At 77.1% G+C, this 53,380-nt stretch carries 61 protein-coding genes and 1 riboswitch (2 of these 62 running past the window's edge); of the genes, 28 read left to right on the forward strand and 33 right to left on the reverse strand.

The genetic code is table 11. The annotated features are described in order from the left end of the window. The 10 genes in view from cobT to ACI8AF_RS01655 are tightly spaced (at most 1 nt apart) and all read right to left on the reverse strand, a layout consistent with a single transcriptional unit that may run on beyond the window. Positions 1–172: the 5' end (the start) of a nicotinate-nucleotide--dimethylbenzimidazole phosphoribosyltransferase gene (cobT, locus tag ACI8AF_RS01610; protein WP_456538038.1), read on the reverse strand. Its footprint begins 896 nt before the window's first position; only the first 172 of its 1,068 coding nucleotides appear in the window; its start codon is at positions 170–172; its stop codon lies beyond the left edge, outside the window. Beyond that, positions 169–1,203: an Rv2231c family pyridoxal phosphate-dependent protein CobC gene (cobC, locus tag ACI8AF_RS01615; protein WP_456537902.1), complete on the reverse strand. Its 1,035-nt coding sequence runs from the start codon at positions 1,201–1,203 to the stop codon at positions 169–171. The genes cobT and cobC overlap by 4 nt, the downstream gene beginning before the upstream one ends. Continuing rightward, positions 1,200–1,538 (reverse strand): cobalamin biosynthesis protein, encoded by a 339-nt coding sequence (locus ACI8AF_RS01620; RefSeq protein ID WP_456537903.1) that lies wholly within the window; start codon positions 1,536–1,538, stop codon positions 1,200–1,202. The genes cobC and ACI8AF_RS01620 overlap by 4 nt, the downstream gene beginning before the upstream one ends. Beyond that, entirely contained in the window at positions 1,535–2,380 is an 846-nt protein-coding gene (locus tag ACI8AF_RS01625) for an energy-coupling factor ABC transporter ATP-binding protein (RefSeq protein ID WP_456537904.1), read from the reverse strand. The genes ACI8AF_RS01620 and ACI8AF_RS01625 overlap by 4 nt, the downstream gene beginning before the upstream one ends. Next, a complete protein-coding gene (gene cbiQ, locus ACI8AF_RS01630) occupies positions 2,377–3,114 on the reverse strand; it encodes a cobalt ECF transporter T component CbiQ (RefSeq protein ID WP_456537905.1) in 738 nt (245 codons plus the stop codon). Before cbiQ ends, ACI8AF_RS01625 begins: the two co-directional genes overlap by 4 nt. After that, complete coding sequence (locus tag ACI8AF_RS01635; RefSeq protein WP_456537906.1) at positions 3,111–3,428, reverse strand: energy-coupling factor ABC transporter substrate-binding protein; 318 nt, start codon at positions 3,426–3,428, stop codon at positions 3,111–3,113. Before ACI8AF_RS01635 ends, cbiQ begins: the two co-directional genes overlap by 4 nt. Then, positions 3,425–4,105 carry an energy-coupling factor ABC transporter permease gene (locus ACI8AF_RS01640; RefSeq protein WP_456537907.1) on the reverse strand — a complete coding sequence of 227 codons (681 nt, stop codon included), beginning with the start codon at positions 4,103–4,105 and terminating at the stop codon, positions 3,425–3,427. Before ACI8AF_RS01640 ends, ACI8AF_RS01635 begins: the two co-directional genes overlap by 4 nt. Next, positions 4,092–5,480: a cobyrinate a,c-diamide synthase gene (locus ACI8AF_RS01645; protein ID WP_456537908.1), complete on the reverse strand. Its 1,389-nt coding sequence runs from the start codon at positions 5,478–5,480 to the stop codon at positions 4,092–4,094. The genes ACI8AF_RS01640 and ACI8AF_RS01645 overlap by 14 nt, the downstream gene beginning before the upstream one ends. Next, positions 5,477–6,091, reverse strand: a complete 615-nt coding sequence (gene cobO, locus ACI8AF_RS01650) for a cob(I)yrinic acid a,c-diamide adenosyltransferase (protein ID WP_456537909.1) — start codon at positions 6,089–6,091, stop codon at positions 5,477–5,479. Before cobO ends, ACI8AF_RS01645 begins: the two co-directional genes overlap by 4 nt. A gap of 1 nt (position 6,092) precedes the next feature. After that, entirely contained in the window at positions 6,093–8,066 is a 1,974-nt protein-coding gene (locus tag ACI8AF_RS01655) for a putative cobaltochelatase (RefSeq protein ID WP_456537910.1), read from the reverse strand. 36 nt (positions 8,067–8,102) lie between these two features. After that, positions 8,103–8,219, reverse strand: a riboswitch (cobalamin riboswitch). Between the two features lie 244 nt (positions 8,220–8,463). On the opposite strand from ACI8AF_RS01655, the gene ACI8AF_RS01660 reads away from it, so the two are divergent. Then, entirely contained in the window at positions 8,464–9,849 is a 1,386-nt protein-coding gene (locus tag ACI8AF_RS01660; RefSeq protein WP_456537911.1) for an AbrB family transcriptional regulator, read from the forward strand. Position 9,850: 1 nt separating this feature from the next. Here ACI8AF_RS01660 and ACI8AF_RS01665 read toward each other — a convergent pair whose 3' ends face one another. Continuing rightward, entirely contained in the window at positions 9,851–10,585 is a 735-nt protein-coding gene (locus ACI8AF_RS01665; RefSeq protein ID WP_456537912.1) for a class I SAM-dependent methyltransferase, read from the reverse strand. A 94-nt stretch (positions 10,586–10,679) separates the two neighbouring features. Here ACI8AF_RS01665 and ACI8AF_RS01670 point away from each other — a divergent pair, with 94 nt between their 5' ends. Both ACI8AF_RS01670 and ACI8AF_RS01675 read left to right on the forward strand, forming a co-directional pair. Then, a complete protein-coding gene (locus ACI8AF_RS01670) occupies positions 10,680–11,324 on the forward strand; it encodes a TetR/AcrR family transcriptional regulator (protein WP_456537913.1) in 645 nt (214 codons plus the stop codon). A 21-nt stretch (positions 11,325–11,345) separates the two neighbouring features. After that, positions 11,346–12,101, forward strand: a complete 756-nt coding sequence (locus tag ACI8AF_RS01675; protein WP_456537914.1) for a maleylpyruvate isomerase family mycothiol-dependent enzyme — start codon at positions 11,346–11,348, stop codon at positions 12,099–12,101. A 7-nt stretch (positions 12,102–12,108) separates the two neighbouring features. Here the strand turns inward: ACI8AF_RS01675 and ACI8AF_RS01680 are convergent, their stop codons facing one another. Further along, positions 12,109–12,624 (reverse strand): type II toxin-antitoxin system PemK/MazF family toxin, encoded by a 516-nt coding sequence (locus tag ACI8AF_RS01680; RefSeq protein ID WP_456537915.1) that lies wholly within the window; start codon positions 12,622–12,624, stop codon positions 12,109–12,111. Positions 12,625–12,882: 258 nt separating this feature from the next. Between ACI8AF_RS01680 and ACI8AF_RS01685 the strand changes: the two genes are divergently transcribed. Continuing rightward, on the forward strand, positions 12,883–13,080 hold the full coding sequence (locus ACI8AF_RS01685) for a hypothetical protein (protein WP_456537916.1): 198 nt from the start codon (positions 12,883–12,885) through the stop codon (positions 13,078–13,080). Here the strand turns inward: ACI8AF_RS01685 and ACI8AF_RS01690 are convergent, their stop codons facing one another. Both ACI8AF_RS01690 and ACI8AF_RS01695 read right to left on the reverse strand, forming a co-directional pair. Then, positions 13,081–13,506: a VOC family protein gene (locus tag ACI8AF_RS01690; RefSeq protein ID WP_456537917.1), complete on the reverse strand. Its 426-nt coding sequence runs from the start codon at positions 13,504–13,506 to the stop codon at positions 13,081–13,083. 34 nt (positions 13,507–13,540) lie between these two features. Continuing rightward, a complete protein-coding gene (locus ACI8AF_RS01695) occupies positions 13,541–14,143 on the reverse strand; it encodes an MSMEG_1061 family FMN-dependent PPOX-type flavoprotein (RefSeq protein WP_456537918.1) in 603 nt (200 codons plus the stop codon). A gap of 23 nt (positions 14,144–14,166) precedes the next feature. Here ACI8AF_RS01695 and ACI8AF_RS01700 point away from each other — a divergent pair, with 23 nt between their 5' ends. Further along, positions 14,167–14,565, forward strand: coding sequence for an acyl-CoA thioesterase (locus tag ACI8AF_RS01700; RefSeq protein ID WP_456537919.1), 399 nt, complete (start codon positions 14,167–14,169; stop codon positions 14,563–14,565). On the opposite strand, the gene ACI8AF_RS01705 is transcribed toward ACI8AF_RS01700, so the two are convergent. From ACI8AF_RS01705 to ACI8AF_RS01720, 4 genes are all read right to left on the reverse strand, one after another. Beyond that, positions 14,562–16,103, reverse strand: coding sequence for a cobyric acid synthase (locus tag ACI8AF_RS01705; RefSeq protein WP_456537920.1), 1,542 nt, complete (start codon positions 16,101–16,103; stop codon positions 14,562–14,564). The genes ACI8AF_RS01700 and ACI8AF_RS01705 overlap by 4 nt on opposite strands. Beyond that, complete coding sequence (locus tag ACI8AF_RS01710) at positions 16,073–16,741, reverse strand: lysophospholipid acyltransferase family protein (protein WP_456537921.1); 669 nt, start codon at positions 16,739–16,741, stop codon at positions 16,073–16,075. Before ACI8AF_RS01710 ends, ACI8AF_RS01705 begins: the two co-directional genes overlap by 31 nt. A 78-nt stretch (positions 16,742–16,819) precedes the next feature. Next, complete coding sequence (locus ACI8AF_RS01715) at positions 16,820–17,221, reverse strand: ANTAR domain-containing protein (protein ID WP_456537922.1); 402 nt, start codon at positions 17,219–17,221, stop codon at positions 16,820–16,822. Between the two features lie 115 nt (positions 17,222–17,336). Continuing rightward, positions 17,337–18,311: a cobalamin biosynthesis protein gene (locus tag ACI8AF_RS01720; RefSeq protein WP_456537923.1), complete on the reverse strand. Its 975-nt coding sequence runs from the start codon at positions 18,309–18,311 to the stop codon at positions 17,337–17,339. 53 nt (positions 18,312–18,364) lie between these two features. Between ACI8AF_RS01720 and def the strand changes: the two genes are divergently transcribed. From def to cobM, 3 genes are read left to right on the forward strand one after another with little or no spacing between them, the layout of a single operon-like run. Continuing rightward, entirely contained in the window at positions 18,365–18,922 is a 558-nt protein-coding gene (gene def / locus ACI8AF_RS01725; protein WP_456537924.1) for a peptide deformylase, read from the forward strand. Next, positions 18,919–20,142 (forward strand): precorrin-6y C5,15-methyltransferase (decarboxylating) subunit CbiE, encoded by a 1,224-nt coding sequence (gene cbiE, locus ACI8AF_RS01730; RefSeq protein WP_456537925.1) that lies wholly within the window; start codon positions 18,919–18,921, stop codon positions 20,140–20,142. The genes def and cbiE overlap by 4 nt, the downstream gene beginning before the upstream one ends. Beyond that, positions 20,139–20,879: a precorrin-4 C(11)-methyltransferase gene (gene cobM, locus ACI8AF_RS01735; RefSeq protein WP_456537926.1), complete on the forward strand. Its 741-nt coding sequence runs from the start codon at positions 20,139–20,141 to the stop codon at positions 20,877–20,879. The genes cbiE and cobM overlap by 4 nt, the downstream gene beginning before the upstream one ends. Positions 20,880–20,947: 68 nt before the next feature. Here cobM and ACI8AF_RS01740 read toward each other — a convergent pair whose 3' ends face one another. After that, positions 20,948–22,030, reverse strand: coding sequence for a cobalt-precorrin-5B (C(1))-methyltransferase (locus ACI8AF_RS01740; protein WP_456537927.1), 1,083 nt, complete (start codon positions 22,028–22,030; stop codon positions 20,948–20,950). A gap of 134 nt (positions 22,031–22,164) precedes the next feature. Between ACI8AF_RS01740 and ACI8AF_RS01745 the strand changes: the two genes are divergently transcribed. The 4 genes from ACI8AF_RS01745 to ACI8AF_RS01760 are packed head-to-tail and all read left to right on the forward strand — an operon-like array spanning position 22,165 to position 26,842. Continuing rightward, positions 22,165–22,896 carry a cobalt-precorrin-6A reductase gene (locus ACI8AF_RS01745; RefSeq protein ID WP_456537928.1) on the forward strand — a complete coding sequence of 244 codons (732 nt, stop codon included), beginning with the start codon at positions 22,165–22,167 and terminating at the stop codon, positions 22,894–22,896. Beyond that, a complete protein-coding gene (locus ACI8AF_RS01750; protein WP_456537929.1) occupies positions 22,893–23,534 on the forward strand; it encodes an HAD hydrolase-like protein in 642 nt (213 codons plus the stop codon). The genes ACI8AF_RS01745 and ACI8AF_RS01750 overlap by 4 nt, the downstream gene beginning before the upstream one ends. A gap of 30 nt (positions 23,535–23,564) precedes the next feature. Further along, complete coding sequence (locus tag ACI8AF_RS01755; protein ID WP_456537930.1) at positions 23,565–25,268, forward strand: ABC transporter; 1,704 nt, start codon at positions 23,565–23,567, stop codon at positions 25,266–25,268. Then, positions 25,265–26,842 carry a GTPase gene (locus tag ACI8AF_RS01760; RefSeq protein ID WP_456537931.1) on the forward strand — a complete coding sequence of 526 codons (1,578 nt, stop codon included), beginning with the start codon at positions 25,265–25,267 and terminating at the stop codon, positions 26,840–26,842. Before ACI8AF_RS01755 ends, ACI8AF_RS01760 begins: the two co-directional genes overlap by 4 nt. Positions 26,843–26,845: 3 nt before the next feature. On the opposite strand, the gene ACI8AF_RS01765 is transcribed toward ACI8AF_RS01760, so the two are convergent. Then, on the reverse strand, positions 26,846–28,132 hold the full coding sequence (locus ACI8AF_RS01765; RefSeq protein ID WP_456537932.1) for a nucleotide disphospho-sugar-binding domain-containing protein: 1,287 nt from the start codon (positions 28,130–28,132) through the stop codon (positions 26,846–26,848). Positions 28,133–28,237: 105 nt separating this feature from the next. Between ACI8AF_RS01765 and ACI8AF_RS01770 the strand changes: the two genes are divergently transcribed. Next, the gene (locus ACI8AF_RS01770; protein WP_456537933.1) at positions 28,238–28,849 is read left to right on the forward strand and encodes a flavodoxin family protein; all 612 of its coding nucleotides are present in this window, start codon (positions 28,238–28,240) and stop codon (positions 28,847–28,849) included. Here ACI8AF_RS01770 and ACI8AF_RS01775 read toward each other — a convergent pair. From ACI8AF_RS01775 to ACI8AF_RS01785, 3 genes are all read right to left on the reverse strand, one after another. Further along, positions 28,840–30,069 (reverse strand): MFS transporter, encoded by a 1,230-nt coding sequence (locus ACI8AF_RS01775; RefSeq protein WP_456537934.1) that lies wholly within the window; start codon positions 30,067–30,069, stop codon positions 28,840–28,842. The genes ACI8AF_RS01770 and ACI8AF_RS01775 overlap by 10 nt on opposite strands. A 112-nt stretch (positions 30,070–30,181) precedes the next feature. Beyond that, positions 30,182–31,693, reverse strand: a complete 1,512-nt coding sequence (locus ACI8AF_RS01780; RefSeq protein ID WP_456537935.1) for a precorrin-2 C(20)-methyltransferase — start codon at positions 31,691–31,693, stop codon at positions 30,182–30,184. After that, entirely contained in the window at positions 31,690–32,310 is a 621-nt protein-coding gene (locus ACI8AF_RS01785) for a precorrin-8X methylmutase (protein ID WP_456537936.1), read from the reverse strand. Before ACI8AF_RS01785 ends, ACI8AF_RS01780 begins: the two co-directional genes overlap by 4 nt. Before the next feature lie 44 nt (positions 32,311–32,354). Here ACI8AF_RS01785 and ACI8AF_RS01790 point away from each other — a divergent pair, with 44 nt between their 5' ends. Then, complete coding sequence (locus ACI8AF_RS01790; RefSeq protein WP_456537937.1) at positions 32,355–33,533, forward strand: glucose-1-phosphate adenylyltransferase family protein; 1,179 nt, start codon at positions 32,355–32,357, stop codon at positions 33,531–33,533. On the opposite strand, the gene cobG is transcribed toward ACI8AF_RS01790, so the two are convergent. Together cobG and ACI8AF_RS01800 are read right to left on the reverse strand one after the other, a co-directional pair. Further along, the gene (gene cobG, locus ACI8AF_RS01795; RefSeq protein WP_456537938.1) at positions 33,530–34,678 is read right to left on the reverse strand and encodes a precorrin-3B synthase; all 1,149 of its coding nucleotides are present in this window, start codon (positions 34,676–34,678) and stop codon (positions 33,530–33,532) included. The two genes, ACI8AF_RS01790 and cobG, sit on opposite strands and share 4 nt — an antisense overlap. A 30-nt stretch (positions 34,679–34,708) precedes the next feature. Further along, positions 34,709–35,374 (reverse strand): DUF4383 domain-containing protein, encoded by a 666-nt coding sequence (locus tag ACI8AF_RS01800; protein ID WP_456537939.1) that lies wholly within the window; start codon positions 35,372–35,374, stop codon positions 34,709–34,711. A gap of 105 nt (positions 35,375–35,479) precedes the next feature. Between ACI8AF_RS01800 and ACI8AF_RS01805 the strand changes: the two genes are divergently transcribed. Further along, positions 35,480–35,809, forward strand: coding sequence for a tetratricopeptide repeat protein (locus ACI8AF_RS01805; RefSeq protein ID WP_456537940.1), 330 nt, complete (start codon positions 35,480–35,482; stop codon positions 35,807–35,809). Between the two features lie 57 nt (positions 35,810–35,866). Here ACI8AF_RS01805 and ACI8AF_RS01810 read toward each other — a convergent pair whose 3' ends face one another. Together ACI8AF_RS01810 and ACI8AF_RS01815 are read right to left on the reverse strand one after the other, a co-directional pair. Then, a complete protein-coding gene (locus ACI8AF_RS01810; RefSeq protein WP_456537941.1) occupies positions 35,867–36,337 on the reverse strand; it encodes a nitroreductase family deazaflavin-dependent oxidoreductase in 471 nt (156 codons plus the stop codon). Continuing rightward, positions 36,334–37,041, reverse strand: a complete 708-nt coding sequence (locus ACI8AF_RS01815) for a hemerythrin domain-containing protein (protein WP_456537942.1) — start codon at positions 37,039–37,041, stop codon at positions 36,334–36,336. The genes ACI8AF_RS01810 and ACI8AF_RS01815 overlap by 4 nt, the downstream gene beginning before the upstream one ends. 61 nt (positions 37,042–37,102) lie before the next feature. Between ACI8AF_RS01815 and ACI8AF_RS01820 the strand changes: the two genes are divergently transcribed. Both ACI8AF_RS01820 and ACI8AF_RS01825 read left to right on the forward strand, forming a co-directional pair. Further along, positions 37,103–37,732 (forward strand): TetR/AcrR family transcriptional regulator, encoded by a 630-nt coding sequence (locus ACI8AF_RS01820; protein WP_456537943.1) that lies wholly within the window; start codon positions 37,103–37,105, stop codon positions 37,730–37,732. Positions 37,733–37,736: 4 nt separating this feature from the next. Continuing rightward, positions 37,737–38,087, forward strand: coding sequence for a hypothetical protein (locus ACI8AF_RS01825; RefSeq protein ID WP_456537944.1), 351 nt, complete (start codon positions 37,737–37,739; stop codon positions 38,085–38,087). A gap of 5 nt (positions 38,088–38,092) precedes the next feature. On the opposite strand, the gene ACI8AF_RS01830 is transcribed toward ACI8AF_RS01825, so the two are convergent. Both ACI8AF_RS01830 and ACI8AF_RS01835 read right to left on the reverse strand, forming a co-directional pair. Further along, positions 38,093–39,199, reverse strand: a complete 1,107-nt coding sequence (locus tag ACI8AF_RS01830; RefSeq protein ID WP_456537945.1) for a hypothetical protein — start codon at positions 39,197–39,199, stop codon at positions 38,093–38,095. Then, complete coding sequence (locus tag ACI8AF_RS01835) at positions 39,196–39,723, reverse strand: RNA polymerase sigma factor (protein ID WP_456537946.1); 528 nt, start codon at positions 39,721–39,723, stop codon at positions 39,196–39,198. Before ACI8AF_RS01835 ends, ACI8AF_RS01830 begins: the two co-directional genes overlap by 4 nt. A 114-nt stretch (positions 39,724–39,837) precedes the next feature. Between ACI8AF_RS01835 and cobN the strand changes: the two genes are divergently transcribed. Continuing rightward, positions 39,838–43,458 (forward strand): cobaltochelatase subunit CobN, encoded by a 3,621-nt coding sequence (gene cobN, locus ACI8AF_RS01840; RefSeq protein ID WP_456537947.1) that lies wholly within the window; start codon positions 39,838–39,840, stop codon positions 43,456–43,458. A 370-nt stretch (positions 43,459–43,828) separates the two neighbouring features. Further along, positions 43,829–44,068, forward strand: a complete 240-nt coding sequence (locus ACI8AF_RS01845; RefSeq protein ID WP_456537948.1) for a hypothetical protein — start codon at positions 43,829–43,831, stop codon at positions 44,066–44,068. On the opposite strand, the gene ACI8AF_RS01850 is transcribed toward ACI8AF_RS01845, so the two are convergent. The 3 genes from ACI8AF_RS01850 to ACI8AF_RS01860 are packed head-to-tail and all read right to left on the reverse strand — an operon-like array spanning position 44,065 to position 45,901. Then, the gene (locus ACI8AF_RS01850; RefSeq protein WP_456537949.1) at positions 44,065–44,826 is read right to left on the reverse strand and encodes an adenosylcobinamide-GDP ribazoletransferase; all 762 of its coding nucleotides are present in this window, start codon (positions 44,824–44,826) and stop codon (positions 44,065–44,067) included. The genes ACI8AF_RS01845 and ACI8AF_RS01850 overlap by 4 nt on opposite strands. Then, on the reverse strand, positions 44,823–45,344 hold the full coding sequence (gene cobU, locus ACI8AF_RS01855) for a bifunctional adenosylcobinamide kinase/adenosylcobinamide-phosphate guanylyltransferase (protein WP_456537950.1): 522 nt from the start codon (positions 45,342–45,344) through the stop codon (positions 44,823–44,825). Before cobU ends, ACI8AF_RS01850 begins: the two co-directional genes overlap by 4 nt. Beyond that, positions 45,341–45,901: a histidine phosphatase family protein gene (locus ACI8AF_RS01860; protein ID WP_456537951.1), complete on the reverse strand. Its 561-nt coding sequence runs from the start codon at positions 45,899–45,901 to the stop codon at positions 45,341–45,343. The genes cobU and ACI8AF_RS01860 overlap by 4 nt, the downstream gene beginning before the upstream one ends. Positions 45,902–45,965: 64 nt before the next feature. On the opposite strand from ACI8AF_RS01860, the gene ACI8AF_RS01865 reads away from it, so the two are divergent. Together ACI8AF_RS01865 and ACI8AF_RS01870 are read left to right on the forward strand one after the other, a co-directional pair. Further along, positions 45,966–46,754 carry an oxidoreductase gene (locus ACI8AF_RS01865; protein WP_456537952.1) on the forward strand — a complete coding sequence of 263 codons (789 nt, stop codon included), beginning with the start codon at positions 45,966–45,968 and terminating at the stop codon, positions 46,752–46,754. Between the two features lie 12 nt (positions 46,755–46,766). Continuing rightward, a complete protein-coding gene (locus ACI8AF_RS01870) occupies positions 46,767–47,756 on the forward strand; it encodes an aldo/keto reductase (protein WP_456537953.1) in 990 nt (329 codons plus the stop codon). Positions 47,757–47,779: 23 nt separating this feature from the next. On the opposite strand, the gene ACI8AF_RS01875 is transcribed toward ACI8AF_RS01870, so the two are convergent. Then, a complete protein-coding gene (locus ACI8AF_RS01875) occupies positions 47,780–48,625 on the reverse strand; it encodes an HAD family hydrolase (protein ID WP_456537954.1) in 846 nt (281 codons plus the stop codon). Positions 48,626–48,752: 127 nt separating this feature from the next. On the opposite strand from ACI8AF_RS01875, the gene ssd reads away from it, so the two are divergent. From ssd to ACI8AF_RS01910, 7 genes are all read left to right on the forward strand, one after another. Then, on the forward strand, positions 48,753–49,832 hold the full coding sequence (gene ssd, locus ACI8AF_RS01880; protein ID WP_456537955.1) for a septum site-determining protein Ssd: 1,080 nt from the start codon (positions 48,753–48,755) through the stop codon (positions 49,830–49,832). Beyond that, entirely contained in the window at positions 49,829–50,974 is a 1,146-nt protein-coding gene (locus ACI8AF_RS01885) for a TadA family conjugal transfer-associated ATPase (RefSeq protein ID WP_456537956.1), read from the forward strand. The genes ssd and ACI8AF_RS01885 overlap by 4 nt, the downstream gene beginning before the upstream one ends. Further along, positions 50,971–51,771: a type II secretion system F family protein gene (locus ACI8AF_RS01890; protein ID WP_456537957.1), complete on the forward strand. Its 801-nt coding sequence runs from the start codon at positions 50,971–50,973 to the stop codon at positions 51,769–51,771. The genes ACI8AF_RS01885 and ACI8AF_RS01890 overlap by 4 nt, the downstream gene beginning before the upstream one ends. After that, positions 51,768–52,487 carry a type II secretion system F family protein gene (locus ACI8AF_RS01895; RefSeq protein WP_456537958.1) on the forward strand — a complete coding sequence of 240 codons (720 nt, stop codon included), beginning with the start codon at positions 51,768–51,770 and terminating at the stop codon, positions 52,485–52,487. Before ACI8AF_RS01890 ends, ACI8AF_RS01895 begins: the two co-directional genes overlap by 4 nt. A gap of 122 nt (positions 52,488–52,609) precedes the next feature. Beyond that, on the forward strand, positions 52,610–52,843 hold the full coding sequence (locus tag ACI8AF_RS01900; protein WP_456537959.1) for a DUF4244 domain-containing protein: 234 nt from the start codon (positions 52,610–52,612) through the stop codon (positions 52,841–52,843). After that, positions 52,840–53,211, forward strand: coding sequence for a TadE family type IV pilus minor pilin (locus tag ACI8AF_RS01905; protein WP_456537960.1), 372 nt, complete (start codon positions 52,840–52,842; stop codon positions 53,209–53,211). Before ACI8AF_RS01900 ends, ACI8AF_RS01905 begins: the two co-directional genes overlap by 4 nt. After that, positions 53,208–53,380 carry the 5' portion of an Rv3654c family TadE-like protein gene (locus ACI8AF_RS01910; protein WP_456537961.1) on the forward strand. The gene runs 196 nt beyond the window's last position, so 173 of the gene's 369 nt are visible here — the first part of the coding sequence; it begins with the start codon at positions 53,208–53,210; the stop codon falls past the right edge of the window. Before ACI8AF_RS01905 ends, ACI8AF_RS01910 begins: the two co-directional genes overlap by 4 nt.

Here is a 53,380-nt window from a genome sequence, read left to right on the forward strand (position 1 = left end):
CCGGGGCCGGGCAGGTGCCGGCGATGCCGGCCAGCTGCGCGGCGACGTCCTCCAGCACGCCGAGCGAGCCCGGCGGCTTGGTCATCCGGTCCAGCCGCTCGCGGGCAGCCCGCTCGGCCGCGGCGTCGCGGGGGCGGACGGCGGCGATCGTGGTGTCCAGCAGGGTGCTCAGCGGTGCTCCTCGGGAGTGCGGGTCCGGTCAAGGATCCCAGCGAGCGCCTCGGCGAACGCACGGGAGGTCTCCGGATCGCGGACCGCGACCCGCAGGTGGTCGGCCGACAGGCCCGGGAAGGTGTCGCCGCGGCGCACCGCGAAGCCGGCCGACCGCAGCTCCGCCCGCACCCGCCCGCCGCCGGGCACGCGCAGCAGCACGAACGACGAGCGCGGCTCGCCGACCACCTCGACGCCGTCGGGGAGGACGGCGAGCAGCGCCTTGCGCGCGCGGTCGAGCTCGTCCGCGGCCGCCTCGGCCTCGGCGCGCGCGGCCGGGGTGCTGCAGGCGACCAGCGCGGCCAACGCCGGCGTCGACACCGGCCAGTGCGGCTGCTGCTCGGCGAGCGCCGCGACCAGGTCGGCCGGGCCGAGCGCGTAGCCCACCCGCAGCCCGGCCAGCCCCCACGTCTTGGTCAGGCTGCGCACCACCAGCAGCCCGGGCAGGTCGCGCCGCCCGGCCAGCGACTCCGGCTCCCCGGGCAGGGTGTCGGCGAAGGCCTCGTCGACCAGCAGCACCCGCCCCGGCCGGGCCAGCGCCGCGACGTCGGACGCCGGGTGCAGCACCGACGTCGGGTTGGTCGGGTTGCCGACGACGACCAGGTCGGCGTCCTCGGGGACGGCGCGCAACCGGTACCCGGGCGGCTCCAGCAGCAGCCGCTCGACCGCGTGCCCGGCGGCCCGCAGCGCCGCCTCGGGCTCGGTGAACGACGGGTGGACGACCACCGCGCGCCGCGGCGCGACCGCCCGGGCCAGCAGCACGAACGCCTCGGCGGCGCCGGCGGTGAGCAGCACCTCGTCCACCGGCCGCCCGTGCGCCGCCGCCACGGCCTCGCGCGCCGGCCGGGCGTCGGGGTAGGCGGCGACGTCGTCCAGGGCGTCGCGCAGCGCGGCGCGCAGCCACGCGGGCGGTGCCCCGCTGCGGACGTTCACCGCCAGGTCGACCAGGCCCGGCGCCAGCTCGTCGTCGCCATGGAAGTCGAGGGGGTTCACGACGCGACCGCCACGGTCACCCGGCCCACCACCGTCTTGCCGACGACGAGCCGCCCGCCGCCGAGCAGCGCGGCCGCCTCGGCCACCGACGGGGTGCCCACCGCCGTCGCCACGACCGGGGACGGCGCCGGCACGGGCACCGCGGCCAGCTCGGCGGCCGGGTACGCCACGACCGGCCAGCCCCGCAGCGCCGCGGCCGCCGCGACGACCGCCGTCCGCGCGTCGAGCGTCGCCAGCCGGACGCCCCGGGCCCCGGCGGGCAGCACCGCCTCGACCGCGGCGAGCACCTCGCCGGCGGTCGCGCCCGACGAGGCGCCCACCCCGACGGTCGTCACGTCGGCACCCCGGGCCGCTCGGGCAGCGCGGCCAGCAGCGCGGCGGCGTCCCGGGGGAGGGCGCCGTCGGGCAGCAGGCCGAGCTCGCGCAGCCGCGCGCCGACCGACAGCGCCCACGGGCGGTCCAGCCGGGCGCGGACGAGCAGGCCGTCGTCCCCGAGCAGCTCCGCCGGGTCGCCCTGCACGACCCGGCGGTCGACGACGACGGCGACCTCGTCGGCCCAGCGCAGCGCCAGGTCGACGTCGTGCGTGCTCATCACCACCGTCGACCCGGCGGCCTGCAGCCGGGTGAGCGCGGCCAGCGCCTCGGCGACCGCGGAGGGGTCCAGCCCCGCGGTGGGCTCGTCGAGCAGCAGCACGCACGGGCGCATGGCGACGGCGCCGGCGATCGCCACCCGCTTGCGCTCGCCGTAGGAGAGCTGGTGGGTGGGCCGGCCGGCCAGCGCGTCGACGGCGAGCAGCGCGAGCGCCTCGGCCACCCGCTCGCGGACCTCGTCCTCGGGCAGCCCCAGGTTCACCGGCCCGAACGAGACGTCCTGCGCCACCGACGCGGAGAACAGCTGGTCGTCGGGGTCCTGCAGGACCAGTTGCACCTCCTGCCGGTGCGCCCGCAGCCCGCGGCGCGTGTGCTCGAGCGGGACGTCGTCGACCGTCACCGCGCCCGACACCGGCTTCAACGCCCCCGAGAGGCAGCGCAGCAGCGTCGTCTTGCCCGAGCCGTTGGCGCCGAGGACGGCCAGCCGGCGCCCGGCGGGGACGGTCAGCGAGGCGCCGTCGAGGACCCGGCGGCCGCGCTCGTACCCGGCGACCAGGTCGTGCGCGACGAGCGTCCGGTGGCTCACGCGACCACCGCCGACACCGACACCAGGGCCGCCAGGCCGACCGCGGTCGCGGCCAGGAACCGCCGGGACGAGGGCAGGGCCTCGGGCAGCACCCGCAGGCCGGTCTCCAGTCCGCGCCCGGCCAGCCCCTCCTGCAGCCGGCGGGCCGAGTCCCACGAGCGGGTGAGCACCGCGGCGGCGAGCGCCCCCGACGACCGGTACGAGCGGCGCAGCGAGGAGTAGCCCATGCGCGCGGTCTGCGCCTCGCGGATCGCGCGCAGGCTGGTCAGCAGCACGAACAGCAGCCGGTAGGTGACCCCGGCGACCTCCACGACCGCCGCCGGCACCCGCAGCCGGCGCAGCGCGGGCAGCAGGTCGGACATCGGCGTGGTGGTGGCCAGCAGCAGGACGGCGGCACCACCGGCCAGGGAGTGCCCGACCAGCGAGCCGGCCCGGGCCGCGGCGTCGGGCGCCCAGCCGACGCCGTCGCCGTCCACCTGCACCACCGCGGTCAGCGCGCCGATCGCGACGAACGCCAGCGGCCAGCGCACCGCGCGGCAGAAGGTGCGCGCCGGGACGCGCGCCGGGCCGAGGGCCAGGACGACGGCGGCGAACCCCACGAGCACGCTGCCCGGCCAGACCGGGAGCACGAGCGCGCAGACGACCAGCCCGACGCAGAGCAGCAGCTTGTCGGTGGGGGAGCGGCGGCGCCAGGCGCTCGCCCAGGCCGCGTCGTCGACGGCGAGACCGGTCACGGTCCCGCCCGCTCCCCGGTGTCGGCGGCGGGCTTCGCGGCCGGCCTGCGGCCGCGCAGCCGGCCCAGCACGTAGCCGAGCACGAGGCCGCCGACCGCCGCCTGGGCGGCGAACAGCCCCGACTCCACCGACGGCGACGACGGCGTGAACAACGACTCGAACCACGGCTCGTAGCCGGTCTCCGCGACGGCCTCGGTGGCCTGGCTGTCGCTGCCGGCGTACTCGGACCGGCCCCGGTCGAGCGCCGGCGGGACGGCGAACAGCGCCACCACGCCGAGGACGAGCAGCACCGTGACCAGGCGGCGGCGGTTCACCGGACCTCCTCCTGCTCGGGGCGGACGACCCCGAGCCGCTCCAGGTCGGGCCGGGCGTTGGCGAGCAGCACCCGGAACAGCAGGACGCCCAGCAGGCCCTCGCCGACCGCCAGCGGCAGCTGGGTGAAGGCGAAGACGCCGAGGAACTTGACCACCGCGCCGGCGAATCCGCTCTCGGCGTCGGGGAAGGCCAGCGCCAGCTGCAGCGACGTCGTCACGTACGTGGCGAGGTCGGCGAGCGCGAGGGCGACGAAGACGCCCGGCAGCAGGCCGCCGCCGAGCACCCGGACCAGCCGGTAGGCGCCGTAGCCCACCCACGGCCCGACCACCGCCATCGAGAAGGCGTTGGCCCCCAGCGTGGTCAGCCCGCCGTGGGCGAGCAGCAGCGCCTGGAACAGCAGGACCACGGTGCCGAGCAGCGCCATCACCGGTGGCCGGAACAGCACCGCGCCCGCGCCGGTCCCCGTCGGGTGGCTGGAGCTGCCGGTCACCGAGGGCAGCTTGATCGCGCTCAGCACGAAGGTGAACGCCCCGGCCGCGCCGAGCAGCAGGGTCGACGCGGGGTGCTCGCGCACCTCCTTGACCACGGCGCGGGCGCCGTGCACGACGAACGGCGCGGCCGCGATCGTCCAGCCCAGCGCGTGCCCCTCGGGGAGGAACCCCTCAGCGATGTGCACCGGCGTGCTCCTCTCGGGTCCGGTCGGCGGCCGCGCACGCGGCGACGAAGCGCTCGGCGAGCTGCGGGCTGCCCGCCCAGTGCAGGTGCAGGTAGGAGGCGTGCACGCTCGTCGTCACGAAGCCCTCGCGGGTGGTCGCCGACCACTGCCACGCGGGGTGCGTCCCGGCCTGCGGCGAGCACGCGGTGCGGTGGAACTCGTGCCCGCGCACGCGGGTGCCGGCCGCCGCCAGGACGGAGCCCACCGGGGCCACGGCCGCGCGGTAGCCCAGCGTGAGCTTCGGCGTCATGACCGCGTCGGTGGTGAGCACCCCGCACATCGGGACGCCGTCCAGGCTGCGGGCGAGGTAGAGCAGGCCGGCGCACTCCGCGGCGATCGGCCCGCCGCGCGCGGCCAGCTCGGCGATCTCGGCGCGCAGCCCGGTGTTGGCCGACAGCTGCGCGGCGTAGACCTCGGGGAAGCCGCCGCCGACCACCAGGCCGGCGGTGCCCTCGGGCAGCGCCTCGTCGGCCAGGGGGTCGACGGTGACCACCTCGGCGCCGGCCGCGGCGAGGAGCTCGGCGTGCTCGGCGTAGCCGAAGGTGAAGGCGGCGCCGCCGGCGACGGCGATCCGCGGCCGCCCCTCGACCGGCGTCACCTCGGCGGCCGGGTCCCACGGGGCGGCGTCGAGCGCCGGGGCCGACCGGGCGAGCCGCAGGACGGCGTCGAGGTCCACCGATCCCGCGACCACCTGGCCGAGCGACCGGACCGTGGCCACCGCCTCGGCGCTGCGCTCGGCCGCCGGTACGAGGCCCAGGTGGCGCGACGGCGTGGCGAGCTCCGGCAGCCGGCGGACCGCGCCGAGCACCGGCACGCCCGCGGCGCCGAGCGCGTCGCGCAGGATCGCCTCGTGCCGGTCGCTGCCGACCCGGTTGAGGACGACGCCGCCGATCCGCACGCCCGGGTCGAAGGTCGCGAAGCCGTGCACCAGCGCCGCGACGCTGCGGGCCTGGGACGAGGCGTCGACCACCAGCACGACCGGCGCCCGCAGCAGCGCGGCCAGGTGCGCCGTCGAGGCGAACCCCGGCTCGACCGACGGGTGGGAGGCGCCGTCGAAGAGGCCCATCACGCCCTCGACGACGGCGACGTCGGCCCCGCGGGCGCCGTGCAGGAACAGCGGCGCGATCCGCTCCTCGCCGACCAGCCACGGGTCGAGGTTGCGGCCCGGGCGGCCGGCGGCGAGGCCCGCGTAGCCGGGGTCGATGTAGTCGGGGCCCACCTTGTGCGAGCTCACCGCGAGCCCCCGCGCGGCGAGGGCGGCGACCAGCCCGGTCGCGATCGACGTTTTCCCCGCGCCGGACGACGGCGCGGCCAGCACGACGCGCGGGAGGGTCACCACTCGATCCCCCGCTGGCCCTTCTGGCCGGCGTCCATGGGGTGCTTGACCTTGGTCATCTCGACCACCAGGTCGGCGGCCTCGACCAGCTTCGGGTGCGCGTCGCGGCCGGTGACGACGACGTGCTGGTTGCCGGGGCGCCCGAGCAGCGTCGTCACCACGTCGTCGACGTCGACCCAGCCCCACTTCAGCGGGTAGGTGAACTCGTCGAGGACGTAGAAGCGGTGCGCCTCGGCGGCGAGGTCGCGCTTGATCTGCGCCCAGCCCTCCGCGGCGTCGGCGGCGTGGTCGACCTCGGAGCCCTGGCGGCGCGACCACGACCAGCCCGAGCCCATCTTGTGCCAGACCACCGGGCCGCCCTCGCCGGTCTGCTCGTGCAGCCGGCCCAGCGCGGTGAGCGCGTTCTCCTCGCCGACCTTCCACTTCGCGCTCTTGACGAACTGGTAGACCGCGATCGGCCAGCCCTGGTTCCACGCCCGCATGGCCATGCCGAACGCGGCGGTGGACTTGCCCTTCATCTCGCCGGTGTGCACGGCGAGGACCGGCCGGTTGCGCCGCTGCCGCGTGGTCAGCCCGTCCTCCGGGACGGCGGTGGGGACCCCCTGCGGCACGTCAGGCCGCCTTCCGCGCGCTGCGCACCGTGGCCGCCAGCGCGTCGGCGGCCAGCTCCTCGAGGCGCAGCGTCTGCGCGCCGAGGGCGGTGCCGAGCGTGCCGGCCAGCCCGAGCCGGACCGGCCCGGACTCGCAGTCGACGACGACGGCGGCGGTCCCCTCGGCGGCCAGCAGCCCGGCCGCGGCGTGCGCCCGGCCGAGGTGGTCGCCGCCGCGCGCACCGGTGGCCCGCCCGTCGGTGACGACGACGAGCAGCGGCCGCCGCTGCGGGTCGCGGACGCGCTCGACGCGCAGGGTGTCGTGCGCGCGCAGCAGCCCGGCGGCCAGCGGCGTCCGGCCGCCGGTCGGCAGCTCGGTCAGCCGCGCGGCCGCCGCCTCCACCGACCAGGTGGGCGGCAGCGCCAGCTCGGCGGTCGTCCCGCGGAAGGTGACCAGCCCGACCTTGTCGCGGCGCTGGTAGGCGTCGAGCAGCAGCGACAGGACGGCGCCCTTCACCGCGCTCATCCGCGCGCGCGAGCCCATCGAGCCGCTGGCGTCGACGACGAAGAGCACGAGGTTGCCCTCGCGGCCCTCCAGCGACGCCTGCCGCAGGTCCTCGCGGGCGATCCGCAGGCCCGGGCCGGTGCGGCCGCGGGCCACCTGGTGCGGCGCCGCCGCGCGCACGGTGTCGGCCAGGTGCAGCCTCGTCACGGTGCCGGCCGGGCGGATCGAGCCGACGACCCGCCCGCGCTCGGACCGGGCGCGGGACCGCCGCCCGGCCGCGCCCGCGCCGATGCCGGGCACCTCGAGCCGGCGGGCGCGGAACGGCTCGCCCGGGTCGACCGCGGCCCGCTGCGGCGCCGGCCCGGACGATCCCTCGTCCGCTTCCGGCGCCGAAGGCGGGTCCGCTTCCGGCGCCGAAAGCGGGTCCTCCGGTGGGGGCCCGCCGCCGTCGGGGTCGTCGTCGTCCGGCGGCCCGGGGTCGTCGGGGCGGGAGTCCTCCAGCGCCCGGTCGAGGGTGTCCTCGTCGAGGCCGGGGGCGTCGAAGGGGTTGCGCCGGCGGCGGTGCGGCAGCGCCAGGCGCGCGGCGACCCGCACGTCCTCCTCGGTCACCGCGTCGCGCCCGCACCAGGCGGCGTGCGCGATCGCGGCGCGGGCGGTCACCAGGTCGGCCCGCAGCCCGTCGACGTCGAAGGCCGCGCAGACCGCGGTGACCTGGCGCAGCGCCTCATCGGGGAGGACGACGTGCGGCAGGCGGGCGCGGGCGTCGGCGATCCGGGCGGCCAGCGCGGTCTCCTCGGCGGCCCACGCGGCGGCGAACCCGGCCGGGTCGGCGTCGTACGTGAACCGGCGGCGGACCACCTCCGCGCGCTCGGCGGGGTCCCGCGGCGCGGCCACCTCCACGGTGAGCCCGAAGCGGTCGAGCAGCTGCGGCCGGAGCTCGCCCTCCTCCGGGTTCATCGTCCCGACCAGCAGGAACCGGGCCGCGTGCCGCACCGAGACGCCCTCGCGCTCGACGTAGGCGGTGCCCATCGCGGCGGCGTCGAGCAGCAGGTCGACCAGGTGGTCGTGCAGCAGGTTGACCTCGTCGACGTAGAGCACGCCGCGGTGCGCCGACGCCAGCAGGCCCGGCTCGAACGCCTTCACGCCCTCGGTCAGCGCCCGCTCGAGGTCCAGCGAGCCGACGACGCGGTCCTCCGAGGCGCCGACCGGCAGCTCGACCAGCCGTGCCGGCCGGGTCAGCCCGGGGACGCCGGTGTCGTGCGGGCCGTCGGGGCAGGCCGGGTCGGGCGCGGCGGGGTCGCAGGCGAAGCGGCACCCGGCGACCACGTCGACCGGCGGCAGGACGGCGGCCAGCGCGCGCACCGTCGTCGACTTCGCCGTCCCCTTCTCGCCGCGCACGAGCACCCCGCCGACGGCGGGGGAGACGGCGTTGAGCAGCAGGGCCAGCCGCATGTCGTCCATGCCGACGACGGCGCCGAAGGGGTAGGTCAAGAGACCACGCGTCCTCTCCCGGGTGTCCACGCCCGGAGGTGGCAGGAAGCGACGGCGGGAGTTCCTGACTGACCGGCGGGGACCGGCTCACAGTGGCGGGACCGCGCCGGAGTCGCACCGGCTTCCTCCACTGCCGTCGCAGTTCGGGGATCATCAGACCACGGCGGTCCCGCGCGCCGACAGCCCACCCGTGGCTCGACGATCCGGAAAGCGCGTCTCGACGAGTTGGAAAGGGATGCTGCGCGCTTTCCGATATGGAAGACGGCGCCCTCGACCGCGACACCGCGGCGGCCCGGCTGGCCGTCGCCGTGCTGGGCCGACGCCGGGGCCGGCCTACGTCGCCGAGCTGCGCCGGATCGTCGGCGGGTGACGGGGGTCGCGGGAGCACGGTGAGGGCGTGGGACGACGGGGCCGGCGGCTGCTGGACCGGGCCGCCGTCGTCGTCGTGGGGGCCCTCGCCGGCCTGCTGCTCGACCTGGCGGGCGTCCCCTCCGCGCCGATCTTCGGCGGGCTCGTCGCCGGCCTCGCCCGCACGCTGCTCGGTCGCGGTGCCGACCGGGTCCCGCAGCCGGTCGGCACCGCGTCGCAGGCGCTGATCGGGGTCTCGGTCGGTTTCCTCGTCGAGTCGGAGACGCTGGGCGCGCTGGCCGAGCACTGGCTGCCGATCGTGCTGGTCACCCTCGGCACGCTGGCGGTCAGCCTGGTCGCCGGTCAGCTGATGCGCCTGCAGCGCGGCATCAGCCCGGTCACCGGCGCCTTCTCGATGATCGCCGGCGGCGCCTCGGGCATCACCGCGGTGGCCCGCGACCTCGGCGCCGACGAGCAGGTGGTCGCCGTCCTGCAGTACGTCCGCGTCCTGATCGTCCTGATCGCGATGCCGATCGTGGCGACGACGGTCTACGGCGCCTCCGGCGGCGGCGCCGCGCCGGCGGAGGACGGGGCGGGCTGGCCCGGCGGTCTGCTGTTCACGGCCCTCAGCATCGCCGCCGGCCTGCTGCTGGGCCGCCTGGCGCACCTCCCGGTGGGCTCGCTGCTCGGGCCGATGGCGGTCGCCGCGACCCTCGACCTGACCGGCGTCTCGCAGGGGGCGACCGTGCCCCTGCCGCTGGAGTGGGCCGCCTTCCTGGCGATCGGGCTGCAGGTGGGCCTGGGCTTCACCCGCGCCGACCTGCGGCTGGTGGGGCGCGCCCTGCCGCTCGCGGTGGCGCTCGTCGTCGGCAGCGTGGTCGCCTGCGCCGGGCTCGGCCTGCTGCTGTCGCGCGCGACCGGCGTCGGCCTGCTCGACGGCTACCTGGCCACCACGCCCGGCGGCCTCTACGCCGTCCTGGCGACGGCGACCGGGAGCGGGGCCGACGCCACCTTCGTGCTCGCCGTCCAGGTGCTGCGGCTGTTCGTGATGCTGTTCTCCGCGCCGCTGCTCGCCCGCAGCTGCGCCCGCGCGGGGAGCGGTGACGGCGCGGGGTGGCGGAGCGGACAGCCGCGCCGGCGTGACCTGGGAGGGTCGCGCGCCTACTGTCGAGGTCCGGATCGCAGCAGGGGAGGGGTCGAGCTGTCCGAGCGCGCGTGGGTGTCCGACGAGGTCGGCGACGAGGACGCCGTCCTGCTCTTCGTCGGCGGCCCCCTCGACGGGCGGGTGCAGATCCGCGAGGCCCGCCACGGTCAGCCGCTGCCCACCATCACGCACGTGCACCTGCACGGCGGTCCCAAGGTGGTCCACCGCTACGACCTCGAGTCACTCACCGCGCAGACCGGTGTCTACCACCTGCGCCAGCGCGCGAACTGAGTCACCGCCGCCGCAGCACGTACCCCGTGCAGCCGTAGTCGCCGGGGTGCTCGCGGCGCAGGTCGATCTCCGCCCGGGCGGCCGCCAGCGCCGCCGCCGTCCCCTCGTCGGGGTCCGGCTCGGACGAGGCGAGGGCGGCGATCCGCTCGGCCAGCGGCCCGTAGTACTCGTCCCACCAGTCGGACTCGGGCAGCAGCCGGGTGGCGAGGACGTCGTAGCCGGCCGCCTCGGCCGCCGCGACGGTGGCCGCCTCGTCGCGCATCGCGGGGTACGCCGACCAGAACCCCCGCGCGGCCTCCGACGGCGACGCTGTGGTCCACCCGACCTCCGTGAAGACCAGCGCGCCTCCGGGGACGACCGGCCGGCGCCAGGTGCGCAGCGCCTCGTCCACGCCCATGAGGTAGGCCGCGCCCTCGCACCACAGCAGGTCGAAGGCGCCGTCGGCGTACGGCAGGGCCGTCATCGAGGCGTGCTCCGCGGTGACGGCGAGCCCGCGGTCGGCGGCCGCGCTCCGGAGCCGGTCGAGGAACGGCTCGTGGGTGTCGACGGCGGTGACCTGCAGCCCCTCCCGGGCCAGGACGAGGGCGGAGCGCCCCGGTCCGCACCCGATGTCCAGCGCCCGGTCGCCGGGCAGCGGCCGGGCCAGGGCGAGCAGCTCCCGCGTCGTCGCGTCGGAGCCGACGCCCTCGCGCGGCAGGTCGGAGTGCAGGGCCCAGAACACCGCGACGTCGTCCACGGCGGGCCACTGTGCCGCACCCCGGCCGCGACGGGGAAGCGCATTCCTATCGACCGGTTGACTTCCTAACGCCATTAGGAGAATGCTCGCCGCCGTGAGCACGACCGCCCCTCTCGACCGCCGCCACCGCCGGCGCCAGGAGACGATCGAGCAGGTGCTCGACGTCGCGGTCGAGGTCATGGGCGAGCAGGGCGTCGCCGGGCTCACGCTCGGTGAGGTGGCCCGCCGCATGGGCATCCGCCCGCCGTCGCTGTACGTGTACTTCGACGGCAAGCACGCGCTGTACGACGCGCTGTTCGAGCGCGGCTGGCGGCTGCTGCTGGCCGAGATGCGCGGCCTGCTCGCCGGGTTCGGTGACGGTGACCCCGTGCGGTACGTGCACGTGTACGCCGAGGTGTTCGTGCGCTGGGCGGTCGAGCACCCCGCCTACGCGCCGCTGATGTTCTGGCGGCCGGTGCCCGGTTTCGTGCCCAGCGAGCAGGCGTACGCGCCGGCGGTCGAGCTGGCGGCGCTGGGCCGGCAGCGGATCGCCGGCCTCCGCGACGCAGGCGTCCTCGACCCCGGCGCCGACGTCGACCTGCTGTTCCGCACCTGGACGTCGGTCACCGCCGGCGTGATCAGCCAGCAGCTCGCCAACGGGCCCGGTGAGCCGTTCGAGACCGGCGCGTTCACCAGCGCCCTCCCCGACGTGGTCGCCATGTGGCTGGCCCACCACGGCGGCCCCCGCCTCCGCTCCTGATCCCTCCCCGGGAGGACCTCGATGTCCGCGAGCACCACCGTCCGACCCGCTCCCCGCCCGCCGCTGCTCGGCCGCGACGAGGCACTGCGCCTGGCCGCCTCCGAGTACGGCCGGTTCGCCGCCGTGCTGCGCCGGCTGGACCCCGGCGACTGGGAGCGGCCCACCGAGTGCACCGCGTGGGACGTCCGGCAGATGGCCGCGCACGTCCTCGGGATGGCCGAGATGGTGGCCTTCCCGCGGCAGACCGTGCGGCAGAACGTCCTCAGCACCCGCGCCGGCGGGGGTATCGACGCCCTCACCGGGCTGCAGGTGCGCGAGCGCGACCACCTCTCGCCGGAGGAGACCCGGGCGCGCTTCGAGGCGGCGCTCCCGCGGGCCGTCCGCGGGCGGCGCCGGCTGTCCCGGGTGATCGGGCGGCTGACGCTGCCCGAGGAGCAGGTCGTCGGCGAGCACACCGAGCGCTGGCGCTTCGGCTTCCTGTTCGACGTCGTGCTGACCCGCGACACCTGGATGCACCGCGTCGACATCGCCCGGGCCACCGGGCGCGAGCCCGAGCTCACCCCGGCCCACGACGGCGTCCTCGTCGCCGACGTGGTCCGCGAGTGGGCCGAGCGGCACGGCCGGCCCTACCGGCTGCGGCTGACCGGCCCGGCCGGCGGCACGTGGTCCGCCGGTCCCGACGGCGAGGACGTCGAGATGGACGCCGTCGAGTTCTGCCGCGTGCTCTCCGGGCGCGGCAGCGGTGCCGGCCTGCTCACCCAGCAGGTCCCCTTCTAGGGAGGGATCACCAGCCCTGGGTGCGGCGGGCCTCCTCGACCACCCGCTCGAACCGCGCGCGGTCGAGCGCCGCGCCCTCCCGGCGGACGCCGGGGACCGCGAGCACCAGCAGGCGGTCCAGCCGCACCTCGCTCGGGCGGCCCCGGGGATCCCAGGGGCCGGCGCCCAGGTCGGTCCAGTAGCGGCCGTACCGAGCCTCGTCGGCGGCGTCGCGGTCGTGGTCGACGCTGCTCAGCTGCAGCGCCAGCAGGTCGTCGCCGCGCCGGCCGATGACCAGCACCGGCCGGTCCTTGCCCCGCCCGTCGCCCTCGTCGAAGGGCACCCACGCCCAGACGACCTCGCCGGGGTCGGGTGCGCCGTCCGGCCGGGGGTGCCAGCCGATCTCGTCGCCGGGAGCGGGACCGCGCTCGACCGCGCGCGGCGGCTGCGGAGCGGTCGGCCGCGGCGCCTCCGGCCGGCGGACCGGCCCCCGGCGGCGGCCGAGCACCGTGCGGACGAGCCGGGTCAGGCGGGGAGCGGCCATGGGGAGCACCGTACGGACGGCGGGCGCCCCGTCGAGAAGGCGTTGCGTGCACGCCCGGACCGCGTGGCGTGCCGGATGTCGTGCACGGATCGCCTTCTCGGCAGCGGGTCGGCGCCGGGCGGCCCGATCCGTCGTCACATGAGACTCACGTGACACTCCGACACCAATTGGTTTCGAGAAGGGTTCGATCTGCCGATACGGGGGCACCATGACTGGCACGGGGTGCTGTTGACCTGCCCCCCGGGAGAGGGGGGCTCCATGAACTCGGCCGAACCCGTGCGCCCGGCCGTCCCGCGTACCCGTGAGCCGAAGGCGAGCGTCCTGGCCGCCTTTCAGCTCGTGGAGGACGCCCGCTACCTCGGTAGCGAACGCCGGACCCGGCAGGAACGAGCCCGGCTGCTGGCCGAGCGCACCGTCGCCTACCGCAAGCTGGCCCGCGACCTCAAGGCCAGCTAGCTAGCCGACGAAGAACTCGTTGCCCTCCGGGTCGGCGAGGGTCGCCCACCAGTGCGGTCCTTGCGTCCCGCGGTGCAGCTCAGTGGCGCCCGCCGCCACCAACCGGGCGATCTCGGCCTCGCGCCGCTCCTCGCCCACCCGCAGGTCCAGGTGCAGCCGGTTCTTGACCGTCTTGCCCTCCGGCACCAGCTGGAACAGCACCCGCGGTCGCCCGGGGTCGGGCGAGGTGATCGCCTGCCCCTCGCGCCAGACCAGCGCCCCGCGGTGGGTCGTGGTGTCGGCCTCCGTGGCGTGACCGGCGTCCACCATCCGGCGGATGAACGCCGCGTCCTGCGGCTCCACCTCCCAGCCCAGGGCCTCGGCCCACCAGTCCGCCAGCGCGTGCGGCGCGGCGGAGTCGATCACCACCTGGAAGTCGGTCGCCATGCCGCCGGACCCTAGGGGTCCCCGGCGACAGTTCTCACAGCTCCAGGCTCAGCGCCGCCCGCATCCGCTCGGTGTCGAGCAGCGGCATCGACTCGTCGGCGCAGTGGTCGCGCAGCACCTCGCTGAACGTCGGGAAGGCCGACCGCTCCACCCGCCGCTCCGGGTCCCACAGCCCCGACCGCATCACCGCCTTGCCGCACTGGAAGTAGGCCGAGCGGACCTCGACCAGCAGCGCCGAGCGCGGCGCCCGCCCGAACTCGGTGAGGTCGAGGTCCAGATCCCCGGCCGCGACCAGCGACCCGGTGCCGTAGACCCGCAGCGTCTCGTCGATGCCCGGCACCAGGAACATCAGCGCCACCCGCGGGTTGCCGGCGACGTTGCGCAGGCTCTCGACCCGGTTGTTGCCGGGCCGGTCGGGCAGCACCAGCCGGTGCGCGTCGAGCACGTGCACGAAGCCCGGGTCGCCGCCGCGGGGCGAGACCTCGGGCCAGCCGTCGGCGTCGGCCGTGGCGAGCGTCGCGAACGGCGACAGCGCGATGAAGGCCCGGCAGTGCGCGTCGAGCGCGCCGATCTCCTTGTCCATCGCCTTGGGGTGCGGGGTCTGGTAGCTGGCGAGGACGTCGGGGCCGGTCTGCACGGGCAAGACGCTAGCGTCCGGCCATGCCAGCCTCCTGGAGCTCCCCGGTCCGCTACGTCGAGTGCGACCAGCAGGGCATCGTCTTCAACGCGCACTACCTGGTCTGGGCCGACGAGGCCTCCAACGGCTGGCTGGAGTCGAGCGGGGTGTCCTGGGCGGAGCTCCGGGAGCGCCGGATCGAGCCGGTCGTCAAGGCCAGCACCCTGGAGTGGAGCTCGCCGGCCCGCTGGGGCGACACGGTCACCGTCGAGTCGGCGACGGAGAAGGTCGGCCGCTCCAGCGTGGTCGCGCGGTTCACCGTCCGGGTCGGCGAGCGGGTCTGCTGCGTCGTCCGCACGACCTACGTCGCGGTCGACGAGGACGGCGCGGTGCCGTGGCCGGACGACGTCCGCACCCGGCTCACCGCCGGCGTCACGCCCTAGCGGCCGGCCCCGGGCGGCAGCAGCGGCAGGTCGGCCGGGGCGCCGTCCTCGACCAGCCGCCACAGCGCGTCGGTGTCGGCGTGCTCGGCCACCAGGTCGCCGAGCGCGTCGAGCCGGGCCTCCCGGACGGCGGCGAAGTCGGTGTCCGGCGCAGGCACGAACCGCCGGCCGGTCAGCCGCGCCACCTCGGCGAGGAACGCCCGGCGGAAGCCGTCGTTCTCCAGCGCCCCGTGCCACGTCGTGCCGAACACCGCGCCGGCCCGGGCGCCGTCGAGGAAGGGCTGGGCGGGTGGGTCGTCGGAGTGCCAGTCCACCCTGACCAGCCCGTGGTGGATCTCGTAGCCGTGCACCGGCTCGCCGAAGGCGGAGCCGACCGGGCGGCCGAGCGTCTTCTCGGGCGCGAACCGCACGTCGGCAGGCAGCAGCCCGAGGCCCGGGACGACGCCGGCGCGCGACTCCACCTCGTCGGTGATGGTGCGGGCGAGCATCTGGTGGCCGCCGCAGATGCCGAGCACGGGCGCGCCGGCGGCGGCACGGCGCAGCACGGCGTCGGCGAGGCCGGACGAGCGCAGCCACGCCAGGTCGGCGACGGTCGAGCGCGTGCCGGGCAGCACGACGAGGTCGGCGTCGGCCAGCTCCTCCGGGCGCGTGGCGTAGCGGACCAGCACGCCCGGCTCGGCGGCGAGCGCGTCGAGGTCGGTGAAGTTCGACAGCCGCGGCAGCCGGGCCACCGAGACGCGCAGCACCTCCTCGCCGTGCGGCGGGCCGGCCGGCTGCGCGGCCGCGCCGACGCCGAGGGAGTCCTCGACGTCGAGGTCGAGGCCCCCGACCCAGGGAAGCACGCCCAGCGTGGGCCGGCCGGTCAGCCCGCGCAGCGCGGCCAGCCCCGGCTCGAGCAGCCGGACGTCGCCGCGGAACTTGTTCACCAGGAACCCGGCGACCAGCCGCTGGTCGGCCGGCGGCATGAGCGCGACCGTGCCGTAGAGCGCGGGGAACAGCCCGCCGCGGTCGATGTCGCCGACCACGACGACGGGCAGCTGCGCCGCGGTGGCCAGGCCCATGTTGGCGATGTCGTCGTCGCGCAGGTTGATCTCGGTGGGGGAGCCCGCGCCCTCGCACACGACCACGTCGAAGCGCGACCGCAGGTCGGCCAGGCAGCCGAGCACCGTGTCGAGCAGCCCGGCCTTCATCGGCCGGTAGGACAGCGCGGTCACGTCGGCGACCGGCCGGCCCAGGACGACGACCTGGCTGGAGTTCTCGCCGCCCGGCTTGAGCAGCACCGGGTTCATCGCCGCCTCGGGGGCCACCCGCGCCGCCGCGGCCTGCACGACCTGGGCGCGGCCGATCTCGGCGCCGTCCGGCGTGACCATCGAGTTGTTGCTCATGTTCTGCGCCTTGAAGGGCGCCACCGAGACGCCCTGGCGCACCAGCCAGCGGCAGATGCCGGCCGTGACGACGGACTTCCCGGCGTCGGACGTCGTCCCGGCGACGAGCAGCGCCCCGCCCGTCACGCCGCTGGTTCCGACGGGCTGCCCCACCCGGCCTTCTCCTGCCCCGACAGGTCGGCGATCGCGTGCATGATCCGGTCGGTCACCACCCGGCGGGCGCGCCCGTTGCCGGCCATGCCCTTCTGCTCGGGGAAGGTCAGCGGCTCCCCGAAGGTCACCGTGATGCGGGCCGGTCGCGGCCAGCGGGCGCCCACCGGCTGCACCTTCTCCGTGCCCGCCACCGCCACCGGCACGACCGGGCAGTCGGCGGTCAGCGCCAGCCACGCGACGCCGGTCTTGCCGCGGGCCAGCCGGCCGTCGCGCGACCGGGTGCCCTCGGGGTAGATGCCGAAGCCCTCGCCGTCGTTGAGCACCCCGAGCGCGGTGTCCAGCGCGGCCTGCGCGGCACGGTGCGTCTCCCGCTCGACCGGCAGCGCGCCCAGGGCGCTGAACAGCGTGCGGGAGAACCACCCGGTGACCCCCGTGCCGGTGAAGTACTCGGCCTTGGCCAGGTAGTGCACCTTGCGCGGGGCGACCGTGGGGATCGCGATGCTGTCGATGAACGACAGGTGGTTGCTGGCCAGGATCACCGGTCCGGTGAGCGGCACGTGCTCCCGGCCGGTGACGTGCGGCCGGAACAGCAGCCAGAACAGCGGCCGGACGACGAACCGGGCCAGGATGTAGAACACGCGGCGCTCTCTCCTCCTCGAAGGGGGGCGTGCGCATTCTCCCGGACGGGCCGCGACCCTCCCGACGGCGGCCCGGGGCTAGCTCATCCGGCGCGACGGCGGGCAGGCGTCGCGCAGGATCGCCCGGATGTCGTCGGGCAGCGGCGTCTTCCCGGACGCGGACTCGGTGAGCGCGCCGGCCACCTCGCGCACCTTGCGGTGCGTGTGGCTGGACATGTGCGCGAGCAGGTCGAAGGCCACCTGCTCGCTGCAGCACGTCAGCAGCATGAGGATGCCCTTGGCCTGCTCGATCGTGGCGCGGCTGGCCATGGCCTGGCGCAGCTGGTCCACCTCGAGCCGCAGGGCGGAGACGAGGTCCTCGTCGGCGGGGAGCCGCCCGGCCGGGGCCTCGGTGCGCGCGACCGGTGGACGGCCGTCGAGGGGGGCGGCGGAGGCGTGCCGCGGACCGGTGCGGGGGCGGGCAGCGGTCGGAGAGACCATCGCGGGTACTCCTGTTCAGAGGCGCACCGGCGGTGCCGACGGGACCGCGTGGCCGTGTGCTCGACGCACGTGCTCCTCCGGCCCGCGAGGGCCGGCCGCTCCGATGCAGAGGACGCTACGTCGGGTCGCCGGGGACCGCCAGCCGTGCGGGCGAGTCGCGCCGCGCGAGCCACCGGAGGCCGGCCGCGGCGGCCGCGGCGGCGACCCAGACCGCCCGCGACAGGCGGACGGCGCGACCGATGTCGGCGGCCGCGGGAAGCCGCCCGGAGCCCAGCACCGGCCGCTCCTCGACCCGGCTGCCGTAGACGTTGCGGCCGCCGAGCCGGATCCCGAGGGCACCCGCCGTCGCGGCCTCGCACCGGCCGGCGTTGGGGCTGGGGTGCGCGGCGCCGTCCCGGAGCCAGGTGCGCAGCGCGCCGGACGGCGACCCCCCGGCCACCGGGGCGCAGCCCACGGTCAGGGCGGCGGTGACCCGGGCGGGCAGCCAGCCGAGGACGTCGTCGGTGCGCGCCGCCGCCCAGCCGAAGCGCGCGTACCGGGGGGAGCGGTGGCCGACCATCGCGTCGAGGGTGTTGGCCGCCCGGTAGGCCAGCAGGCCGGGCAGCCCGGCGACCGCGCCCCAGACGAGAGGGCCGACGGCGGCGTCGGCGGTGTTCTCGGCGACCGACTCGATCGTGGCGCGGGCGAGCTCGGGCTCGTCGAGGTCGCTGGGGTCGCGCCCGGCGAGCGCCGGCAGCGCGGCCCGGGCGGCGGGCAGGTCCCCGGCGGCCAGGTGCTGCTGCAGGGTCCCGGCGGCCCGGCCCAGCGAGGTGCCGCCGAGGACGGTCCAGGTGACCGCCGCGGTGACCAGGGCGCGGGGAACCGGCCGCCGGCGGGTGGCCCGGTCCAGCGCGACGCCGAGGCCGGTGGCGGCGGCAACCAGCCCGCCGGCGTACGCGCTGCCGGCCCCGCGGCCGTCGCGCCACGCCCGCCGCTCGAGGGCGAGCGCGAGCCGCCCGAACCCGGCCACCGGGTGCCCCCGCCGGGGGTCGGCCAGCAGCAGGTCGGCGGCGGCGCCCAGCGCCAGCCCGGCGGCGATCGGATCTCCCACGCCGCACATCGTGCCGACCACGCCCGCGAAGGCCGTCCCTAGGATCGGCGGACATGCGCCTGCCCGGCCGTTACGACGGCACCGCCCGGCCGATCGTGACGTACGGCAGCGACCCGGTCCTGCACCGGTCCTGCGCCCCCGTGACCGTCTTCGACGAGGCGCTCCGGCGGCTGGTCCTCGACATGTTCGCCAGCATGCACGCCGCCGACGGCGTGGGGCTGGCGGCCAACCAGATCGGCGTCGACGCCCGGGTCTTCGTCATCGACTGCCCCGACGCCGACGGCGAGGACGTCGTCGGCTACGTGGTGAACCCGGTGCTCACGCTGCCCGGACCGGTGGGCGGCGAGCCGGCCGAGGAGGTCACCGAGGAGGGCTGCCTGTCGGTGCCCGGCCCGTACGCCGATCTGCCGCGCGCCTTCCGGGCCCGGGTGGACGGCGTGGACGTGAAGGGGCAGCCGGTGACGATCGAGGCGACGGGCATGGCGGCGCGCTGCCTGCAGCACGAGGTCGACCACCTCGACGGCACCGTCTACGTCGACCGCCTGCCCGAGGAGACGCGGGAGCGGCTGCTGGCCGAGGCCGCCGGACCGAGAGGGGACCTGCCGGCATGAGCGAGCTCGCCACCGACGCGCCCGTCGTCGTCGTCGGCATCGGGGCCGACGGCTGGGAGGGGCTGGCACCGACCTCGCGCGTCGAGGTGGAGCGGGCCGAGGTGCTGATGGGCAGCGGCCGCCAGCTCGACCTCGTCCCGCCGTCGGTCACCGCCGAGCGGGTGCAGTGGCCCTCGCCGATGACCGAGGCCCTGCCCGGCCTGTTCGAGACGCACGCCGGCCGCGCCGTGGTCGTCCTGGCCAGCGGCGACCCCATGCTGTCGGGGATCGGCACCACGCTGACCCGGCTGCTCGGCCCGGAGCGGGTGCGGGTGCTGCCCGCGCCCTCCTCGGTGTCGCTGGCCTGCGCCCGGCTCGGCTGGGCGGTGGAGGACACCGAGGTGGTCAGCCTGGTCGGCCGGCCGATCGAGCTGCTGCACCCGCACGTGCAGCCGGGCCGCCGGCTGCTGGTCCTCGGGTCCGACGGCGGCACGCCGGCCGAGGTGGCCGCGCTGCTCTCGGCCCGCGGCTACGGGCAGAGCCTGCTCACGGTGCTCGGCGGGCTGGGCGGGCCGGACGAGGAGGTGCGCACGGGCACCGCGGCGACCTGGTCGCAGCCGGCGTCGGCGCTGGTGGTCACGGCCGTCGAGTGCCGGGCCGAGCGCGGCACGATGCCACTGCCCACCACGCCCGGCCTGCCCGACGGCGCCTACGAGTCCGACGGCCAGCTGACCCGGTCGGAGGTCCGGGCGATCACCCTGTCCCGGCTCGCCGCCGTCCCCGGGCAGCTGCTGTGGGACATCGGCGCCGGCTCGGGGTCGATCGGCATCGAGTGGATGCGCGCGCACAAGACCTGCCGGGCGGTCGCGGTCGAGGCGGCGCAGGAGCGAGCCGAGCGGATCGTCCGCAACGCCACCCGGCTCGGCGTCCCGTACCTGCGGGTGGTGCACGGCCACGCGCCGGACGTGCTGTCGCGGCTGCCCAAGCCCGACGCGGTGTTCATCGGCGGCGGGCTGACCACGCCGCTGCTGCTCGACGCCTGCTGGGACGCGCTGCCGGTCGGCGGCCGGCTGGTGGCCAACGCGGTCACCGTCGAGAGCGAGGCGGTGCTCGGCACCTGGCACGCGCGGGTGGGCGGGGAGCTGGTGCGCGTGGAGGTGCAGCGCGCCGAGCCGGTCGGCTCCTTCACCGGCTGGAAGCCCGCCATGCCGGTGACGATCTGGAGCGTCACGCGCTGGTGACCGTCCACTTCATCGGCGCGGGCCCCGGGGCCGCGGACCTGGTCACCGTGCGGGCGGCGCGGCTGATCGCCTCCTGCCCGGTCGTCCTCTACGCCGGCGCGCTGGTGCCCCGCGAGCTGCTCGACACCGCCCGCCCGGACGCGCGGCTGGTCGACACCGCCGACCTCGACCTCGACCGGATCACCGCCGAGCTGGTCGCCGCGCACGAGGCCGGTCTCGACGTCGCCCGCCTGCACTCCGGCGACCCGTCGGTCTACAGCGCGATGGCCGAGCAGATGCGCCGGCTCGACGCCGCGGGGGTGCCCTACGACGTCGTCCCGGGGGTGCCGGCGTTCGCCGCGGCCGCGGCCTCGCTGAAGCGGGAGCTGACCGTGCCGGGGGTGGGGCAGACCGTCGTCCTGACCCGGACGTCGGCGCGCTCGACGCCGATGCCGGCGGGGGAGCAGCTGGCCGCGTACGCCGCGACCGGCGCGACGCTGGTGCTGCACCTGGCGGTGCAGCGCCTGCGCGAGCTGGTGCCCGAGCTGGTGCCGCACTACGGCGCGGACGGTCCGGTCGCGGTCGTGGCGCGGGCCAGCCGGGACGACGAGCTGGTGCTGCGGGGCACGCTGGCCGACATCGCCGGGCAGGTCGAGGAGGCCGGGGTGAAGCGGACGGCGGTGGTCGTGGTCGGCCCCGTGCTCACCGCCGCGCAGTTCCCCGACAGCCACCTCTACTCGACGACGAGACCGCGTTGAGCGGCCCCCTCCCGGGTCCCGCCCCGAGCTTGCGAGGGGTGGGGCTGAGGAGGGGGTCCTTCCACCGCTCAGGCGCGGCCGACGATCGTGCCGGCGCGGTCGATCACCACGACGTCCACCTCCACCGGGGCGCCGCGCAGCACGCCGAGCGCGGTCTCGCGGGCGCCGGCGGCCACCAGGTCGCCCAGCGGCAGCCCGGCGGCGGTGCACCGCTGCAGCGCGTCGAGCGCGGTGTTCGCGCCCCGCACCCCCTCGACCAGCTCCGGCGGGCCCCCGGCGTCGCGCACCCGCCGCGCCAGCGAGTCGAACGACACCTGCGAGCGGCCCGAGTGCAGGTCGAGGTGGCCGTCGGCGAGCTTGGCCAGCTTGCCGATGCCGCCGGCGACGGTCAGCCGCGGCACGGGGTGGCGGCGCAGGTACTTGAGCACCGCGCCGGCGAAGTCGCCCATGTCCAGCAGCGCGTCCTCGGGCAGCCCGTACAGCTCGGTGACGACCCGCTCCGAGGTCGACCCGGTGCACCCGGCCACGTGCCGGTGGCCGGCGGCCCGGGCGACGTCGATGCCGCGGCGGATCGAGTCGATCCACGACGAGCAGGAGTACGGGACGACGACGCCGGTCGTGCCGAGGATCGACAGCCCGCCGAGGATGCCCAGCCGCGGGTTCCACGTCTTCCGGGCCAGCTCCTCGCCGTTCTCCACCGAGACCTCGACGACGACGTCGCCGCTGCCGCCGTGCCGCTCGGCCACCATGGCCACGTGCTCACCGATGAACCGCCGCGGCATGGGGTTGATCGCCGGCTCGCCGACCGCCAGCGGCAGGCCCGGCTTGGTCACCGTGCCCACGCCCGGCCCCGCCCGGAACGTCACGCCGCTGCCCGGCGCGCCGTGCGTCACGGTCACCGACACCAGGGCGCCGTGGGTGACGTCGGGGTCGTCGCCGGCGTCCTTGACGATCCCGGCGCTCGCCGCGCCCCCGCCCAGCGACTCCGTGGCCAGCGCGAACGACGGGTGCCGGTCGTTCGGCAGGTGGATCTGCACGGGGTCGGGGAACTCCCCGGTGAGCAGCGCGGTGTAGGCGGCGGTGGTGGCGGCGGTCGCGCAGGCGCCCGTCGTCCACCCGTAGCGCAGCCCCGCGCCGCCGTCCCCGCTCACACGGCCATTGTCCGTGCCGACGCCGCGGGCCTCCGCACGCGCCCGCATGCGCACCGAGGCGGTGACGGAGCCACCGCATCCCGCCCGGATGCGCACGTGAGCGGTGTCGGGTCCCGGCGGGGGAGGGACCCGCGATGACCGGACGGGTGCTGCTCCTGGGCGGGACGGCGGAGGCCCGGCGGCTGGCCGAGGCGCTCACCGCCGACGGTGTGGACGTGCTCAGCTCGCTGGCCGGCCGCACCGCCGACCCGCTGCTGCCGCCCGGCGAGGTGCGCATCGGCGGCTTCGGCGGCGCGGAGGGGCTGGCGGAGTGGCTCCGGGCGAACCCGGTGCGCGCGCTGGTCGACGCCACCCACCCGTTCGCCACCGCGATCACCCAGCACGCGGCGCGGGCCGCCGCCGGTACCGGCACGCCGCACCTGCGGCTGCAGCGGCCCGGCTGGCACGAGCAGCCGGGCGACGACTGGCGCCGCGTGGACTCGCTGGAGGAGGCGGCCGAGGCGGTCGCCGGGTTCGCGCACGTCTTCCTCACCACCGGCCGGACCGGACTGGGCGCCTTCGCCGGGCTGGCGCAGGAGGTGCTGGTCCGCTCGGTCGACCCGCCCGAGCCGCCGCTGCCGGCGCGCACCACCGTCGTCCTGGAGCGCGGCCCGTTCAGCGTCGAGGACGAGCTGGCGCTGATGCGCGAGCACGGGGTGGACGTCGTCGTCACCAAGGACTCCGGCGGGCACCTCACCGAGGCGAAGCTGACCGCCGCACGCGAGCTCGGCATCCCGGTGGTGGTCGTCCGCCGCCCGCCGCTGCCGGCCGGGACGGACGTCGTGGAGACCGTCGAGGACGCGCTCGCCTGGCTGCGCGCCCGGTGACCCGGCTGGTCCTGTTCGACCTCGACGGCACGCTCGTCGACTCGACGCCGGGCATCTGGGCCTCGGTGCGCATCGCCGCCGCCGAGCTGGGCCTGCCGGAGCCGACGACCGAGCAGCTCACCCAGATGGTCGGCCCGCCGCTGCAGGACGGGTTCGCCACCGTGCTGCGGGTGCCGCCGCCCGACGTGCCGCGCGCGGTCGCCGCCTACCGCGCGCACTACTCGGCCGGCGCGCTGCTCGACGTGCACGTGTACGACGGCGTCCCCGAGCTCCTGGCCACGCTGTCGGCGGGCGCCACGCTCGCCGTGGCCACCAGCAAGCCCGAGACCTTCGCCGTCCGCGTGCTGGAGCACACCGGCCTGCTGCCGTTCTTCGCCTCGGTGCACGGCGCGACGCTCGACGGCGCCGTCCGGCACAAGGACCAGGTGGTGGCCGCCGCGCTCGCCGCGCACCCGGACGGCGAGCGGCCCGTGCTGGTCGGCGACCGCGCGCACGACGTCCTCGGCGCGGCCGCGCACGGGCTGCCGTGCATCGGCGCCGGCTGGGGCCCGGCGCCGCCCGGTGAACTGGAGCGGGCGGGCGCCGCCGTCGTCGTCCGGACGCCGGGGGAGGTGCCGGCCGCGCTGCCCCAGGGGTGACTTCCGTCCGTACCGGGCACGTATCCCCTCGTGAGCACCCCGGCGCTGCGGCTGCCCGACGCCCTGCAGGCACTGCGCGACCGGCTGGCCGCCGCGCCGCTGGACCTCGACGTCCCCGGCGCCGCCGAGGCCCGCCGGTCGGCCCGCGCGGTCGTCGACCAGGTCGACGACTACCTGCTGCCCCGGCTGCGCGACCTCGACGCCCCGCTGCTCGCGGTGGTCGGGGGATCCACCGGTGCCGGCAAGTCCACGCTGGTCAACGGCCTGCTCTGCGAGCAGGTGACCACCGCCGGCGTGCTGCGGCCGACCACGCGGGCGCCGGTGCTGGTCTGCGCGCCGGCCGACCGGGCCGCCTTCGCCGGCGACCGCGTGCTGCCCGGCCTGGCCCGCACCACAGGGGACGGCGAGGCGGCCAGCGGGCTGCGGCTGGTGGTGAGCGACCGGCTGCCCCCGGGGCTGGCGGTGCTCGACGCCCCCGACGTCGACTCGGTGGTGGAGTCCAACCGCGAGCTGGCCGGGCAGCTGCTGGCCGCGGCCGACCTGTGGGTCTTCGTCACGACCGCGGCCCGCTACGCCGACGCGGTGCCGTGGGACGTGCTGCGCACGGCCCAGGAGCGGGGGACGGCCCTGGCGGTGGTGCTCGACCGGGTGCCCCCCGAGGCGGTCGCCGAGGTGGCCGGCGACCTGGCCGGGATGCTGCAGCGCGGCGGGCTCGGCGCCGCGCGGCTGTTCGTCGTCGAGGAGCGACCGCTCGTCGACGGCCGGCTGCCCGAGGACCAGGTCGGCCCGCTGCGGGCCTGGCTGCACGGCCTGGCCGCCGACCAGGAGGAGCGGGCCGCGGTGGTCCGCCAGACCCTGGCCGGCGCGCTGGACAGCCTGGGCGCGCGGGTGGCCGGGGTGGCCGCCGCGGTGGAGGGGCAGGCGGCCGCGGCCGACGCCCTCCGCGACACCGCCGAGGCCACCTACCGGCGCGCCTGCACCGACGTCTCCGACGGCGTGGGCAACGGCAGCCTGCTGCGCGGTGAGGTGCTCGCGCGGTGGCAGGAGTTCGTCGGCACCGGCGAGTGGATGCGCACCCTGCAGGGCAAGGTCGGCCGGCTGCGCGACCGGGTCACCGCGGCGCTCAGCGGCCGCCCGGCACCGGCCGCCCAGCTGCACGAGGCGCTCGAGTCGGGCGTGGAGGTGCTGCTGCGCGACGCCGCCGACGAGGCCGCGGAGCGGACGGTGACCGCGTGGCGCGGCACCTCCGGCGGTGCCGGGCTGCTGAGCGGCCGCCTCCGCGAGCTCGAGCGGGCCTCGCCGCAGTTCGCCGGCACCGCCGCGCGCGAGGTGCGCGACTGGCAGGGCACCGTGCTCGACCTGGTGCGCAGCGAGGGCGGGGACAAGCGCTCGCGCGCCCGGCTGCTCTCGTGGGGCGTCAACGGGGCCGGCGCCGTGGTGATGGTCGCCGTGTTCGCGCAGACCGGCGGGCTCACCGGCGGCGAGGTCGCCGTCGCGGGCGGGACCACCGCCCTGGGCCAGCGGGTGCTCGAGGCCGTCTTCGGCGACGCGGCGGTGCGCGCCCTCGCCGACCGCGCCCGCGAGGACCTCGAGCACCGGGCCAACCGGCTGCTCACCGACGAGCGGGACCGCTTCGACGCGCTCGTCGACGCCGTGGCACCGCCCCCGGGCAGCGCCGAGGGGCTGCGCGCCGCGGCCGCCGCCCTCGCGGCCGCCCGCCAGGAGCGCTCGTGAGGCCGAAGAGGGCGCCGCTGGGCGAGCGGCTGGCCTCGCTGCGCGAGGCGGTCGAGGCCGCCGAGGGCCGGCTGCACGTCCCGGAGGTCGCGCACGCCCGGGCGCTGCTGGCCAAGGCCGGCGCGCGCGAGGCGCTGGGCGACGCCACCGTGGTCGCGCTGGCCGGCGCCACCGGCAGCGGCAAGTCCACGCTGTTCAACGCGCTGTCCGGGGCGGAGGTGAGCACACCCGGCGTCCGCCGGCCCACGACCGGCGTCGCGCACGCCTCGGTCTGGGGTGCCGACGACGACGCCGACCGGCTGCTCGACTGGCTGCAGGTGCCGCGCCGGCACCGGGTGGCGCCGGCCGCGCCCGACCTCGACGGCCTGGTGCTGCTCGACCTCCCCGACCACGACAGCGTCAAGCTGGAGCACCGGCTGGAGGTCGACCGGCTGGTGCAGCTGGTCGACGTCCTGGTGTGGGTGCTCGACCCGCAGAAGTACGCCGACGCCGCCGTGCACGGCCGCTACCTGGCCCTGATGGCCGGCCACGCCGGGGTGCTCCTGGTCGTGCTCAACCAGGTCGACCGGCTCGACGAGCCGGCCGCCCGGGCGTGCCTGGCCGACCTGCGGCGGCTGCTGGACGCCGAGGGCCTCTCGGCCACGCCGGTGGTGCCGGCGTCGGCGCGCACCGGGGCGGGCCTGGACGTGCTGCGCGCCGAGCTGGCCCGGCGGGTCGCCCGCCGGCAGGCGGCGACCGAGCGGCTGGCCGCCGACGTCCGCGCGTGCGCCGACGCGCTGGCGGCGCACTGCCCCTCCGGGGACCGCCGCCCGGCCCGGATCGCCGACGACGGGCTGACCGGTGCGCTCGCCGACGCGGCCGGGGTGCCGGTGGTCGAGGCCGCGGTCGAGCGCTCGGCCCGGCGCGAGGGGGCCGCCCGCACCGGCTGGCCGCTGCTGCGCTGGACGGGCCGGCTGCGCCCCGATCCGCTGCGCCGGCTGCACCTCGGCGACGAGCGGGCCCGGACGTCGCTGCCCGAGGCCGGCGCGGTGCAGCAGGCCGCGCTGGGCGCCGCGCTGCGCCAGGTCCGCACCTCCGCCGCCGACGGCCTGCCCGAGGCGTGGCGCGACGAGCTGCGGCGCACCGCCGAGCACTCCGAGGAGGGGCTCGCCGACCGGCTCGACCGCGCCGTCGCCGGCGCCGACCTCGGCCCCGACCGGGTGCCGGGCTGGCAGCGCGCGGTGGGCGGGCTGCAGTGGCTGCTGGCCGCCGTCGCCCTGGTCGGCGGGCTGTGGCTGCTGGCGCTCGCCGTCCTCGGCTGGCTGCAGCTCGACGACGTCGTCCCGCTGCCCCGCGTGCAGGGCTTCCCGCTGCCCACCCTGCTGCTGCTCGGGGGGCTGCTCGCCGGCCTGCTGCTGGCGCTGCTGGCCCGGCCCCTGGTGGCGGCCGGCGCCCGGCGCCGCCGACGACGGGCCCGCGCCCGGCTCACCGCGCGGGTCGCCGAGGTGGCGCGGGAGACGGTGCTGGTGCCCCTCGAGGACACCCTCGCCGACGCCCGCACCTTCTGCGCCGCCGTCGACCGCGCGCGGCGCTGAGGCTCACGGCGCCAGCAGCGCTTCGGCACGGTCCGCGGCGCTCGGTCGGGTCTTGCCCTCGGCCTCGAGGAGGTCCGCGAAGCGGCGGGCGGCGTCGGTGTAGGTGGGGTCGTCGAGCACCCGCTCCACGGCGGCGGCGATCCGCTCCGGGGGTGCCTCCTCGTCCAGGCGCACGCCGGCGCCCAGCCGCAGCACACGCACGGTGTTGTCCTTCTGGTCCCGGCCCATCGGGATGCAGACCAGCGGCACCCCGGCGGCCAGGGACTTGAGCACGGTGCCGTGGCCGGCGTGCGTCACCACGACCGAGGCCTCGGCGAGGACCGCGCGGTGCGGAGCCGCCCGGACGACGCGCACGTTCGCCGGGGACGGGACGTCGGCGGGGTCGACCGCCCGGCCGGTGGTGAGGACGGCGCGGACCGGCAGCCCGCCCAGCGCGGCCGCGACGCGGCGCAGCAGACCGGCCTGGTCCTGGAAGACCGAGCTGGTGGCCACCAGGACCAGCGGCCCCTCGCCCGGCGGGTGCCAGTCGTCGGCCGTGGCGGTCCAGTCCGGGTCGTCGAGCTGCGGCCCCACGTAGTGCACGTTGGCCGGGATGTGCGGGGAAGAGAAGTCGAAGGAGGGGCTGGTCAGCACCAGCACCTCGGCGCAGCGGTCGAACAGCTCGAACAGGTCCCTGATCGGCGCCTGCCCGTGCGCGGCGAGCGCCCGGTTCAGCCCGGGGAGGAACCGGGAGAACACCAGCCGCCGCATCACGGCGCGGATCACCGCGTCCCGTGCCCGTCCCGGGCGACCGCGGGGCGGCGTCCACCCGGTCAGCATCACGGGCATCCCCGGGGTGGGACGCAGGTAGATGTTCGCCATGAGGGCGGCCGTGGGCCGGTGGGTCGCCAGCGCGCCGATGAGCAGCCCGGGGAGTCCGTCGGCGAGCACGGCGTCCACGGGGTGCTCCCGCACCGCGGTGACCACGTCGTCGGCGTACCGCGATGCCGGCCCGACGACGAACCGGTCCCGGGCGACGGCGAACTGGTGCCACCCGCTGCCGCTCTCCAGCTCGGCGATCAGTGCGGTCTGGTCGGCGACCGAGTCGATGTGCGGCGCCGTCCGCCAGGGGGTGAACCCGCACCCCGCAGACCGCGCCGACCGCTCCGCGGTCGGGTCACCCACCACCTCCACCGAGTGGCCCCGGCGGACCAGTTCCGCGGCCAGCCCGAGGGCGGGTGGGAGGGTGCCGCCGGCGTCGACGACGGCGAGGAGGAACCGGCCGCGCGGCCGGGAGGGGGACTCGGACATCTCGCACCACCCGGGACCCCCATCCTCCGAGCGGGTCCGCGCCCGGGCCAGGGCCGTCGGGCCCGGGATGTGTGAAAGCCCAGGTGACATGGGCAGTGCGCGGCCATGACCGAGACCGCGTCCCTCCGCGCCCTCGCCCTCGTGTGCAGCCTCAAGCCCTCGCCGGAACCGTCCAGCAGCCAGAAGCTCGCCCAGGAGGTGCTCGACGCGCTCGCCGAGCAGGGGGTGGCGGGGGAGGTGGTCCGCGTCCTCGACCACGACGTGAAGCCCGGCGTGCAGGTGGACATGGGCCAGGGCGACGAGTGGCCGGCGATCCGCCAGAAGCTGCTGGCCGCCGACATCCTGGTGTTCGCGACGCCGACCTGGGTCGGGCACATGACCAGCGTCGCGCAGGGCGTGCTCGAGCGGCTCGACGGCGAGCTGTCCGAGACCGACGACTCCGGCCGACCGCTGATCACCGGCAAGGTCGCCGTCGTCGCCGTCGTCGGCAACGAGGACGGCGCCCACCACATCAGCGCCGACGCCTTCCAGGCACTGGCCGACGTCGGCTTCACCATCCCCGCGCAGGGCGTCACCTACTGGAACGGCGAGGCGATGCAGGGCGTCGACTACCTCGACCTCGACGAGACGCCCGAGCCGGTGGCGCAGGCGACGAAGACGCTGGCCGAGAACGCCGCGCACCTGGCCCGGCTGCTCAAGGCCAGCCCCTACAGCTGAGCCGGCACCGCCTCGCGGGCGGCGTGCTCGGGCGCGGGCCGGGCACGCCGCCGCAGCAGCAGGGTGGTGACGGCGACCAGGGCGAGCACCACGACGACGGCGCCGTAGACCTCGGTGGTGCGGGCCAGGCCCAGGCCGCCCACGGCGATCCCGGCGGCGATGGCCGGCACGCTGAACGACACGTAGCCGACGACGAAGGTGCTGGCCAGCAGGCCGGCCCGGTGCCCCGGGGCGACGCCGCGGGTGATCATGGCGATGGCGCCGAGGAACGAGCCGCCGAACCCGAAGCCGGTGACCACCGCGGCGGCGAACAGCAGCACGGTGGCACCGGTCAGGACGGCGACGACGGTGCCGACCACGCCGGCGGCGAAGACGACCGCGCCGGTCAGCAGCGCCGACTCCGGCGCCATCGGCCGCAGCGCGAGCGAGCCGAGGACGCCGGTGCCGTTGAGCGCGAGGATCAGCAGGCTGCCGGCGATGTGGTTGTCGATGCCGAAGACGTCGGCGACCAGCGACGGGCCGAGCGAGGCGTAGAGCCCGCCGAGCGCCCAGGCGGCGACGAGCACCGGCAGCGCGACGAGGAACGGCCGCCGGTGCGCCGGCGGCACCTCGACCCGCGGGCGCAGCGAGGCCAGGGCGCCGGGCACGCGGGGCGAGGACTCGGGCAGCAGCAGCACGCCGGCGGCGGCGAGCAGGAAGACGCCGGTCAGGACGCCGAAGACCCAGTCGGTGGGCGAGGGCACCAGCTGCACGAGCACGCCGGCGCCGACCGCGCCCAGCGACAGCCCGAGGCCCGGGGAGGCGCTGTTGATCAGCGGCCCGAGCGGGCGGTCGGCGCGCTGCAGGTCGAGCAGCGCGGCGCCGAGCGCGCTGGTCAGCGCCCCGGTGGCCAGGCCCTGCACGACGCGGGCGGCCAGCAGCCAGCCGACGCCGTCCGCGGTCAGGAACAGCACCATCGCCGCGGCCTCGAGCACGAACGCCGCCGCCACGACCGGGCGCCGTCCCACGTGGTCGGAGAGGCCGCCGACGACCAGGAGCGACACCAGCAGCGCGAAGGAGTAGACGGCGAACACCGTCGTCAGCACGCCCGAGCTGAAGCCGAACTCCTCCTGGTAGACGCGGTAGAGCGGGGAGGGCACCCCCGAGGCCGCGAGCATGAGGACGAGCAGGACGGCGACCGACCAGAAGGCGGCCGGCCGGGAGAGGCGTCGGCTCGGCACGACCGTGGACAAGGGCGCCGCCGTCCGCCCCATTCCCGCTCCCGGCGCGTCGGCCGGTCAGGCATAGGTACCTATACGTGCGTTCTGCCGCGTCACACGCATGTATAGGTACCTATGCCTGGGTCGGTCGGGGCTCGTAGGTGCGCGGGGTCCAGACGCGGCCGGAGGGGCTCAGGCGGGTGCGCGAGGAGCCGATGAGCACCAGGCAGCGCATGTCCACGGTGTCGGGGTCGAGGTCGCCGAGGGTGGTGACGACGACGTCCTCGGTCGGCCCGCCGACGTCGCGGCCGACCACCACGACGGTGTCGGGCGAGCGGTTCTCCAGCAGCACCTTCTGCGCCTCGCCGAGCTGGTGCGGGCGGGCCTTGGAGCGCGGGTTGTAGAGCGCCAGCACGAGGTCGGCGGCGGCCGCGTGCCGCAGCCGGTCCAGCACGACGTCCCACGGCTTGCGGACGTCGGACAGGCTGATCACCGCGAAGTCGTGGCCCAGCGGGGCGCCGACCCGCGACGCCACCGCCTGCGCGGCGGTCAGCCCCGGCAGCACCTGCACGCGGACGCCGGCGAACTCCGGCCGCTCGGCCACCTCGAGCACCGCCGCGGCCATCGCGAACACGCCCGGGTCGCCGCTGGAGACCACCGCGACCCGGCGGCCGGCCCGCGCGAGCGAGAGCGCGTGCGCGGCGCGCTCGGCCTCCACCCGGTTGTCGCTGGGGTGGCGGGTCTGCCGCGGGTTGGCCGGCACGCGGTCGAGGTAGGGGCCGTAGCCGACCAGGTCGTCGGCGGCGGCGAGGGCGTCGGCCGCCTCCGGTGTCGTCCACGACCGCTGCCCCGGGCCGAGCCCGACGACGACGACCTCGCCGGCGTGCGGCTCGGGCGCGGCCTCCTCGGGCTGGGGCAGGGGGCCGGTCAGCGGGCTGGGCAGCAGGGCCAGCGAGAAGTAGGGGACGGTGTCGGGGTCGACGTCGGCCAGCGGCAGCGCCCGCTGCCGGTCGGTGGTGGCCCGCTCGACGTAGAGCGCGCGGTCGAGCACACCGGCGGCGTCGAACGCCTCGCGGACGGCGCCGAAGGTGCGGCCGAGCTTGAGCACGGCGGCCGAGTCGGTCGTGGCCAGCCACTCGGCGAGCTCGTCGGAGGGCAGCGTGCCGGGCAGCACGGTGAGCACCTCGTCGCGCTCGACCAGCGGCCGGCCGACCACCGCCGCGGCGCCGCTGACGCTGGTCACGCCGGGGACGACCTCGGTCGGGTAGCGGTGCGCCAGCCGTTTGTGCATGTGCATGTAGGAGCCGTAGAAGAACGGGTCGCCCTCGGCCAGCACGACGACGTCCCGACCGGCGTCGAGGTGCGCGGCCAGCCGCGCGGCGGCCTCCTCGTAGAAGTCGTCGATCGCGCCCTGGTAGCCGCCGGGGTGGTCGGTGCCCTCGGTGGTCACCGGGTAGACGAGCAGCTCCTCGACCTGGCCCTCGCGCAGGTAGGGCTCGGCCAGCGCCCGTGCCACCGACCGGCCGTGCCGGGCGGCGTGGAAGGCGACGACGTCGGCGGCGCCGATCAGCCGGGCGGCCTTGACCGTGACCAGCTCGGGGTCGCCGGGGCCCAGCCCGACGCCGTACAGACGGCCCGGGCTCATTCGACGTCGCTCGCGATCGCGTTGACCGCGGCGGCCGTCATGGCCGAGCCGCCGCGCCGCCCGCGGACCACCAGGAACTCCAGGTCCGAGGCGGCGAGGGCGTCCTTGGACTCCACGGCGCCGACGAACCCGACCGGGACGCCCAGCACCGCGGCCGGCCGCGGCGCCCCGGCCGCGACCATCTCCAGCAGGTGGAACAGCGCCGTCGGCGCGTTGCCGATGGCCACCACCGCGCCGTCGAGCCGGTCGCGCCACAGCTCCAGCGCGGCGGCGGTCCGGGTGGTGCCCAGCTCGGCGGCCAGCGCCGGGGTGCGCGGGTCGTTGAGGGTGCAGACGACGTCGTTGTCCTCGGGCAGCCGGCGGCGGGTCACGCCGGAGGCGACCATCTCGGCGTCGCAGAGCACCGGGGCGCCGGCGTCCAGGGCCTCGCGGGCACGCCGGACGACGCCGGGGGAGAAGGCGAGGTCGTCGACCAGGTCGACCTGGCCGCAGGCGTGGATCATGCGGACCGCCACCCGGGCGACGTCGTCGGGCAGCCCGGTGAGGTCCGCCTCGGCGCGGATGGTCGCGAACGAGCGCCGGTAGATCGCCGCGCCGTCCTTCTCGTACTCGTACATCGCAGGGGAGGCTACGTCGCCGCACTTCCGGGTAGCGGCGCCGCATGGCGCTGCCCCGTCTCCTCGTCCTCGTCCTCGCCGGCGGTGCCGGCAGCCGGCTCCAGCTGCTCACCGAGCACCGGGCCAAACCGGCGGTGCCCTTCGCCGGGGTGTACCGGCTGATCGACTTCCCGCTGAGCAACTGCCAGCACGCGGGCATCGCCGACGTGTGGGTGTCGATCCAGCACCACCCGACGTCGCTGGCCGACCACCTGGCCAACGGCCGGCCGTGGGACCTCGACCGCACCACCGGCGGGCTGCTGACCCTGCCGCCCCGGCAGGGCGACGAGCGCGGCGGGTGGAACGAGGGCACGGCGGACTCGCTGTGGCGCCAGGCCGGGGTGATCCGCTCCTTCGACCCCGACGCCCTGCTCGTGGTCAGCGCCGACGCCGTCTACAAGCTGGACTACCGCGAGGTGGCCGACGCCCACCTGCAGTCCGGCGCCGAGGTCACGATGGTGACCACCGAGGTCGCCGCCGACGACGCGTCGCGCTACGGCATCGTGCGGGTCGACGGCGAGAAGGTCGTCGACTACGCCTACAAGCCCGACGAGCCGGCGACGACGACCGCCACCAACGAGGTCTTCGTGTTCTCGCCGCGGGAGACCCTCGACCGGCTGGAGGCGATCGCGGCCGACGTGGGCGAGGACGAGCTGCAGGACCTCGGCGACCAGCTGCTGCCGGCGCAGACCGCCGACGGGCTGGCGCGTGCCCACCCGCTCGAGGGCTACTGGCGCGACGTGGGGACGGTGCCCGCCTACTGGCAGGCGCACCAGGACTTTCTGTCCGCCGACCCGCCGCTGGACCTCGACGACCCGCGGTGGCCGGTGCGCACCCGCGGGGGCGGGCACAGCGCGGCGCGGGTGCTCGACGACGGGCAGATCGAGAACAGCCTGCTCGCCGGCGGCACGCGGGTCTCGGGGAACGTGCGCGGGTCGGTGCTCTCACCGGGCGTGGTCGTGGAGGCGGGCGCGACGGTGGTCGACTCGGTGCTGCTGCCCGGCGTGCGGGTGCGGTCGGGCGCGACGGTCACGCGCGCGGTGCTCGACGACGCCGTCGAGGTGGGGCGGGGTGCCTCGGTCGGCGGGGACGGCGACATCACGCTGGTGGGCCGCGCCGCCCGCATCGAGGAGGACGCGTCGATCGAGCCCGGCGCCCGCCACCCCGACCCCGAGGAGGACTAGCCGGCGCGGTAGCCGTCGCCGGTCGCGACGACGTCCACGACGTCGCCGCGCGGGCGGCCGCAGCGCCGCGCGCAGCCGGCCCAGTGCTGCCGGGCGCCGCCGGCGGGCAGGTCGCCGGTCACCACGGCGGTGACGGCGTCGGCGCGGACGTCGGCCAGCGACTTCGCGCACCCCGGCCGGCCGGCGCAGGCGGTGACCCGCGTCCAGGGGCTGTCGGCGTCGAACACGATGCCGGTGCGGTGCAGGTCGACCGCGGCGTCGTCGACGGCGCCCTCGGCCAGGTCGGGGACGACGACGCTGCGCCACGGGGTCACCTGGACCTCCGGCGCGAGCCGGGCGAGCAGGTCGACCTGGTCGGCGGTCAGCACCCCCAGCGGGACGACGCCGAGGAGCGCGACCCGGCCGTCGGCCTGCTCCGCGGCCCCCACCGGGCCGACCTCCGGCGCGGCCGGCACCTCGCCCGGCGCCGCACGGGGCCCGGCGAGGCGGGCGGCCACGGCGCGGACGCCGTCGGCCAGCTCGGTCAGCCGCCAGGCGGTCCCGCCCTGGGCGGCGCGCTCGTCCAGGAACGCGCGGGTGGCGGCCAGCAGCAGGGCGACCGCGCCGCCGGGGTCGGCGCGCAGCCCGCTGTCGGCGCCGCCCAGCAGCAGCGCCACGGTGCCGTCCGCGAGGGCCAGCAGGCCGACGTCCCCACCGAGCCCGGAGACGTCACCCCGGCCGTCGTCGAGAGTGGCGAGGAAGCGCCCCGGCAGGTCGGCCAGCGCCGGGTCGGCCCGCAGCCCGGCGTCGAACGCGGCGACCGACGGGCGGACGTCGACCAGCCCGCCGCTGCGCCCGGACAGCACGCTGGCCAGCACGTTGCGCACCCGCTCGTGGGTCTCGCTGGGAAGCAGCCCGGCGTCGGCCAGCCGGCCGCCCAGCGCCGGGACGTCGGCGGCGCCCAGGCCGCGCAGCTGCACGTTGCCCCGGCTGGTCAGCTCCAGCCGGCCGTCGCCGAGCTCGCGGGCCGCCGCGGCGAGCACCCGCAGCTGGGCGGCGGTGAGCAGGCCGCCGGGGACGCGGACCCGGGCCAGCGCGCCGTCGGCGGCGGCGTGGGCCTGCAGCGCACCCGGGCAGGCGTCGGCACGGAGGCGGGGAGCGGTCATGGCGACCGCGAGGCTACGACGTCGGGAGCGTCAGGCGGCGTCGAAGGACATCCAGACCCGGCGCCGCTCGGCCCGGCCGCGCACCTGCGCCATCGCCGCGACCCGGCGGCGCTGGTCGGCGGTGGCGACGTGCTGGACGACGGCGACCTCGGCCTCGCGCATGGCCCGCTCGGCGGCGAACTCCGCCGGCGTCGAGGGCTGGTCGCCGGCCGGCGCCTCCCCGGCGGACCGGGGTCGTGCGTAGGGGCTGTCCTCGGGCAGGTTGCCGCTGACCCGGCCGTAGGCGCCGAGCAGGAGCAGCACCAGCCCGGCGCCGACGGAGAAGAAGACGTTGCTCAGCCGGAAGGCCAGCAGGTTCCAGCCGGTCTCCAGGACGGCGAGGTTCGCCAACGCCGAGAGCAGGAACAGCCCGCCGACGACCATCATCACCGTCGAGGCGATCCGCGGGCCGCGGAGCGCGGCGGCGGCGAGCACGGCGGCGGTGACCACCGAGATCGTCGACAGCAGCCCGTTGGAGGACAGCCCGAGGACGCGCCCGCCCTCCGTGGAGAAGTAGGCCAGGCCGTCGGCGAAGCCGAGCACCCCGAAGACGAGCAGGACGGCGGCGACGACGAGCGCACCGACCCGGTGCACCGCGAGCACGCGGGCGCCCGGGGCGGCGGGTCGGGTCGGGGGACGGCGGAGGGTGAGGGTCACGGCGAACTCCTCGGAGGGGAAGGGATGTGCACCCCGTTCTTCCGGCGCCACCCGCCGGCCGGATGCAACGGGAAGCCCCGGGGACCGGCCGGTGTTGATCGGGCCGTGAGCACGCCCTTCGAGCTGGACCTGCACTCCGAGTACCTGCGCGCCGACCTCTTCCTGGCCATGGGGCAGCCGACCGAGGCCGCCCGCATCCTCACCGCCGTGGTCGAGGCCGAGCCCGAGAACGAGGCCGCCCTCGAGCTGCTGGCCCGCGCCTACTTCGCCTCGGCGCAGCTGAACCGCGCCGAGGAGGCCCTCGGCCGGCTGGTGGCGCTGGCCCCGGCCAACGGCTGGGCCCGCCGCGCGCTGGCCCGCACCCTCGAGCGGCAGAGCCGTCCGGACGACGCCGCCGTCCACCACCGCGTCGCCGACGCCCTCGGCGCCGCCTGACCCCTTCCCGAGCGAGAGGGCGGTCCCGTGCACGCGCACGGTCCGCCCTCTCGCGCGTCAGGCGGCCAGTTCCTCCGCCACGGGGGTCAGCCGGACGAGCGAGATCCGCCGCGACACCCAGGACTGGTAGTCGTCGTACGTCGGGCACTTGGCCATGAGGGCGTCCCAGAGCCGCTGCCGGTCGCGTTCGGCGACCTGGCCGGCCACGATCTCGGTGCGCCGACCGGCGATCTCCACCGTGCCGCGCGGGTCGGCCTGCAGGTTGAGCCACCACTGCGGCTCCTGGTCCAGCCCGCCGTTCGAGGCGGCCACGACGAGGTCGTCCCCGTCCCGGACGTAGAGCAGCGGCGTGGTGAACGTCCGCCCGGACCGGCGACCGGTGTGGGTCAGGAGCACGACGTCGCCGCCGCGGAAGGTCCGGACCAGCCGTCCGCCGGAGCGGCGGTGCAGCGCGACGTGCAGCTGCGGGCCGTACTTGGCGAAGACCCTGACCTTGTTGACGGCCGTGAGGACGCGGGTGGCCTTCACCGCCCCACTCCGAGGATGCGCGCGTCGCGGCGGGCGGCGCGGCGACCCATGAACCTGGCGATCGCGAAGAGCGCGGGGCTGACGTCGGGCATGCGCCGCAGGGCGTCGTCGGACAAGCCGTTGGCGACCCAGCCGGCCACCGCGGGGACCTCGCGCGACGTGTAGTCCTTCTTGAAGACCTCGCGGTCCAGCCGGTCCCAGTCCTCCTGGGTGAAGTGCTCCTGCACGAGCGCCATGCCGTCGCGCTCCTCGTGCGCGAGGTGCGCCTTCAGGCCGTCCCGCAACCGCACGGTGGTGTCGGCCAGCCGGTCCCGGGTCGTGGCGTCGCCGGTGCCGGCGGCGAGGGCCCGCAGGTCCTCGGCGACCGACGTCAGCAGCGGGTCGATGCCGGCGTGCTCGGCCTTGAGCGCGTCGAGGACGGCGGGGTCGGCGCCCTTCTCGGCCAGCAACGGCCACATCGCGCGGTCCTCGCCGGAGTGGTGCTTGTGGAGCACGGTGGCGAAGAAGTCGAAGCGGCGGGCGATCCGCGCCCAGCGCGCGCGCTCGGCCACGGCCACGGTGGGGACGGCGGCGGCGAAGGCGTCGAGGTCGCGGCGGAAGGCGTGGTGCATCAGGTACATGGGCGCGATGTCGACGGGGCCTTCGGGCGCGGCGGCCTGGCCGGGGAGCAGGAGCTGCGGGACGGTCGGGGCGGTGGTGGTCACCGGTCTCACCTCATTGGATGGAGTCACTCTCTAACGAATAGCGGCAGAGTAGGGTGAATCCATGGCCGAGGGCAAGAGGGTCTACAACTCGCCGCTGCGGGCGGAGCAGGCGCAGCGCACACGGGTGGCCGTGCTCGACGCCGCGGGGCGGTGCTTCTTGGACAAGGGCTACGCGGCCACGACCATGAAGGACGTCGCCGCGCGGGCCGGCGTCTCGGTGCAGACCGTGTTCGGGCAGGGCAGCAAGGCCTCGCTGCTGCTGGCCTGCGTCGACCGCGCGGTGGTCGGCGACGACGAGGAGCGCCCGCTGCTGCAGCGCGAGGTCTTCCTCCGGCCGATGGAGGCTCCGGACCGGGAGGGCAAGCTGGCCGCCCTGCGCGAGCTCGTCGGGGTCTACGTCCCGCAGGCCGTGCCGATGATCCAGGTGTTCGCCGCGGCGGCGACCGTCGACGCGGAGATCGCCGAGGCGTGGGCCGAGTACGAGCGCCGCCGGCTGGCCGACCAGCGGGCCCTGATCAGCACGTTCGAGCCGTGGCTGCGCCAGGGGCTGGGCGTCGACCGGGCGGCCGAGATCGCGTGGGGCCTGTTCACCCACGAACCCGTGGCGAACCTGGTGGGCGTGCGCGGCTGGTCCGTCGACGAGTACGCCGACTTCCTGGTCGACGCGGTGGAGCGGCTCCTGCTGGACTGAGCGCATGGCGAAATACCTCGTCAACGACGCCGGCGTCGCGCACGCCCGCGAGCTCATCGCCGCCCGCCGCTACGTGCTGCGCAGCGAGTGGGGGCGGGTCCAGCCCGGCGCCGAGGAGGAGAACGCCTACCTCGCGAAGCACTCCTGGGCCGAGTACGGGGCCTGGCACCTCGCGCTGACCGAGGGGGCCGGGGAGGAGACGAAGGCCCGCTACGGCTTCGTGTACGGCGACTTCCGGCGCGTGCACCGGATGGGCGTCATCGCCTGCCACTACCGGGCGGCGGAGTGGGGCCACAAGGAGATCGAGCTGGTCGCCCACGACCTGCTGCAGCTGCTGGACGCCACGCGCGCCTGAGCCGCTCAGCCGATGCCGTACCGCTCGAGCCGCGGGTCGTCCGGGATGGCCTGGCGCAGCGACGTCAGCATCCGCTCGACCTCCGCGCGGTCCGTGCCGGTCCAGAAGCTCATCGCGACCGTCCCGGGCGCCACCTCGACGAGCACCGGCGTCGTGTCCCCGCGTGGGCGGCCGACCACCGCCGGGAGGCCGTCGAGGGTGGTCACCTGCTCGCCGATCCCGGTGGAGGCCAGCAGGGGGACCACGGGGCCCTCGGGGTCCCAGACCTGGAGCACCCGCTGCTGCGAGCCGTCGGTCAGGTCGGCGGACCAGCTGAGCCGGCCGGCGACGCCGTAGGGCGCCTCCCGCCGCTGCTGCACGAGCGTCCAGCCGGGCGCGGCCGCGGCGTCCCAGCCGACGTCGTCCCCGTCGACCGAGGCGGCGGCGACCACCTGGCGTGCCTCGTCCAGCGGCATCCCGCTCGCCTCGACCGACCACTGCCGGCCCTGCACGTCCGTCCACACCCAGTGCTGGACCGGGTGCTCCACCTCGACGTCGAAGCGGCGGGCGGCCTGCCCCAGGACCGTGTCCGGCACCGAGCTGCCGAGGAGCCGGCCCTGGTCGACGTGCGCGTCGACCGGCCCGGTCACCGACACCCGCCCCGTCACCACTCCCTGCGGGTCCAGTCGCAGCGCGGTGAGCGACGGCGGGACGCAGCTGGTGCCCGCCACGTCGTGCCGGGCGTAGATCCGGGTGTACGACCAGCCGGCCGGGAGCTCGTCGGGCAGCAGGCGGACGGCGGACTCCTCCAGCGGGACCGCGGTCGTGTAGCCCGCCCCGCAGATGATCGAGCCGTCCTCCGCGACCGCCGGCGTGATCAGCGGCGGGCCGCCGTCGTCGTCGCCCCCGACGATGCCGGCGACCACCGGGACGGCGGTGAGCGCCGCGGCGGCCACGGCGACGAGCGCGGCGCGGCGGCGCCAGTCCCGGCGGAGGGTCGGGCCGTCGCCCCCGCGGCCGTCGCGCTCCCGGTCCACGCGCTCGCGCAGGGCGGCCAGCCGCGCGGCGTCGTCGCCGGGCTCGCCGCGCAGCGGGTCGGCGTCGCGCAGCAGGGTGTCGAGGTCGCGGGTCATGCGGCACCTCCGGGGGAGTCGGGCAGGGAGCAGGGGACGGCGGCGGGCGGGGCGAGCAGCGCGGCGAACCGGGTGCGGGCCCGGTGCAGGCGCACCTTGAGCGCGCCGCGGGAGCAGCCGAGCGCCTCAGCGGCCTCGGCGTGGCTCAGCCCGTCCCAGGCGATGAGGGTGAGGAGCTCGTGATCGGCGTCGGAGAGCCGGTGCAGCGCCGCGGTGACGGCATCGCCGGCGTCGGTCGCCGGCCAGGCCGGCTCCTCGTCGAGGTCGGCGCCGATGCGTTCGGCCAGGGCCTGCTGCCGGCGGCGGCTGCGCCGGACGTTGGCGCTCACGTGCCGGGCGACGCCGAGCAGCCACGGCAGGCCGTACGGCGGCACCTCGTCGAGCCGGCGCCAGGCCACCACGAAGGTCTCCGCGACGACGTCGTCGACCTCGTCGGGCAGCACGTGCCGGCGGGCGTACCGCAGCACCGCCGCGGCGTGGTCCTGCCAGAGCCGGTCGAAGCGCTGCTCGGGACGGTCGCTCACCGGGCCTCCTGGATTCCGCGCACACCCGGGAGTGTCCGGCTGGGCACCCAGGGTTACAGGTGTCCGTCGGCCGAGGTGACGGACGCCCGACCGGCCCGACTACCGTCGGCCGCGATGAACGGCGAGCGGACCCTCACCCTGCTGTCCACCAGCGACACCGACCTGCTCTCGGCCCGCGCCAGCGGTGCGGACTGGCGGCTGGGCAACCCCGCCCGCCTCGACGACGCGGGCATCGCCGCGCTGGTCGAGGGGTCGGCGCTGGTCGTCGTCCGGCTGCTCGGGGTCCGGCGGCAGTTCGAGGAGCTGCTCGCACCGCTGCTGGCCGGGCCCGCCCCCGTCGTCGTCCTCGGCGGCGAGCAGCTGCCCGACGCCGAGCTCATGGAGCTGTCCACCGTGCCGATGGGCGTGGCCACCGAGGCGCACGCCTACCTCGCGCAGGGCGGTCCGGAGAACCTGGTGCAGCTGCACCGCTTCCTCTCCGACACGGTGCTGCTCACCGGCGAGGGCTTCGCGCCGCCGGCCGTCGCGCCGGACTGGGGGGTGCTCGACCGGGACTCCACCGGCAGCGGCCCGCGGATCGCCGTCCTCTACTACCGGGCCCACCACCTCGCCGGGAACACCGCGTTCGTCGAGGCGCTGTGCTCGGCGGTCGAGGACGCCGGCGGCTCGGCGCTGCCGGTGTTCGTGAGCTCGCTGCGCAGCGTCCCCGACGAGCTGCTCGACGTCCTGCGGACCGCCGACGCGCTGGTCGTCACCGTGCTCGCCGCCGGCGGCTCGCGGCCGGCCACCGCGCAGGCCGGTGGGGACGACGGCGCCTGGGACGTCGGCCAGCTCGCCGCGCTCGACGTCCCGGTGGTCCAGGGGCTGTGCCTGACCCGCTCCCGCGCGGAGTGGCTGGCCGACGACGACGGCCTCTCGCCGCTCGACGTCGGCAACCAGGTCGCCATCCCGGAGTTCGACGGCCGGCTGATCAGCGTGCCGTTCTCGTTCAAGGAGACCGACGCCGACGGGCTGACGCACTACGTCGCCGACCCCGAGCGGGCCGCCCGGGTGGCCGGGACCGCGGTGGCGCACGCCCGGCTGCGGCACACCCCGCCGGCCGAGCGGCGGATCGTGCTGATGCTATCGGCCTACCCGACCAAGCACGCGCGGATCGGCAACGCGGTCGGCCTGGACACCCCGGCGTCGGTCGTCCGGCTGCTGGCCGCGATGCAGGGGGAGGGGTACGACGTCGGCCCGTTCGACGGGCCCGGTGCCCTGCCCGGCGTCGCGGACCTGGACGGCGACGGGCTGGTGCACGCGCTGATCGCCGCCGGCGGCCAGGACGCCGACTGGCTGACGTCGGAGCAGCTGAGCGGCAACCCGGTGCGGATCCCGGCGGCGGCCTACCGCGCCTTCTTCGCGTCGCTGCCGGCCGACCTGCGCGACGCGATGACCGAGCACTGGGGCGAGCCGCCGGGCTCGCTGTTCGTGGACGGGGACGAGATCGTCTTCGCGGCGCTGCGGGCCGGCAACGTCGTGGTGATGGTCCAGCCGCCGCGCGGGTTCGGCGAGAACCCGATCGCGATCTACCACGACCCCGACCTGCCGCCCTCGCACCACTACCTGGCCGCCTACTGGTGGCTGCGGTCGGAGTTCGGCGCGCACGCGATCGTGCACGTGGGCAAGCACGGCAACATGGAGTGGCTGCCCGGCAAGACGGTCGGCCTCTCCGCCTCCTGCGCGCCGGACGCCGCGATCGGCGACCTGCCGCTGGTCTACCCGTTCCTGGTCAACGACCCGGGCGAGGGCTCGCAGGCCAAGCGGCGGGCGCACGCCACCCTGGTCGACCACATGGTGCCGCCCATGGCCCGCGCCGACTCCTACGGCGACATCGCGCGGCTCGAGCAGCTGCTCGACGAGCACGCCAACGTCGCGGCGATGGACCCGGCGAAGCTGCCCGCCGTCCGGGCGCAGATCTGGACGCTGATCCAGGCGGCGAAGCTCGACCACGACCTGGGGCTCGCCGAGCGGCCGGAGGACGACCACTTCGACGAGATGATCCTGCACGTCGACGGGTGGCTGTGCGAGATCAAGGACTCGCAGATCCGCGACGGCCTGCACGTGCTGGGTGTGCCGCCGTCCGGCTCCGACCGGGTGGACCTCGTGCTGGCGATGCTGCGGGCGCGGCAGATCTGGGGCGGCTCGGTGGCGCTGCCGGGACTGCGCGAGGCGCTGGGGCTGGCCGAGGACGCCGGCCGGGTCGACACCGACGCCGTCGAGGCGACGGCGTCGGCGCTGGTGACGGGGATGGAGGCCGCGGGCTGGACGCCGGACGCCGTGCCGGCCGTCGTCGCCGAGGTCCTCGGCGGTCCTTCCCCGCAGGTGGAGGCGGTGCTGCGGTTCGCCGTCGACGAGGTGGTGCCCCGGCTGGAGCGCACCACCGACGAGCTCTCCGCCGTCCTGCACGCGCTCTCCGGCGGGTACGTGCCGGCCGGGCCGTCGGGCTCGCCGCTGCGCGGGCTGGTCAACGTGCTGCCGACCGGGCGGAACTTCTACTCGGTCGACCCGCGGGCGGTGCCGTCGCGGCTGGCGTGGGAGACCGGCCAGGCGATGGCCGAGTCGCTGGTGGCGCGCTATCTGGCGGACACGGGGGAGTACCCGGCGTCGGTCGGGCTGTCGGTGTGGGGCACGTCGGCGATGCGCACGTCGGGCGACGACGTCGCCGAGGTGCTGGCGCTGCTCGGGGTCCGGCCGCGGTGGGACGACGCCTCGCGGCGGGTGACCGGGCTGGAGCCGGTGCCGCTGGAGGAGCTGGGCCGGCCGCGGATCGACGTCACGGTGCGGATCAGCGGCTTCTTCCGCGACGCCTTCCCGCACGTGGTGACGATGCTCGACGACGCGGTGACGCTGGCGGCCGCGCTGGACGAGCCGGCCTCGTCGAACTTCGTGCGGGCGCACGTGGACGCCGACCTGGCGGTGCACGGGGACCGGCGGCGGGCGACCACCCGGGTGTTCGGCTCGAAGCCCGGTGCGTACGGGGCCGGCATCCTGCCGCTGATCGACTCGCGGAACTGGCGCGGCGACGCCGACCTGGCTGAGGTGTACGCGGTGTGGGGCGGCTACGCCTACGGGCGGGACCTCGACGGCGTCGAGGCGCGGCCCGACATGGAGGCCGCCTACCAGCGGGTCGCGGTGGCGGCGAAGAACGTCGACACCCGCGAGCACGACATCGCCGACTCCGACGACTACTTCCAGTACCACGGCGGGATGGTGGCGACGGTCCGCGCGCTGACCGGCCGGGCGCCGGCGGCCTACATCGGCGACTCGACCCGGCCGGAGGCGGTGCGCACCCGGTCGCTGACCGAGGAGACCGCGCGGGTGTTCCGGGCCCGCGTGGTGAACCCGAAGTGGCTGGCCGCGATGCGCCGGCACGGCTACAAGGGCGCCTTCGAGCTGGCCGCGACGGTGGACTACCTGTTCGGCTACGACGCCACGACCGGCGTGGTGGACGACTGGATGTACGAGAAGCTGACCCAGACCTACGTGCTCGACCCGGAGAACCGGGAGTTCCTCGAGCGGGTCAACCCGTGGGCGCTGCACGGCATCGCGGAGCGGTTGCTGGAGGCGGTCGACCGGCAGATGTGGGCGTCGCCCGACCCGGCGCTGCTCGCCGAGCTGCAGCAGGCCTACCTGGACACCGAGGGCGACCTCGAGGGCGGGGAGACGCCTGCCCAGCAGGGCGCTCCGGCCTGATCGCGCTGCGTACCGGCACGCCGGGCGACGAGTGCGGACCGGTCCGCATGGGGTAGTGCCGCCCCATGAGCATCCTCGGACGACTGATGGGCAAGGCTGAGACCGCGGCCGCACGTGGCGGCCGCACCGCAGGCCGTGCCGCCCCGCGCGGCCGGGTCGGCATGGGACGCACCAGCACCTCCCGCACGGGCATGCGTTCCCGGGCGACGACGGGCCGCACCACGGGCCGTGGCATGAGGGGTGGCCGCACCGCGGCGCCGACCGGAGGGCTCGGCCGGATGGTGGAGAACTTCCTGCGGCGGCGGTGACCTGCGCCCCGATTTCTCGTGAGTCATAGCTTTCTGTCACCCGTTCGGGGCACGCTGTGACCGTGAGAAGCAAGTACATGACCGGCGCGAAGCGCATCGTGGCCCTCGGCGGCTCGTCCGCCGTGGGGGTGCGGGGCGACGACCGGCCGGCCGGGGTGGCGCACGCCGTCACCCGCCTGTTCCGCCAGGACGGCGACGTCGCCCTGTGCGGCGCCGACGTCATCCCGCTGCCGCACCACGACTGGTCGCAGCCCGTCGTCGGCGTCCTGCGCTGCCGCTCCTGCGCGGAGCTCGCCTCTTAGGAGGACAGCGCGGCGGCGGCCACCAGCAGGGTGGCCGTCGCCGCGATCTCGCCCATCGCGCCCATCACGTCGCCGGTGACCCCGCCGAGGCGGGCGGTGGCCCGGGCGCGCAGCAGCTCGGCCGCGAGGACGCCGGCGGCGGCCGCGGCCAGCAGGCCCACCGCGTCGGCCGGCCCGCCCACCAGCCACGCCACCCCGCCGGCCAGGCCCGCGACCACCACCGCGCACGCGGTGAACCACGCCGGTGAGACGGTGCCCGCCACCGCTCGGCCGAGCGACGACCCCGCGGCCGTCGGGGTGCCGGGCAGCCCCGTGCGGGCCATCACCAGCCGGGCCACGACCACGGCCGTGACCGGTGCGACCCACCCGTGCGGCAGCAGCGCGCCCAGGCAGGCGACCTGCAGCAGGACCGTCAGCAGCACCGCGACCACGCCGAACGGGCCGATGTCGCCCTGGTGCATGACCTCCAGCGCCCGCTCGCGACTGCGCAGGGGGCCCAGCCCGTCGGCGGTGTCGGCCAGCCCGTCGAGGTGCAGCCCCCGGGTCAGCACGGCCAGGACCGCCACGGTGAGCACCGCCCCGGTGAACGGCGAGACCAGCCGTGCGCCGAGGACGCCGACTCCGGTGGCCAGCGCGCCGAGAACCAGGCCCACCAGCGGTGCCCACGGCAGCACGCCGCGGGTGCCGGCCGCGGCCCGGGCCGGCACCCGCAGGACGGTGAGCAGGGCGGCCGACTCCAGCGGGCCGGTCCACCTCATCGCAGCCGCTGCGGCAGGCCGGCGACGACGAACCACACCTCGTCGGCGGTGCCGGCCAGCCGCTGGTTGACCGCCCCGAGCGCGTCCCGGAACAGCCGCCCGGCCCGCGTCTCGGGCACCACCCCGAGCCCGACCTCGTCGCTGACCGCGACCACGTGCGCCGGCGTCATCGCCCAGGCGTTGACGAGGGCGTCGCACCGCCCGGCCAGCCGCTCGAGGGCGCCCGGCTCGTCGGTCCACACGCCGGTCTCGTCCATCAGCGCGGCCACCCACGTGGTGACGCTGTCCACCAGCACGGTGCCGCCGCGCAGCAGCTCGCTGGGCGCCGTCGTCTCGACCGTCGTCCAGCCGGCCGGGCGGCGGGACCGGTGGGCGGCGACGCGGGCCGCCCACTCGGCGTCGTCGTCCGACCGGACCGACGTGGCCAGGTAAGTGACGTCGGGGACGTCGGCGAGCAGCGCCTCGGCGTGCGCCGACTTCCCCGACCTGCTGCCACCCAGGACCAGGACCCGGCTCACAGCCGCAGCTCCGTGACCGTGCCGTTGTGCGGGGTGACCGCCGGCATCGCCTCCGGGCCGAGGCCCGCGGCCACGGCCTGCGCGGCGCGGATGGTGTCGCCGTGGGTGACCAGCGCCACCACGTCGGCCGGCGGATCGGCCCGCAGTTCCGCCAGGTACGCCGCCACCCGGGCGTGCAGCTGCGCCAGGCTCTCGCCGCCCTCGGCCGACCAGTGCGGGTCGGTCCAGTCGACGAGGTCCCACAGCTCGCGCGAGGGGCGGCCCTCGAGCACGCCGTAGCCCTGCTCGCGCAGCGCCGGGGTCGTGCGGACGGGCAGCCCGGTGGCCCGGGCGCAGTGCTCCGCGGTCTGCACGGCGCGGTGCAGGTCGCTGGACACGAGCGCGCCCGGACGGCGGGCGGCCAGCTCCCGCGCCGCCGCGGCGGCCTGCTGGTGGCCCAGCGCGGTGAGCGGGACGTGGCCCGTCTGCCCCTGCATGCGGCCCTCGGCGTTCCACTCGCTCTGCCCGTGGCGCACGAGCAGCAGGGTGAGGGAGGGCGCCCCGGGGTCGGCAGGCATGGTGCCCGGAGCGTAGGCGAGGGCGCGATCGGGCCCGGCGCGCGCGCCTCGTACCGTCGTCTGCGTGACCATCCCCGTGCGCCCCGGCGCCGCCCGTCCGGCCGCCCGGCCGGACCGTCCCGATCCGCTGGCCCACCTCCTGGACCTGCCCGGGGTGCGGGAGGCGGCGGACTCCGCGCGGACCGGCATCGACCGGCTGCTCGCGCACCGGCTGATGCGCAACCGGTCGGCCGAGGTGAGCACCGAGTCCGCGCTGCGGGGTGCCCGGGCGTCGGCGGCCCTGGACGGCGTCGAGGTGCCGCTGGCCGACCTGCGCGCCGGCGTGGTGGACGACCCGGTCGTGCAGGGCTCGCTGCGGGTGTCGGCGGGGCTCGGCTCGATGACCGAGACGTGGCCCCGGGCGCCGGGGCAGGTGCTCGCCCGCCTGCACGTTCTCGCCGCCGCCGACCTGGTCGACCGGGCCGCGCTCGGCCGGCCCGCCGCCCACGCCGGTCCGCGTCTGGCCGGGCTGTTCGGCCTGGTCACCGTCGAGACGGCCGTCCCCGCGGTGCTGGTGGCGGCCCTCGTGCACGGCGAGCTGGCCGCCATGGCCCCCTTCGGCTCCGCCGACGGCGTGGTGGCCCGGGCGGCCGCCCGGCTGACCGGGATCACCCGGGGCCTGGACCCCAAGGCGGTCTCGGTGCCGGAGGTCGGCTTCGTCGAGCTGGGCCGGGACGGGTACGCCCGCGCCCTCGCGGGTTACTCCTCCGGGGAGCCCGAGGGGGTCGCCGGCTGGCTCGTGCACTGCTGCCGGGCCACCGAGCACGGCGCCGCCGAGGGGCTGGCCATCGCCGAGGCGATCCTGCGCGGCTGAGGAGGGATCACGGTGCAGTACCTCGAGGTCGACGGGCTGGGCCCGGTCAGCCGCATCGGGCTGGGCACTTGGCAGTTCGGTTCCCGCGAGTGGGGCTACGGCGACAGCTACGCCGAGCGCGGCGCCCGCGAGATCGTCCGCCGGGCGCGCGAGCTCGGGGTGACGCTGTTCGACACCGCGGAGATCTACGGCTTCGGGCGCAGCGAGCGGATCCTCGCCGAGGCGCTGGGGGACGAGCGGGAGGGCGTCGTCGTCGCCAGCAAGATCTTCCCGGTCGCGCCCTTCTCGCCGGTCGTGCGGCAGCGGTGGGCGGGCAGCGCCCGCCGGCTCCGGCTGGACCGCATCCCGCTGTACCAGGTGCACCAGCCGAACCCGGTCGTCCGCGACTCGGTGACCATGCCGGCGATGCGGGAACTGCTGGACGCCGGCCGGATCGGCGCCGTCGGCGTCTCCAACTACTCCCTGGAGCGCTGGCGGGCCGCCGACGCCGCGCTGGGCCGGCCGGTGGTGTCCAACCAGGTCGAGTTCTCGCTCGCCACCGCCGGACCGCTCGACGACCTGGTGCCGTTCGCCGAGCGCGAGGACCGGGTCGTGATCGCGTACAGCCCGCTCGCGCAGGGGCTGCTCGGCGGCCGGTACACCGCCGACCACCGGCCCGGGGGCGTCCGCGCGGCCAACCCGCTGTTCGGCACCGAGAACCTGCGCCGGGTCCAGCCGCTGCTCGACCTGCTGCGCGAGGTCGCCGCCGCGCACGACGCCGAGCCGGCGCAGATCGCGCTCGCCTGGCTGCTCGGTCTGCCGCGCGTCGTCGTGATCCCCGGGGCGTCGAGCGTCGAGCAGATGGAGTTCAACGCCGCGGCCGCCGACCTCCGTCTCGCCGGGGACGAGCAGGCCGCGCTGACCGCGGCCGCGCGGGCGTTCACGCCCGTCTCGGGCGCGCGCACGGCCGTGGACGCCGTCCGCGAGCGGGTGGACGCGGTGCGGCAGCGGCTGGGGGTCTGACGCGGACCGGTGGCGGGGCGCCCTCAGGCGCCCCGGCGCCGCCAGCGGCCGGGCACGGGGCCCGGCTCGGTCAGCGCCGCGGCGGCCCGCAGCGCGCGGTGCCGGGCGTACCAGGCGAGCCCGACGACGGCTGCGCCGACGCCGACCGCGGCACCGGTCACCACCGGGGCCGGCGGGACGGAGAAGCGGGCGCGCATCGACACCGGGCGGCTGAACTCCAGCACCGGCCAGCCCAGGTCGAGCGCCGCCTTGCGCAGCCCGCGGTCGGGGTTGACCGCCGTCGGGTGCCCGACGGCCGAGAGCAGGGGCAGGTCGGTGACCGAGTCGCTGTAGGCGTAGCAGTCGGCCAGGTCGTAGGCACCCTCGGCGGCCAGCTCGCGGACGGCGAGCGCCTTGTTCTCGCCGTAGGCGTAGAAGTCGATCTCCCCGGTGTAGCGGCCGTCGACGGTCACCATGCGGGTCGCCACCACGCGGTCCGCGCCGAGCATCGCGCCGATCGGCTCGACCACCTCCGCGCCGCTGCTCGAGACGATGACGATTTCGCGCCCCGCGGCCCTGTGCTCCTCGATGAGGTCGGCGGCCTCGGCGTAGACCAGCGGGTCGACGATGTCGTGCAGGGTCTCGCGGACGATCTCGTGCACCGTCGCGACGTCCCAGCCCGTGCACATCGCGGTGATCTGCGCCCGCAGCCGCTCCATCTGCTGCGCGTCGGCGCCCTGCAGCGAGAACACGAACTGCGCGTAGGCGGACTTGAGCACGGTGCGCCGGTTGATCAGCCCACCCTGGAAGAACGGTCGTCCGAAGGCCAGGGTGCTGGACTTCGCGATGACCGTCTTGTCGAGGTCGAAGAACGCCGCCGCGCGGGTCACAAGTCACGAGGGTAAGTGGATCGACCGGCTGTGATGCAGGTCGCGCGCCGTCCACACCCGAACGGGTCATCCACAGATGCCGGCAGGGCCTGGCAGATGTTGCCGGTCCGGACGTGGGCTGGACCCCGTGCGCGCCGTTCCCGCCCCGTCGTCCCCGCCCGCCCGACCGCTCGTCGTCAGCAGTGACGCCGGCCTGGTCGACGACCTCCTCCGGCTGCTCGCCGCGGCGGGGGCGGAGGCCGAGCTCGCCACCGGCGGGCCGGCGCTGCGCCGCGCCCACCGGGCCGCGCCGCTGGTCCTGGTCGGCGCCGACGCCCTGGCCGTCCCGGCGGTGCGGGCGCTGCCGCGGCGGCCGGGGCTGGTCGTCGTGGCCGGCGCCGAGCTGCCCGCCGCCGACTGGGCGAGCGCGGTGGAGCTGGGCGCCGAGCGGGTGGCCCGCCTGCCGGCCGACGAGGGGTGGCTGCTGGCGCGGTGCGCCGCCGCGGTCCGGTCGCCGGTCGCCGCCGGCTGGCTCGTCGCCGTGGGCGGCGCCTGCGGTGGCGCGGGCGCGAGCACCGTCGCCACCGCGCTGGCGCTGGCGGCCGCTCCCGGCTCCCTGCTGGTCGACGCCGATGCCGCCGGCGGTGGTCTGGACCTCCTGCTCGGGGCCGAGCGCACCGACGGCCTGCGCTGGCCGGAGCTCACCGGTCTGCGCGGCCGGGTCGCCGGCGACGCGCTGCTTGCCTCGCTGCCGGAGGTCGACGGCGTCTGCGTGCTCGCCGCCTCCCGCGCGGAGTCCGTCGCCGTCCCACCGGAGGCGCTGACCGCGGTGGCCCGGGCCGGGCGGTCGGCGGGCGCGGCCGTCGTGGTCGACCTGCCCCGCGGCGACCCGGCGCTGACCGAGCCGGTGCTCGCGGAGGCCGACCTCGCCGTCCTGGTCGTCCCGGCCCGCCTGCGCGCGGCGTCGGCGGCCCGGCTGCTGCTCGACCCCGGCGGTCCGTGGTCGTCCGCCGTCGTCGTGGTGCGCGCGGTCCCGGGCGGGCTGTCCCGCGAGGACGTCGCCGCCGTCGTCGGCCGCCCGGTGCTCGCCGAGCTCGGGCACGACCGGGCCGTCGTGCCCCGCGGGGAGCGGGGGGAGCCGCCGCTGGTCTCGGCGCGGACGCCGCTGGGTGTGCTGGCGCGGCGGCTGCTGGCAGCGGTGCCCGTGCGCAGCGAGCCGGCGGCATGACGGGCCCGCTGCTCGAGCGCGTCCGGGCGCGCCTGGCCACCGAGCCGGGAGATCCCACGCGCGCCGCCGTCGCCGCGCTGGTCCGCGCCGAGAGCGGCGGGCTGCTGGGTGACGACGACGTCCTGCGGGCCGTCCGGGAGGCGGTCGACGAGTTGGCCGGCGCCGGACCGCTCGAACCCCTGCTGCGCCTGCCGGGCGTCACCGACGTGCTGGTCAACGGGCCCGACCGGGTCTGGGTCGACCGGGGCGACGGGCTGGAACGCACCGACGTGGTGTTCACCGACGACGACGCCGTCCGCCGGCTCGCCGTCAGGCTGGCGGCAGCGGCCGGGCGGCGCCTCGACGACGCCGCCCCCTGGGTCGACGTCGGCCTGCCCGACGGCACCCGGCTGCACGCCGTGCTGCCACCGGTCGCCGGCAGCGGGACGTGCCTGTCGCTGCGGGTGCTCCGGCGGGCCGTCCCCGACCTCGCCGCCCTCGCGCGCGCGGGTGCGTTCCCCGGCGGGAGCGAGCGGCTGCTGCGGTCGGTCGTGGCCCGCCGGCGGGCCCTCCTCGTCACCGGCGGCACCGGCGCCGGCAAGACGACGCTGCTGTCGGCGCTGCTGGAGCTGGTGGCGCCGGGGGAGCGGATCGTGCTCTGCGAGGACGCCGCCGAGCTCAGCCCCGCCCACCCGCACGTGGTCCGGCTGCTGAGCCGGCCGCCCAACGTCGAGGGCGCCGGGCTGGTCACGCTGCGGGACCTGGTCCGGCAGGCCCTGCGCATGCGCCCCGACCGGCTGGTCGTGGGCGAGGTGCGGGGGGCCGAGGTGACCGACCTGCTCGCCGCGCTCAACACCGGCCACGACGGCGGCTGCGGCACCCTCCACGCCAACCGCCCGGCCGAGGTGCCCGCCCGCCTGGAGGCGCTCGGGGTCGCCGCGGGTCTCGACCGGGCCGCGGTGCACAGCCAGGCCGCCGCCGCGCTCTCCGTCGTCGTGCACGTGCGGCGGACGGGCGGGCGGCGGCGGGTGGACGAGCTCGGCGTCCTCCGGCGCACCGGCGACGGGACGGTGGTGGTGGAGCCCGGCTGGCGGGCCGACGGCGGGCCGTGCCCCGGCCGCGACCGGCTGTCCGCGCTGCTCGACGGGGACGGCGAGCCGTGACCGCGGCGCTGCTCGCGCTGTCCGCCGCCCTGCTGGCCTGGCCGGACGCCGGCTCGGTGCGCCGGTCGCGGCTGTCGGGGGGCCGCCGCCGCGGCTTCCGACGCCCGGGTCCGCGGTCGGCGCCGGTGCTGGCGGCTGCCGTCGCCGCGGTCGTCGCCGCTCTCGCCAGCACGCCGCTGGTCGCCGTCCTCGCCGGGTGCTGCGCCGCGCTGGCCGCTCGGGCGGCGGAGCACCGGCGGCGGACGGTCCGCCGGGAGACGGAGCTGGCCGCCGTGACGCAGGCGCTGGGCGCGCTGGTGGCGGAGCTGCGGAGCGGCCGGCCGCCCGACGTCGCCGCCGCGGCGGCCGCGCGGTCGTGCGGCGACGGCGTGCTGGCCGACGCCTTCGTCCGGGCCGTGCGCGACCCGCCCGCACGCCGGGCCCCTCCTCCCGGTGCGGCGGAGGCGGCGCTGGACCGGCTCGCCGCGGCGGTCCGGCTGAGCCGCTCCACCGGTGCCGCGCTGTCGGACGTCGTCGTGGCGGTGGAGGACGACCTGCGGGCCCGTGCGCGCCGGCAGCTGGAGCTGCGCTCGGCCGTGGCCGGTCCGCGGGCCAGCGCGGCCCTGCTCGCCGGTCTGCCGCTGCTCGGGCTGGCCATGGGCAGCGGCATCGGCGCCGATCCCTGGGGCGTGCTGACGACGACGGGCCCCGGGCAGGTGCTGCTGGTGGCCGGCGTGGCCCTGGAGGTGGCGGGCGTCGCCTGGTCGCGGCGGCTGGTCGCCCGCGCCGCCGGCCGAGCGGCGCCGGGGGTCCGGTGACCGGGGGAGGCGGCGTCCTGCTGGCCCTGGCCGCCGCCCTGCTCGCCTGGCCCCCACCGCGCCCGCGCGGCCCGCGCCGCCTGGCCACGGCGGCGCGTCCGGACTCGGCGCCCCGCAGCGCGCCCGCCGCCGCGTGGCAGCGCCGACTGCTGGCCGCGGCGGCCGGCTGCGCCGTCGGCCTGCTCGTCGGCGGCTCGTCCGGGGCCGTCCTCGCGATCGCCGTCGGGGTGGCCGCGGACGGGGTCCTGCACCGGGTCCCGGCGGTCGACCGGGACCGGCGCGCGGCGCTCCGGCAGGAGCTGCCGGGAGCCTGTGACCTGCTCGCCGTCTCCCTCGCCGCGGGGCTGCCGCTCGGGGCGGCCCTGGCCGCGGTCGCCACGGCCGTGCCCGAGCCGCTGGCCGCCGAGCTCCGGCGGGTGGCCGGCCTCACCCGGCTGGGCGCGCAGCCGCGGTCGGCGTGGGGTGGTGCTCCGGACGAGCTGGCCGGGCTCGGCCGGGTGCTGGTGCGCGCGGGCGAGTCCGGGTCGGCGGTGGGCCCCGCGCTGCGGGCGCTCGCGGCCGACGCCCGCGCCCTCGCCCGCACGGAGCTCGAGGCCGACGTCCGCCGGGCCGGGGTGTGGGTGCTGGCCCCGCTGGGGCTGTGCTTCCTCCCGGCCTTCCTCTGCCTCGGCGTCGTGCCGCTGGTGCTGGGCATCGCCGGGCAGGTGTTCGGGTGAGCCGCCGTCCACAGCCCCCGACGTCCTCCACAGATGCGGCCGCCCCCGCCGACGGCGGCCCGCACCGGGCGAGTGTCGACGGCGAGCGGCCCGGACGGCGGGCCCGACGCGAGGAGCCACCCGTGGAGCAGAAGACCCTTCCCCTGGAGACCGGCCGGCGTGCTCTGCGGGCGGTGGGCCGCCGCTGGGCCCGCGTCCGCGCCACCGGCGAGGCCGGCATGAGCACCGCCGAGTACGCCGTCGGCACCGTGGCGGCCTGCGCGTTCGCCGCCGTGCTCTACCAGGTCGTCACCGGCGACTCGATCGTGGACGCCCTGGGCGACCTGGTCGACTCGGCGCTGGGCACGCTGTCGTGACCGGCGGCCGCCGCCGGCTGCGCGGCGAGGGCGGCATGGTGACGGCGGAGACGGCCGTCGTGCTCCCCGTGCTGCTGCTGGTGCTGGCCGGCGCCGTCGCCGCCGTCACCGTGGTGGGCGCCCAGCTGCGCTGCGTCGACGCGGCACGGGAGGCGGCCCGGGCCGCGGCGCGCGGCGAGGCCCCGGCCGTCGTCCGGGCGATCGCCACCCGGGCAGCGCCGGAGGGGGCGGTGGTCGGCGCTGCGTCGTCGGCCGACGAGGTGCGGGTCGTGGTGTCGGCCGAGGTGCGGCCGCTGGGTCCGCTGCCCCTCCGCGTCCACGTCTCGGCCACCGCCGTCGCCGTCCCCGAGCCCGGGACGGTGCCGTGAGGCCCGACCGGGAGCGTGGCTCGGCGACGGTGTGGGTCCTGGCGCTCGCGGGGGTCCTGGCGGCGGTGGGGGCGGCCGCCGTCCTCGTGGGAGCGGCGGTGACCGCGCGGCACCGGGCCGGCAGCGCCGCCGACCTCGCGGCGCTCGCCGCGGCCGGCGCCGCGGTGCG

This window comes from Blastococcus sp. SYSU D00669, assembly GCF_054050715.1.

Excerpts from the sequence above, each read along its gene's own strand:
- ACI8AF_RS01850 (WP_456537949.1), bottom strand. The coding sequence starts at position 44,826 with ATGAGGTGGACCGGCCCGCTGGAGTCGGCCGCCCTGCTCACCGTCCTG.
- ACI8AF_RS01830 (WP_456537945.1), bottom strand. The coding sequence starts at position 39,199 with ATGACCCGCGACCTCGACACCCTGCTGCGCGACGCCGACCCGCTGCGC.
- ACI8AF_RS01825 (WP_456537944.1), top strand. The coding sequence starts at position 37,737 with ATGGCGAAATACCTCGTCAACGACGCCGGCGTCGCGCACGCCCGCGAG.
- ACI8AF_RS01790 (WP_456537937.1), top strand. The coding sequence starts at position 32,355 with ATGGCGCTGCCCCGTCTCCTCGTCCTCGTCCTCGCCGGCGGTGCCGGC.
- cbiE (WP_456537925.1), top strand. The coding sequence starts at position 18,919 with ATGAGCGAGCTCGCCACCGACGCGCCCGTCGTCGTCGTCGGCATCGGG.
- ACI8AF_RS01765 (WP_456537932.1), bottom strand. The coding sequence starts at position 28,132 with ATGTCCGAGTCCCCCTCCCGGCCGCGCGGCCGGTTCCTCCTCGCCGTC.
- ACI8AF_RS01885 (WP_456537956.1), top strand. The coding sequence starts at position 49,829 with ATGACGGGCCCGCTGCTCGAGCGCGTCCGGGCGCGCCTGGCCACCGAG.
- ACI8AF_RS01715 (WP_456537922.1), bottom strand. The coding sequence starts at position 17,221 with ATGGTCTCTCCGACCGCTGCCCGCCCCCGCACCGGTCCGCGGCACGCC.
- ACI8AF_RS01680 (WP_456537915.1), bottom strand. The coding sequence starts at position 12,624 with ATGGCCGCTCCCCGCCTGACCCGGCTCGTCCGCACGGTGCTCGGCCGC.
- ACI8AF_RS01780 (WP_456537935.1), bottom strand. The coding sequence starts at position 31,693 with ATGAGCCCGGGCCGTCTGTACGGCGTCGGGCTGGGCCCCGGCGACCCC.
- ACI8AF_RS01785 (WP_456537936.1), bottom strand. The coding sequence starts at position 32,310 with ATGTACGAGTACGAGAAGGACGGCGCGGCGATCTACCGGCGCTCGTTC.
- ACI8AF_RS01685 (WP_456537916.1), top strand. The coding sequence starts at position 12,883 with ATGAACTCGGCCGAACCCGTGCGCCCGGCCGTCCCGCGTACCCGTGAG.
- cobN (WP_456537947.1), top strand. The coding sequence starts at position 39,838 with ATGAACGGCGAGCGGACCCTCACCCTGCTGTCCACCAGCGACACCGAC.
- ACI8AF_RS01820 (WP_456537943.1), top strand. The coding sequence starts at position 37,103 with ATGGCCGAGGGCAAGAGGGTCTACAACTCGCCGCTGCGGGCGGAGCAG.
- ACI8AF_RS01770 (WP_456537933.1), top strand. The coding sequence starts at position 28,238 with ATGACCGAGACCGCGTCCCTCCGCGCCCTCGCCCTCGTGTGCAGCCTC.
- cobG (WP_456537938.1), bottom strand. The coding sequence starts at position 34,678 with ATGACCGCTCCCCGCCTCCGTGCCGACGCCTGCCCGGGTGCGCTGCAG.
- ACI8AF_RS01675 (WP_456537914.1), top strand. The coding sequence starts at position 11,346 with ATGTCCGCGAGCACCACCGTCCGACCCGCTCCCCGCCCGCCGCTGCTC.
- ACI8AF_RS01860 (WP_456537951.1), bottom strand. The coding sequence starts at position 45,901 with ATGCCTGCCGACCCCGGGGCGCCCTCCCTCACCCTGCTGCTCGTGCGC.
- ACI8AF_RS01700 (WP_456537919.1), top strand. The coding sequence starts at position 14,167 with ATGCCAGCCTCCTGGAGCTCCCCGGTCCGCTACGTCGAGTGCGACCAG.
- ACI8AF_RS01745 (WP_456537928.1), top strand. The coding sequence starts at position 22,165 with ATGACCGGACGGGTGCTGCTCCTGGGCGGGACGGCGGAGGCCCGGCGG.
- ACI8AF_RS01690 (WP_456537917.1), bottom strand. The coding sequence starts at position 13,506 with ATGGCGACCGACTTCCAGGTGGTGATCGACTCCGCCGCGCCGCACGCG.
- def (WP_456537924.1), top strand. The coding sequence starts at position 18,365 with ATGCGCCTGCCCGGCCGTTACGACGGCACCGCCCGGCCGATCGTGACG.